Below are 56,131 nucleotides of genomic sequence, written 5' to 3'. Positions count from 1 at the left end.
TTAATTTTTTTATTTCCTTTTGTTGCAGATTTGCATATTTCACTCTTGTTAAAAAACTGACATTAAACCGTCATTAATTGACCCCCACTATGCCGCCCTTAAAGCAGTTAGCCTCAGGGTGAGAGAACAATGGTTTCAATGGTGCGGCGCGATGTATTGGGATGGATGACGCTGGGCGCCTGTGCCCCGTGGCTGGCCGGCTGCTCCAGCCGGGGGGCTGCGGCGGGGCCTGCGGACAGCCAGCCGGTCGACCTGTTGTATATCGCTGACACCCTCGATGCACGCCTGCCGGGTCGCCCGGTGGTACCTGCCACACGCCTGGGGCCGGCGACGCGCATCGGCCAGGCACCTTGGATTACCGGGGCCAATGCGCGTTTTCGCCAGGCCGATGGCAGCCAGTTGGATGGCCTGCTGGATGCCTCCTTAAGTGACGGTGTGCAAACCGGCGGCTACGCGGTACTCGGCGCGGTGTTGCAACGCCTGCGCGATGAAGCCGGGCCTGAGAATAGCCTGACCCTGGAAAACGGCCAGTGCTGGAACGGCAGCGGCCTGGCTTACCTGACCCGTGGCCTGTCCGGGGTCCAGGGCAGCCAGTTGCTCGGCAGCGAAGTGCGAGTCAGCAGCGACGAGCGCGTGCTATGGCCCGAACAATGCCAGGGCCTGTACCAGCAATTCGGCCACCCGGTGCTGGGCGCCGGGCTGGCCAGCGCCAGCGCGCAACGCCTGGCCACCCCAGGCATGCAGGTGTTCCGCCGGGGCGGCGTGCGCATCGCCGTGGTTGGCATTACCGACCCTTATGCGCGGGACCAGCAAGGGTCTTTGAAAGAGTGGTTGCACAGCCTGCAACCGGTGCTCACCCAGGCCCGTGAAGAAGCCGACCTGGTGGTGGCCCTGGCCGATGTCGGTACCGGCCCGGGCTTCTGGCTGGCCGAGCGCCTGAGTCAGGTGGACTTGATGTTGTGTGCCCGTGGCCAGGACCTGTGGCCGCAGCCGGTAGAAATCCTGCAAAGCTCCGGCAAGCGCGTCCCGGTGGTGCTGGGCGGGACCCGGGCCAGCGGCGCCTTCCGTATCCGCTGCCAGGCCCAGGCCGGGCAATGGCGCTTTGATGCGCGCTTTTTTGCGGCCCAGGCCAGCGCGTTGGACGCTCCCGCCCAGGCCCACGCCCAGCGCCTGCAACCACGCCTGCAACAACAGCGCGCAGCCCACGCGGCGTGGCTCGACCAACCCTTGGCCAAGGCCCCGGAAAACCTCTGGCGCCGCGATGTGCGCGCCGGCAGTTGGGATCGCCTGTTGCACCAGGCCCTGGCCCGCGAGCCCAAGAGTGCGGTACTGCTGCCGGGCCTGCGCTACGACAGCCCCTTGGCCCGTGGCCAGATGATTACCCGCGAACACTTGATCAGCCTGAGCGCCAGCTACCCGGCGCCGGTCGTGGATGTCCCGGCGCAGCAGGTGCGCCAGGTCCTGGAAAACGGCGCCGAACAGCTGTTTGGCGAACCACTGCTATTGGATAACAGCCAGGACTTGCCACGCTGGCTCGGCCAACCCTGGCAGGTCACCTATAGCCCGGGCGGCAAGCGGGTCAGTGAGTTTGCCGAGCCGGTCGGCACCTGCCGCACCTTTGGCCTGGGCTTTGCCGCCGATGCCGGGCAACCGCTGTGGCAGCACCTTGAAGGCTGGTTGCGCGAGCAGCCGGCGGATTGGCAACTGGCGCCGCTGCAATTGCCCGAAGTGCGCTATGTGCAGGGGCATCCGGGATGGCATCCACGGAGCCTGGTCAGTTGAACCGTGCGGGCAACCTGCTGCTGGCAACGCTCCTGGCCTGGCTGGCAGCGCAATGTGTGCTGCAACTGTGGCACGGCATCGCGCAACCGATCGCGCTAAACCCGCCAGCGGCGCCGGTCGCCGACCTGTTGAGCAACCACTGGACACCGCGTCAGGCTCCCAGCGACGACCTGCCGTTGACCACCCTCAAGGTCGATTACCTGGGCAGCCTCAAGGCCACGCCGTTGCGCGCCACGGTACTGGTCCTGCGCTATCAGCAACAAGAACGCACGCTGACCCTGGGTCAGCGCCTGGCCCCCGGCATCGTCCTGCAAGACATTGATGACCGTGGGCTGATTTTCGACAATCAAGGGCAGCGCGAGCGCTTGCCATGGCCGACTGAGCGACCGGTGATCGGCCTCAAGCGCAAGGAATGAACCGACGATGCACATGATCAATAAATGCCTGGGCCTGAGCGCATTGTGCCTGGCCTTGAGTGTGACTCCAGCCCACGCCGAAGACGCGCCGGCCTTGTATGAAGTGAACTTCATCGACACTGAACTCACGGACTTTATCGACAGCGTGTCGCGCATCACCAACACCACCTTCATCATCGACCCACGGGTCAAGGGCAAGGTCACGGTGCGCAGCCTCGATATGCTTGGTAGCGAGGCCATCTATGACATCTTCCTCGCCCAGTTGCGCGCCCAGGGTTTTGCTGCGGTCAACCTGCCCAATGGCAGCGTGAAAATCGTGCCGGACCAGGCCGCGCGCCTGGAGCCGGTGCCGGTGGAGTCTGCACGCCAGGCCGTGCAAGCCAACGATGGCATGGCCACCCGGGTATTCAGTGTGCGCAACGCCGCCAGTGAACAGATGCTCAATATCCTCAAGCCGCTGATTGACCCCCGGGTGGGAGTGATCAGCCCGTACCCGTCGGCCAACCTGCTGGTGATCACCGACTGGCGCAGCAACCTCGACCGTATCGACGCGCTGTTGCAGCAACTCGACCAGGTCAGTCAGGAGCCCCTGGAAGTGCTGCCCCTGGTCAATGCCAGCGCCAACGACACCGCACAATTGATGACCCGCCTGCTGGCCCGCGAGCAGGGCGCCGATGGCGCGCAGGTGGTTGCCGACCCGCGCAGCAACGCGTTGCTGGTACGCGGCAGTGCCGACAGCCGCCAGCGGGTGCGCGCGTTGCTCAAGCAATTGGACCAGCCACAGACTGCCTTGCGACCTTCGAACACGGTGGTGATGTACCTGCGCCATGCCAATGCGGCTGAGGTGGTCAAGGTGCTGCGCGGCTTGAGCCAGGACACCCCGGGCGCCGGTGGCGAAGGCGTGCCCACCGAAGGTGCGCCCAAGCAGATGGCGGTCAGCGCCTCAGGCATTCGCATGGAGTCGGAGGAGGGCACCAACGCCGTGGTGATGGTCGGCCCGGACAGCGAAATCGCCGCCTACCGCACCATCGTCGAACAACTGGATATCCGCCGCGCCCAGGTGGTGGTGGAAGCAATCATCGCCGAAGTCTCCGACACCCGCGCCCAGGAACTGGGGGTGCAATGGCTGTTTCTGGGCGACTCGTTTGGCGGCGGCGCGGTGAACTTTACCAATGGTGGGACGAGCATCGCCGGCCTGGCCGGGGCCGCTGGCAGCGGCGACACCGCAGGCCTGGGCAAGCTGTTGGCCAATGTGCCAGGGGCGACCGCCGGCTTCGGCAAGCTCAATGGCGGCGGGCTGAACTTCCTTGCGCTGCTCAATGCATTGAAAAGCGAAAGTGGCTTCAACCTGCTCTCGACCCCAACCCTGCTGACCCTGGACAACGCCGAAGCGTCGATCCTGGTGGGCCAGGAAGTACCGTTTGTGACGGGCTCGGTGACACAGAACAACACCAACCCCTACCAGACCATCGAGCGCAAGGAAGTGGGGATCAAGCTGCGGATCAAGCCGCAGATCAATATCGACAACACCGTGCGCCTGGACATCGTGCAAGAGGTCTCGTCGATTGCCGAGAGTACCGGCGCCAGCGATGTGATCACCAACAAGCGCGAGATCAAGACCAAGGTCATGGTCGAAGACAACGGCTTGGTGGTGCTGGGCGGGCTGATCGGCGACGAGGCCAAGAACAGTGACCAGCGTGTGCCGTGGCTCGGCGATATCCCAGGGATAGGGCGGCTGTTCCGCTCCAACGCCAGCCAGCGCACCAAGCAGAACCTGATGGTGTTTATCCGCCCGCGGATCATGCGCGACGGCGAAACCCTGGCTCAACTGAGCAGCGAGAAGTACCGCAACCTAAAGGTCAATTCGAACCTGGCATTGCCCGCGATCTCCGATAACAACGCCTTGCTGCGCCTGTTCCCGGCCAGCCGCGAACGTCTCGACGAGGGTGTGTGGTGAGTACGTTGTTGCCCTATAGACTGGCACGCCAGGCGGGCCTGGCGCGGGCGCCGGGCGCGCAAGGCTGGACCTTGTGTTTGCGCGAGGATGTCGACACCGACGCCTTGCAGGAAGTGCTGCGCGTGCATGGCCTGCCGACGCTGGTCGAGCACCTCGATCCGGCCCAATACGAACTGCGCCTGGGGGCCTTGTACCAGGCCGGCGAGTCGGCCACGGCAGCGTTGATCGAGGGCATCGGCGAGCAGGTCGATCTCGACAGCCTGATCAACGAGCTGCCACGGATCGAAGACCTGCTGGAGAGTGACAACGAAGCGCCGGTGATCCGCCTGATCAATGGCCTGTTCGCTGAAGGCCTGCGCTTGCGGGCCTCGGATATCCATATCGAGACCTTCGAACAGAGCCTGGTGGTGCGCTTGCGGGTGGACGGCCATCTGCGCGAGATCCTGCGCCCGCCACGGGCCTTGTCGGCCATGCTGGTGTCGCGGATCAAGGTCATGGCGCGCCTGGATATCGCCGAAAAACGCCAGCCCCAGGACGGGCGCATTACCTTGCGCTCCGGCGGGCGCGAGGTGGATATCCGGGTTTCGACCTTGCCCGGCATTCACGGCGAACGTGTGGTAATGCGTGTGCTGGACAAGCAGGCCAACCTGCTGGACCTGAACAACCTGGGCATGCCTGCAGAGGTCGAACAGGCTCTGCGCGCCTGCCTGTCGCGGCCCAACGGGATCTTGCTGAGCACCGGGCCCACCGGCTCGGGCAAGACCACCACGCTGTATGCCAGCCTGAATGCGCTGAACGATGGTTCGTGCAATATCCTCACCGTCGAAGACCCAGTGGAGTACGCGATTACCGGCATCGGCCAGACCGCGATCAACCCCCGCGCCGGCATGACCTTCGCCAGCGGCCTGCGGGCGATCCTGCGCCAGGACCCGGACGTGATCATGCTCGGCGAAATCCGCGACCAGGAGACCGCCCAGATCGCGGTGCAAGCTAGCCTTACCGGGCACCTGGTGCTGTCGACACTGCACACCAACAGCGCGGTGGGCGCGGTCACGCGGTTGCGGGACATGGGCATCGAACCGTTCCTAATCGCCTCCAGCCTCAAGGGCGTGATGGCCCAGCGTCTGGTGCGGCGTTTGTGCCATTGCGCAACGCCGGCACCGTTGCTGGCCGCCGAGCGCCAGTTGTGGCCGGAGCTGGCCCTGCTGGAACACAGCTTTCACCCCCAGGGCTGCGACGACTGCCAGGGCAGTGGTTACCACGGGCGGATCGGCCTCTATGAATTCATCACCCTGGATGCCGGCTTGATCAGCCTGTTGTACGACGGCGCCAGCGAAGCGGCCATGCACGAATACCTCGCCGACAAGCGCCAGAGCCTGACCGCCATGGCCACCGAATGCCTGCGCCGTGGCGAAACCAGCCTGGAGCAGGTTCTGCGTGCGGTGCGCGACTGATGCCGACCTATCGCTACCAGGCGCTGGACCTGCGCGGCAATCGCCGCAAAGCCAGCATCCAGGCGGAAAACGAGCGCCATGCCCGGCAACTGCTGCGTGAGCAGGGCCTGTTTGCCCGTGAGTTGCAGGTGCAGGGCGCAAGCCTGTCGAGCCCGCGCGGGCAACGGTTGAACCATGGGCAACTGTGCGAATTGACCCGCCAGTTGGCCACGCTGTTGAGCGCCGGCATCCCCTTGGTGGATGCCTTGGCCACCCTGGAACGCCAGTTGGCGGAGCCGGCGATTCGCAACCTGCTGGTGGCGGTGCGCGGTGCCCTGGGCGAAGGCTTGAGCCTGGCCCAGAGCCTGCGTCGCCAGGGTGGGCAGTTCAATACCCTGTATTGCGCACTGGTCGAGGCCGGCGAGCGCTCGGGCAAATTGGCGCCGGTGCTGGAGCGCCTGGCCGAGCACCTGGAGCAAGTGCAGAAACAACGGCACAAGGCGCGCACGGCGTTGATCTACCCGGCGGTGCTGATCCTGGTGTCGCTGGCGGTGGTGATTGGCCTGATGACCTTTGTGGTGCCCAAACTCACCGAGCAGTTCAGCCACACCGGGCAAAGCCTGCCGCTGATTACCCGGGTGCTGATCGGCGCCAGCGAGGGCCTGGTAATGCTCGGCCCGTGGTTGCTGGGGCTAGGCTTGTTGCTGGCGCTGGGCGCGCGGGTGTTGCTGCGCCAGGCGGTATGGCGCTTGCGCCGCGACAGTCTGGCCTTGCGCCTGCCGCGCATTGGCGTGCTGTTGTCGGTGCTGGAAAGCGCACGGGTCTCACGCAGCCTGGCGATTTTGCTCGGCAGTGGCGTGCCGTTGCTCGAATCCCTGGAGGTGGCCACCGCCACGGTTGGCAACCGGCAGATCCACCAGGCCCTGGAGGCGGTGCGTGAACAGGTCGAAGGTGGCGTGACCCTGTACCGCGCCCTGAGTGCCAGCGGGCACTTCCCGCCAATGCTGCTGAACATGGTCGCCAGCGGCGAGGCCAGCGGCACCTTGCCCGACATGCTGGAGCGCGTCGCCGACAACCAGGAGCGTGGGTTTGCGCGCCAGGTCGACCTGCTGCTGGCGTTATTCGAACCCCTGATGATTCTGCTGATGGGCGCGGTGGTGCTGTTCATCGTGCTGGCGGTGTTGCTGCCGATCATGCAGCTCAATCAGGGCCTGAGCCTTTGAACAGACAACCTGAAAACGGAGAACTTGAAATGCAAAAGCACGCCATGCCTGGCAATCGTGCGGTCAAGCGTCGCGAGCGCGGCTTTACCCTGATGGAAATCATGGTGGTGATTTTTATCATCGGCCTGTTGATCGCGGTGGTTGCGCCCAGCGTACTCGGCAGCCAGGACAAAGCCATGCGCCAGAAGGCCCTGGCCGACCTGGCGACCCTGGAGCAGGCGCTGGATATGTACCGCCTCGACAACCTGCGATTCCCCACCTCCGAGCAGGGTTTACAGGCCCTGGTCAGCAAGCCGAGCCTGGAACCCTTACCGCGCAGCTGGCGTGCCGACGGCTACATCCGCCGGTTGCCCGAGGACCCGTGGGGCAATGCCTATGGCTACCGCACCCCAGGGCAGCATGGCCGGGTGGACTTGTTTTCCCTGGGCGCCGACGGCCAGGAAGGCGGCGAAGGCACCGACGCCGATATCGGTAACTGGGACCTCTAGGCATGCAGCGCAGTCGCGGGTTTTCGCTCCTGGAAATGCTGGTGGTGTTGTTGATCGTCGGCTTGTTCAGTGCCTTGGGCGTGGCCTACCTGGACGCTGGCCAGGCGCCGATGCGCCAGGCCCTGGCCCAACTGGCCAGCGAGGCGCGCAGCCAGGCGGCCCAGGCGCGGCATGCCGGGCAGTTGCTGGGCTTGCGCTGGAATGGCCGCAGCCCGGAGTTCGTGCGCTGGCAGGTGGGGCGGGGTGCGCCTGGGTGGCAGGTCGCACCCTCGCGCGGTGCGCCCTGGCCGGCCGGCTTGCAACCTGACTGGCCGGTGAGCCGCGAGCCCCAGGTGATGTTCACCCCGTCGGGGCTGGCCCGCCCGGTGTCACTCACCTGGCGCTGGGCCGAGGGCCGCCAGCGTTGGCAATGGCAAGCGGACAACACCTTGCATATCGCGACCCTGCCATGAAGCGCCAGCGCGGTTTTACCTTGCTCGAAGTCATGGTCGCCCTGGGGATTGCCGCGTTGATGGCGGTGATGGTCAGCCAGTTGTTGCGCCAGCGCATCGCCACCCATCAAGCGGTCGCGCAACATCGCCTGGGCAGTTTGTGCGCGCGGGAGCTGGAGACGCGGTTTGGCGTGGAGCAGTACTGGCCGCAGATCAATGCGGTGAGCGGCGAGTTGCGTCAGGGGCCTGCCACCTGTTACTGGCAACTGACCCTGGGCAACACCGGGGTCAACCGCTTGCGCCGGGGTGAGTTGAGCTTATTTGCCGATCCCCAGCAGCGTCAGCCCCTGGGTCAGTTCAGCCTGTTCCTGGTGCGCCCATGAAGGCGGCGCAGCGTGGCCTGACCCTGATTGAGCTGTTGGTAGCCATGGCCCTTACGGCGGTGGTCGGGGTGTTGCTGGCGGCCTTGGTCAATGGCTGGGTCAAGGTGCGTGAGCGCCTGGACGAGCCCGGCAGCGAACCCCAGGTATTGGAGTTCTGCATGGCCCTGGAGCGCCGCTTCGATGGCCTGGTGTTGCGCCAGTTGTACGAGCAGCGCTTGCCCCTGGACCTGGCGTGGCTGGAGTGGCAGCCGAGCCTTGGGCAATTGCAGTGGGTGGCCCTGGGCGCCTGGCCGCCGGCAGAAGGCGCGTCGCGTGTGCAACGTCAGCGCCTGCTGTTCGATGCGCGCCAGCAGCGCTTGAACCTGCTGGTCTCGGCCGACCTGTACGCCGCCGACAAGCCGCGCTGGCAACTCAAGGAGTCACTGGCGCCGGTCGAGCGCGCCACGTTCAGTTTTTACCAAGGCACGCGCTGGCTGGCCTTTCCTTCTACTGTTGCCGCCCAGCCCAATCGCGGCGTGCGGATAGAGTTCGAGCACCATGGAGCCCCTTATGTCTGTACTTTCGCCTTGCCCGATACCCAGCCATGAGCCGGAGCGCAGGCATGTTTGAGCGTCTGCGGGGCAAACCGCGGGAATGGTTGCTGGTGCGCCCGCCGGCCACCGCCGAGGGCCGTTGGCAGTGGTTGCACTACAGCGCGCACCAGGCTTGCGCAAGCGGCGCCTGGCCGCCACCGTCGGCGCTGCTGCAACTGCCGGGCGCCTTGATTATTCCAGCGCTCGATTGCAGTCATTTCTGCCTGCCGGCGCCGCCGGGGCTCAAGCGCCACGAGTGGCCGCAGTTGTTTGAAGAGTATGCGCAGCAGCCTGGCGAAGCGTTGCTGGTCAGCTGCCTGTCCCGCGAGGCCGGGCAGCTTGAGTTGTTGGTGATGCAACGCGAGCAGGTCCAGCAATGGCTGGCCGAGTGCGCCGCGCTTGGGCTGCAGATTACCCATGGCTGGGCGGAGTTGCAGTTGTTGCCGCCAGCAGAGCCAGGGCAGGTGGTGGAGTGGCGGCGCGAATCGCTGCGTTGCCTCAAGGCGCATTCCCGGCAATGGTTGGTGTGGCCGCCGGTATTGGGTGAGCGCTTGCCCCAGGCTTGGCGCGACCTGCCTGGCGAGACGCTCGAGGGCGACTGGCCGTCGCGCCTGGCGCGCCTGGAGCAGTTGCCCAGTGTGCTGGAGGGTATGCGGCCGACGCGTACACGGGGGCCGCGAGCGCCACGGGTGAGCCGCGTACAACGACACTTGCTGCTGGGTTGCGTGGTGCTGGCGGCGTGTTGGAGTGCGGTGTATCTGGTGCAGAGTCTGCGCCAGGTTGATGTTTGGAAAGCCCAGGTCAGGGCGCTGGCCGGGCCGGCCAACAACCCGCAACAGGCGCGTACGGCCCTGGCGCGGGTGCAGGGCGAGGCGACCGAATGGCAGGTGCGTCAACAAAAAATCGTGGCCCTGGAGCAGGCGCTCTCGGGTTGGTTGCACCAGCAACCGGGCTGGTCGGTGTCGCGCATCGAGTTTGACGGCAGCCGTTGGCGCCTGGCCTTGCGCGGCAATGGCCCCCAGCCGCTGCCCGCCGAATGGCAGGCCATGGCCCAGGCTGCCGGCGCGCAATGGACTGACCAGGCGCAACATGTCGCCGGTCAACTGCACCTGAGTTTTGATCTGGGAGAACAACCATGAAAGCCCGGATGCTGGAGTACCTGGCCCACTTCAACCAACTGCCGCCCAAGCGCCGCTATGGCCTGTTGGCCGGCTGGTCAACCGTCGGGCTGTTGTTGCTGGTGCTGGTGACACGGCCGCTGCTGGCGGCCTGGCAGGATGCCCGCCAGTGGCAGGCGTTGGCGCAACAGGCCGGCGCGCTGGTGCCGCCAGCGGCGTTCTCCAACGAGCAGTGGCAGGCCCTGGCCGTGTCGCGCCAATGGGTACTGACCCGCGTTGAACAGCAGGGCGACCGCTGGCAATTGCAGGGCGAGCTGCCGGGACCTCAGGCCCTGCAGCTGCTGCTACGGACCGTGCAGGAGCAGGGTGGGCGACCCGTGCAGTGGAGCCTGGAGCAGGGCGGCGGCCAGGGTTATGCCTTCAGCCTGGAAGTGGCGGCGCGGCCATGAGTCGCGCGGTCATCCTCTGGGGTATTTGGGTGTTCAGCCTGACCGTGCTGCTGGAGCTGCCGGCCGCCTTCGTTGCCCGCCAGTTGCCATGGCCGACCGGCTGGCAGCCCGGCAGCGTTTCGGGCAGCCTGTGGACTGGCCGTGCGGCACGCGTCGGAGCCCTGGCGCCGGTGGACTGGAAGATCCGGCCGTGGGCGGCGCAAGTGAACCTGGGCTTTCAACAGCGCATCTGGGAGCTGTCGATCCATGGCTGGCCGTGGAACTGGCAGGCGCAGATGGCACCGCGTGCGGTCAGCGCCTTGCCCGCGCCGATGTTCGTGCTGGACGGACGTTGGGAAGGGCGATTGCAGGTCAATGGCGCGGGCATGAGTTGCCTTCGGGCCGAAGGTGAATTGCTGGGGCACGAGCTGGCGCTGTTGAACCCGTGGCTGGTCAAGCTGGGCAATACCCGGATCGAGTTGCAGTGCCGGGATGGGGTGCAGTTGCTAGCGGATCTGCAACTGGCTGGCGAGCATCATTTCAAGGTCGAAGCCAAGCCACAGCGGTTGCAAGTAGACGGGCAGGTGGAGCCGGGGGCTGCCGTGATTCCGCTATTGGTGCAGGCGCGATGGCTGCAGCCCGCTGCCCAGGCGTTCAGCAAGGTGCTGGGTAAACCCTGAGGGTTCGATGGATCACCAAAAACTGTCTATTGTCTATGGGCAGGTAGTCTCGCACTTGCGTGTGCGTGGTGTGATTTTCGGTGCGGGTTGTTAGGGCGCCCTGGCGCCCGGAGCGTTCATGGAAAAGCTCAACGTTGGCCCCAAGTCGTCGCTGCAAGGCAAGGTTTCCAATCTTTCTACTGCACGGGCTTATCTGCTCGCCTGTTCGCTGCTGCTACTGGCCATGTTTCTGTTGGTCGGGGTGTTGCTGGTGTCCATTGCCGAGCACTTGAATCACGATGCCGGCGAGCACAGCCGCATTGATATCGAAAACGCCCTGCTGTCGGTTGAGCGCGTCGCTGGTTCGACGGTCAAGGACTATGCGTTTTGGGGGGATGCCTACGAACACCTGCATCAAAAGGTGGATGTGGACTGGGCGTTTGGCCGGCAAAACATCGGCACGACGCTGTTTTCCGACTTCGGTTTCCAGGGGGTGTTTGTTGTCGATCCAGCCGGTCGCACGGTGTATTCGCTGATTGACGGCCAGTTGCAGAGCGTCGCCGTGCAGGACTGGTTGCACCTGCCGATCGAGCCCCTGCTGGCCCAGGCCCGGCAGGCCGCGACCAACAGCCAATCGGTGACCCGGCTGATACAGGCCGATGGCATGCCGGCGGTGTTGGCCGCCGCTGCGCTGACGCCTGGCACCGATCCGAACGTAGAGGCCGATAGCGGTCCCGCTTCGGTGTTGATCTTCATTGCCAAGCTGGCGCCGCAACGGCTGGCTGCACTGGGCGAGGATTTTGGTGTGCAAGGTCTGCGGGTCGCCCCGGCCGGCGGGGCGGCGGCGGGCGCACCGAGCCTGAGCCTCAGGGACAATGCAGGTGTTGTGCAATGGACCGCGGAGGATCCTGGGCGCCAGTTGCTGGGGCTGGTTGTGCCGCTGGTGACAGTTGCCGGCCTGATCTTTGCCTTGATGGCCTGGGTTATCCAGCGCCGCAGTACCGCTGCCGCGCGGCTCATGGACCTTAATTACGCCACCCTGCAAGCCAGTCGTGCGGCGCTGGCGGTCAGCGAGGAGCGCTTTCGTGATGTGGCCGAAGCGGCGTCCGACTGGATCTGGGAAGTCGATACCCAACTGCGGTTTACCTACCTGTCGGAGCGCTTTGATGTGATTACCGGCCTTGTCGGGGCCAACTGCCTGGGGCTGGCGGTGGATCAGCTGCTGACCTCTGATCAGGGCCTGTTGGCCATCTGGTTCAAGGACCACGCCCATCGCCCGAATGCCATCGTGCAGTGCAGCTATGTGTCTGGCGAGGGTCAGCGACGCATTTGCCGGCTGTCGGTGCGCGAGATACCTGGCCAGGGTTATCGAGGCACCGCCAGCGACATCACCGAAGAGGTCGAGGCCCGGCGGCGTATTGAATATCTGTCGCAACACGATGCCTTGACGGGGCTGGCCAACCGCACGCGCATGCAGGAATTCCTCGAGGGCAAGCTCAAGGCGGTGCCGACCCTGGCAAGGCCGTTGGTCATGCTCAGTATTGATCTTGACCGCTTCAAGCCGGTCAACGACCTGCTGGGGCACGCGGCTGGCGATGATGTACTCAACCAGGTGTCCCGGCGTTTACAGGGCTGCCTGCGTGGGGATGATCTGGTGGCGCGCATAGGTGGCGATGAGTTTATGTTGGTGGTGGCGGGCGTGAGCTCGCCGCTGGAGGTGGAAGGCCTGTGTCGGCGCCTGATCGACTGCATAGAACAACCGTTTTACATCACCGAACATGAAGTGTTTATCAGTGCCAGCATTGGCATTGCCATGGCGCCGGCGGACGCGACCCTGGCCGAAGAGTTGCTGCGCTATGCCGATATCGCCCTCTACGAAGCCAAGGAAGGCGGGCGTAACACCTGGCGCTTTTATGCGGGCGATATGAACGCACGCATCATTGAGCGGCGCCAACTGGAAGCCGATTTGCGCCAGGCGATCAAGCACGGCGAACTGCGCCTGGATTTCCAGCCGCGCTACCGCATTGAAGGCAAGCGCCTGGCCGGTGCCGAGGCCCTGGTGCGTTGGGAGCACCCAAGGCGCGGGCTGCTGGGTCCCGACGTATTCGTCCCCATCGCCGAGGAAACCGGGCTGATCCTGCCGTTGAGCAACTGGGTGCTGCACGAGGCCTGCCAGACGGCCGCGGGCTGGCCTGACGACGTGATGATTTCAGTCAACCTGTCCTCCACCGAGTTCCAGCGTGGGCACTTGGTGTCGCGGGTCAAAGCGGTGTTGCTGGAGACGGGCTTGAACCCGGCGCGGCTGGAGCTGGAGCTGACCGAAAGTGTGATGCTCAATGACGAGAAAGTCGCCTTGAGCATCATGCAAGGCCTCAAGGCCCTGGGCGTGCGCTTGCTGATGGATGACTTTGGCACCGGCTACTCGTCGCTGAGTTATCTGCGCTCATTCCCCTTCGACGGGCTGAAGATCGACCGCAGCTTTGTCGGCGGCCTGACCTCCGGTGGTGGCGATCAGTCGATCATCCAGGCGATTGTCGGCCTGGGCCGGGCGCTCTCGCTGACGGTGACCGCCGAAGGCGTAGAGACCCTCGACCAACTCACGGCGCTGAAGGACGTGCAGTGCGATGAAGCGCAGGGTTTCTACCTCAGCGTGCCGGTGGATGCCCAGGCCATCGGCGCGCTGATCACGGGCCGGACTGCTTAGCCGCTCCTGACCCTGCTTGCACTGACCGCATATAGATAATATGTTAACAATATAACTATAAATGGTCTGTGGGAGGGGGTATGCCTGCCTTGTTCAACCCTTGCGTTGAGTTCGCCAACTGGAATCGTGACTTGCGTGCAGTCTGCGGCAATTTCAGCACCGCGCAGTCAGATCGACACAGTCTGTTTATTGGCAGCGTCCACGGCCAGGACGTGTGTGGCCTGGAGTTGGCGCACATCCGCACCAATGCCGGGCTGATCAGCCGCCATCATACCCACGGCGATGGCGACGATGACCGCCACTGTTTTCTGATCCTGCAGGGCAGCGGCCATCAACGCATCCGCCAGCAGCACCGGGTGATTGACTTGGGGCCCGACGATATCGCCCTGGTGGACTCGGCCCAGGCCTTCGAGATTGAGCCCCAGGGGCTGGTGCAGAATATCTCGGTGCATCTGTCCCGCGCCGAGGTCGCCCGGCAATTCGGCCAGCAGCGCCTGTTTGGCAAGCTGGCGCGCAACAGCGTCGCCACCCATATGATTCGTGCATTGGTGCGCTCCCTGGAGGATGCGCAACTGAGTGAAGGCTATGGTGGCGAGAACGATGGCCCGGCCGTGGAGCAGGCCCTGATCGGCCTGGCGGTTGCCGGTCTGGACGAGCGCGCTGAGGGCCAGCCGGGCTTTGCCTGCGTGGGCCAGGACGACATTTATGGCCTGGCCACGCGCCTGGTGGAAGCCTCCCTGCAAGAGACCGAATTGAGCCCCGAATACCTGGCGCGGCACCTGAATGTCTCAGTGCGCCAACTCTACCGGCTGTTCGAGCAGCGGCATGAAAGCATCGCGCGCTACATCCAGCAGCGCCGCCTGGAGCGGGTGGCCCAGGACCTGCGTGCGCGGGATTTGCGGCATGAGTCAATCACCCAGATCGCCTTCAAGTGGGGGTTTGTCGATGCCGCGCATTTCAGTCGCGCCTTCAAGCGGCATTTCCAGCATGCGCCCCGGGACTTTCGCCAGCAGCCGCTATAGGCCGCGCTTTGGCAGGGAATGCCAAGGGCTTTGGCAGCCTCAGTCAAGTGGCCGCAGGTGGCAGACCCTCTAATAGCGTGGCCTGAGTCGATTAATGTTGGAGAACAATAACAATGAATACACGGAGCCTGCTGTTGGGCACGCCCCTGCTATTGAGCGCGTTCGCCACCCTGGCCTTGGCCGGGCCGGCCCAGGTCGATGGGCCGCGCATCATCGCCGCCGACCGTGAGCCCGGTAACTGGATGAGCCACGGTCGCACCTACGATGAACAACGCTACAGCCCGCTGGACAGGGTGAATGCCGGCAATGTCGGCCAACTGGGCATGGCCTGGACCACCAAGCTGGATATCGACAGTGGCACCGAGGCCACGCCGCTGGTGGTCGATGGGGTGATGTACACCACGGGTGCCTTCAGCATCGTCTATGCGATCAATGCGGCCACGGGTGAGTTGTTGTGGAAGTACGACCCCAAGGTCCCTGCCGAGAACCTTGGCCAGGGCTGCTGCGGTCCGGTCAACCGTGGCGTGGCGGTGTGGCAGGGCAAGGTCTATGTGGGCAGTTTCGATGGGCGCTTGATTGCGCTGGATGCCGGCACTGGCCAGCCGGTGTGGAGCGTCGACACCCTCATTGATCGCAGCAAAAGCTACTCGATTACTGGCGCGCCACGCATCGTCAAGGGCAAGGTATTGATCGGCAACGGGGGCGCCGAATTTGGCGTGCGCGGTTATGTCACCGCCTATGACGCCGACACGGGTAAGCAAATCTGGCGCTTCTACACCGTGCCGGGTGACCCCAAGCTGCCGCCGGAAAATGCGGCGATGGCCAAGGCCATGAAAACCTGGGACGGTGACGGCTGGGTCAAGTGGGGCGGAGGCGGCACGGTGTGGGACTCGATGGCCTACGACCCGCAACTGGACCTGCTTTACGTGGGCACCGGCAATGGCTCGCCGTGGAACTACCAGTTCCGCAGCAATGGCAAGGGCGACAACCTGTATGTGTCATCCATCCTGGCGCTGCGCCCGGACACCGGCGAGTACGTCTGGCACTACCAGATCACCCCGCAGGACCAGTGGGACTTCACCGCGACCCAGCACATGATCCTCGCCGATATCGAGATGAATGGCAGCGTACGCAAGGTGATCATGCAGGCGCCGAAAAACGGCTTTTTCTATGTGCTGGATCGCACCAACGGCAAACTGTTGTCGGCAAAGAATTTCGTGCCGGTGAACTGGGCCAGTGGCATCGACCTGCAGACTGGGCGGCCGATCCTTACCGGCGCGGCGGACTATTCCAAGGAACCCAAGGTGGTGCAGCCGAGTTTCCTTGGCGGGCATAACTGGCACCCCATGTCCTACAGCCCGAAAACCGGCTACGTGTACATTCCGGCGCAGTACACCCTGGCCGAGTTGAAAGCGGCCAAGGCCCCGCAGTTCCCGGCGAACAAGTCGGTGGTGAACTTCGGCCTGGATGTGCCGGACCTGCCGGAAGACCCGAAAGTCCTCAACCAGATCCGGGATGCTTGGAGCGGAGAGTTGATCGCCTGGGACCCGGTCAAGCAGAAGGCGGCCTGGAAACAACCCTATGTCAGCGCCGGCAACGGCGGCACCCTCGCCACGGCCGGCAACCTGGTGTTCCAGGGCACGGCCGATGGGCGGGTGGTGGCCTATCGCGCCGACACCGGTCAGCCGCTGTGGGAGCACCGGGCCAACTCCGGGGTGATGGCGGGGCCGGTTACTTATACGGTCAATGGCGAGCAGTACGTGGCGTTTTCCGTGGGGTGGGGCGGGATCCTGCCGCTGTTGACCGGCCCGCTGACCAACAAGGGCAAGGTGCGCGCTGAGTCGCGGGTGATTGCCTTCAAGCTCGGTGCCACCGGTGAGCTGCCACCCCCCAAGGCCGCGCCGGTACTGCCGACTACCCGCCAGGTACTCACGGCGACCCCCGAGCAACTGGTGCAGGCGCGTGGCATGTTCAATGGCCTGTGTGCCGGTTGCCATGGCCTGAACGCGATCAGCGGCGGGGTCGTGCCCGACCTGCGTTACCTGGATGACAACAAGCACGCGGCATTTCCGGCCTTTGTCAGTGGCGCGTTGATCAATAAGGGCATGCCGAACTTCTCCGACATTCTGCAGCGCGAAGACATGGAGTTGCTGCGCCAGTACCTGGTCAAGCGCACCCGGGATCTGCAGGCCGACCTCAACGCCATTCACTGATCTCCCCTTGTCTGAACTGTGCCGGGCGACGTCTTTTGACGTCGTCATGGCCGAGTGTTGCCTCCAATAACAATAACGGTACTTGCCATGAAAACACTTAGCATCCTGACCCTGCTCTTCAGCCTGGTTCCATTGGCTCACGCCGACGTCAAGCCGGACCCCGGCGACTATACCGCCTTGCCCCAGGGCACCGATGTGGTGGTGCTGTACCAGCAGAACCCACGGGGCGACAAGGTTTACTCGGGCGGCAAGAAAGTCGCCGACAACCTTGACCTGGACATGACCGTCGGGGTGTTGCGCCTGATCCACTTCACCGAGTTCTTCAACACCGGCCTGACCTGGGACCCGCAAATAGTCATTCCTTTCGGCTACCAGAAGACCGGCGCCAGCGACAGCAAGCACTCAGGGTTGGGCGACATTACGTTTGGCGGCACGCTGTGGACCCTCGCGGACCTGGCCAACAACCAGCACCTGGGCTGGTCGGCGTTTGTCACCGCGCCCACGGGCAGTGACAAGGACCAGGGTTTTGCCCTGAGCAACAACCGCTGGGCCCTGGATTTCCAGGTGGGCTATATCAAGGGGCTGACCGACAAAATCACTTGGGATGTGATTGCCGAGACGGAGTTCTACGGTGAACAGCGTGCCACCGATGCCAAGAAAGATCCGCTGCTGCAACTGCACAACCACCTGCGCTACAACTTCACTCCAGAGACTTACGCGGCCATCTCCTATCGGCACAATTGGGGCGCCCGCGAGACGCTGGACCATGAAACCCTGGCCACCAGCCGCAGCAATGGCACGCTGGGCTTCACCGTGGCCACGATGTTGGGCAAGCAGGTACAGGTACTGGGGCAATTGATGCATGACACGGCGGTGCGCGAAGGGGTGAAGATCGACAATTCGCTGCAGTTTCGCCTGGCGTATTTCTACTGACGCTGTCTGTAGGCGCTGTCTCGGGGGGCGAGACAGCGCGGTCTTATTGTTGGGCGAGGATGCTTTCGAGCAACCCGGGAAATCGTTCGGCCAACACATCGGCCCGCAACGAATTCATATGGGTCGTGCCCACGCTGCGCGTATGCACCAGCCCGGCATCACGTAAAACCCGGAAGTGGTGGGACATGCTGGACTTCGGCCGCCCGCCATCCAACTCGCCGCAACTGGCTTCTTCTACGCCGGCCAGGCAGCGCACGATGTCCAGGCGCACAGGGTCACTCAACGCATAGAGCAGGCGTTCGAGGGTCAAGTCTTCGGGGGAGGGGTGTTTAAAGGCTCGCATGAACCGAATGATAACAGGGCTGGCATTGTTTACCATAGTTCGATTAAGATCGAACTATCGAATCAAACGTCACCCTCGTTTCAGGAGCTTTTTCATGTCTGCATTGTTCGAACCCTTCAAGCTCAAAGACGTTACGTTGCGCAATCGCATCGCCATTCCACCGATGTGCCAGTACCTGGCCGATGACGGCATGGTCAATGACTGGCATCACGTCCACCTCGCCAGCCTGGCCCGTGGCGGCGCCGGCCTGGTGGTGGTCGAGGCCACCGCCGTGGCTCCCGAAGGTCGGATCACGCCGGGTTGCGCGGGTATCTGGAGCGATGCCCATGCCCAAGCCTTTGTGCCCATGGTGCAAGCGATCAAGGCGGCAGGCGCGGTGCCCGGCATCCAGATCGCCCACGCCGGGCGCAAGGCCAGTGCCAACCGCCCATGGGAAGGCGACGACCATATTGCCGCCGACGATGCCCGTGGCTGGCAAACCCTGGCACCCTCGGCGATCGCGTTTGGCGCGAACCTGCCGAAAGTCCCCCAGGCCATGACCCTGGAGGATATCGCCCGGGTGCAACAGGACTTCGTTCAAGCCGCACGCCGTGCCCGTGACGCCGGTTTTGAGTGGATCGAACTGCATTTCGCCCACGGTTACCTGGGCCAGAGCTTTTTCTCGGAGCACTCCAACCAGCGCACCGATGCCTACGGTGGCAGCTTCGACAACCGCAGCCGTTTCCTCCTGGAAACCCTGGCCGCCGTGCGTGAAGTCTGGCCGGAAAACCTGCCGCTGACCGCGCGTTTCGGGGTGCTCGAATATGACGGGCGTGACGAACAGACCCTGTGTGAGTCCATCGAACTGGCCCGTCGTTTCAAGGACGGCGGCCTGGACCTGTTGAGCGTCAGTGTCGGCTTCACCATCCCCGACACCAATATCCCTTGGGGGCCAGCGTTTATGGGGCCGATTGCCGAGCGCGTACGCCGCGAAGCCGGTCTGCCGGTCACGTCGGCCTGGGGTTTCGGTACACCGCAACTGGCCGAAGGGGCGTTGCAGGCCGGTCATCTCGACCTGGTTTCCGTGGGCCGTGCGCACCTGGCCGACCCACACTGGGCATACTTCGCCGCCAAGGAACTGGGGGTGGACAAGGCTTCCTGGACCCTGCCGGCGCCTTACGCGCATTGGCTTGAGCGCTATCGCTAAGGGGTGACCGTGTTGTGTGTGGGAGCTGTCGAGCTTTAGCGAGGCTGCGATGGCGTCCTGTCGGCGATCCATATATCGACTGATCCAGCGCTATCGCAGGTAAGCCAGCTCCCACATTGGAGAGTCTTTACTCAGCCGTCGCAGCCTCTGCGACGGCTTTTTTGTGGGCCATGAAAAGTACAATCTTCCATCCGGAACGTGCATGTTGCGCTGCGACCAAGCGCCACATACTGGGCGTGTCTTTACGAACGTTCCCGGTTGTTTCAAGCCTCCTGCCGAGTGAGCAGGGCGCAGGCAGGCCAGGAATGGGGATATCCAATAATAAAGAGAGCACCCATGAAAAAGCCAAACCCTCTGTTGGAAGACCTCAAGTCGGTCTTGCCCGCCATTGCTGCCAATGCCTTCGCCGCCGAGAAAGATCGCAGCGTACCTGCCGAGAACATCGCGTTGCTCAAGGGCATCGGCATGCACCGGGCATTTTTGCCGAAAAAGTACGGAGGCATGGAAATCTCCCTGCCGCAGTTTGCCCAGTGCATCGCTTTGCTGGCCGGCGCTTGCGCAAGCACCGCGTGGGCCATGAGCCTGCTATGTACCCATAGCCATCAGATGGCTATGTTCTCGGTCAAGTTGCAGGACGAGGTCTGGGGCATCGACCCCGACGCCACCGCCAGCAGCAGCATCGCGCCATTCGGGCGTACCGAAGAAGTGCCGGGTGGCGTGACCTTCAGCGGTGAGATGGGCTGGAGTTCGGGCTGTGACCACGCCGAATGGGCGATCATGGGCTTTCGCCGCAAAAACGCCGAAGGCACCCAGGATTACTGCTTCGCGGTACTGCCGCGCAGTGACTATCAGATTCGTGACGACTGGTATGCCGTGGGCATGCGTGGCAGCGGCAGCAAGACCCTGATCGTCGATCAGGCTTTCGTGCCCGAGCACCGTATCCAGAAGGCCAAGGACATGATGGAAGGCAAGTCGGCGGGCTTCGGCCTGTACCCCGACAGCAGGATTTTCTTCGCCCCGTACCGTCCGTATTTTGCCAGTGGTTTCTCCACCGTCGGCCTGGGAGTCGCCGAGCGCATGCTCGAGGTGTTCCGCGAAAAAACCAAAAACCGTGTGCGCGCCTACACCGGTGCGGCCGTCGGCGCCGCGACCCCTGCGTTGATGCGTCTGGCCGAGTCTACTCACCAGGTGGCCGCCGCACGCGCCTTGCTGGAAAAAAGCTGGGACGAGATCGCCGAGCACAGCGAGCGCCATGAATATCCAAGCCGCGGCACCCTGGCGTTCTGGCGGACCAACCAGGGCTACGCCACTAAAATGTGCATCCAGGCGGTGGATCGCCTGATGGAGGCGGCGGGCGGTGGCGCCTGGTTTGAAACCAACGAACTGCAGCGCCTGTTCCGCGACGTTCACCTCGCCGGCGCCCATGCCTACACCGACTATGACGTTTGCGCACAGATTCTCGGGCGCGAATTGATGGGCCTGGAGCCTGACCCGGCGATGGTCTGAGCACGCTACGCTTACCTATAAGAATAATCAGGGCAGGGCCTTCAGCCTGTCCGGGAGTCTTGCATGTCTATTGAAAACCAAGTCGATACCCGCGCCTTTCGCCGTGCCCTGGGCAATTTTGCCACCGGTGTCACCGTGGTCACCGCCGCCGACGCCAGCGGGCGCAAGGTCGGTGTCACCGCCAACAGTTTTAACTCGGTGTCTTTGGACCCGCCGCTGATTCTCTGGAGCATCGACAAACGCTCCACCAGCCACGCCGTGTTTGAAGCCGCCACGCACTTTGCGGTGAATGTACTGGCGGCCGATCAGATTGACCTGTCGAACAACTTTGCCCGGCCCCGGGAGGACCGTTTTGCCGAGATCGAATACCAGGCGGGTGCGGGCGGGGCGCCGGTGTTGGCCGACTGTTCGGCACGCTTTGAGTGTGAGAAGTACCAGCAGGTCGATGGGGGTGATCACTGGATCATGATTGGCAAAGTGGTGGCCTTCGACGACTGCGGCCGCTCACCGTTGCTCTATCACCAGGGCGCGTATTCCATGGTCCTGCCGCACACCCGCATGACCCGCCGTGAGGAGGGCCAGCCAGCGAGCAGCCATTTCCAGGGGCGCCTGAGCCATAACCTCTATTACCTGATGACCCAGGCGCTTCGGGCCTATCAGGCCAGCTACCAGCCCCGCCAACTGTCCACCGGCCTGCGCACCAGTGAAGCGCGGATGCTGATGGTGCTGGAGAACGATGCCGGCCTGAGCCTGGCCGAGTTGCAGCGCGAAGTGGCAATGCCGGTGCGCGAGATCGAAGAGGCGGTGAACAACCTCAAGCGCAAGGCGTTGGTACGCGATGATCAGGACCGGGTAAAGCTCACCACCAAGGGCATCGACGAAACCGAGTCGTTGTGGACCATCGCCCGAGAGCAGCAGGACACGGTCTTCAGCCAATTCAGCGAGGAGCAACTGGAGACCTTCAAGACGGTACTCAAAGCAGTGATCCGGCACTGAGCGCGACGGGTCAATCCAGGTGTTGGAATTCTTTGACGATAAAGTCGATAAACACCCGGGTCTTGGCCGGCAGGTGGCGTCGTGAGGGGTAGACGAGGTTGATTTCCAGGCGAGGCAGGCTCCAGTCGCTGAGGATCGGCACCAGGCGCCCGGCGACGATATCGTCGTGGATCACATAAGTGGGTTGCGCGAGGATGCCTTGGCCCTGCAGCGCGGCCGCGCGCAACAGATAGCCGTCGTTGGATTCCAGCGCCGGAGTGGCGGGCACCTTGATGGTCTGGTCTTCGCGCTGGAACGTCAGCTCATAGGGATCGGTGGCGTAGGTGTAGAGCAACAGTTGATGCTCGGCCAACGCCTGCGGATGTTGCGGGCGGCCGCAGCGCTCGAGGTAGTCCGGCGAGGCAGCCAGTATGCGTCGGGTATCGGTCAGGCGGCGGATCACCAGGCTGGAGTCCGGCTCACTGTCACGGGTGCGCAGGGCGACGTCGATGTTGTCGTCAATGATGTCGTGGTAGCGGTTCTCGGCCACGATATCCAGGCGTACATCCGGGTACTGCTCCTTGAACTGGGGCACCAGCGGCAGGATATGTTGCAGGCACAGGGATAAGGATGCAGTCACACGCAACACCCCATGGGGGTGGTTTTTACTCGCGCTGACGGCCTCGGTCGCGCCTTGCATCGCCGTGAGGGCTGCCTTGGCGTTGGTGTAGAACACCTTGCCGACCTCGGTGACGAACAAACGCCGGGTGCTGCGCTCGATCAGCCTCACGCCCAGGCGATTCTCCAGTGCCGCCAAGTGCCGGCTGGCCGCCGCACTGGACAGGTCCAGGGCGTCTGCGGCCTTGGTCACGCTGCCCAGCTCCGCGACCTTTACAAACAACTCATATTCGGTCCAGCGATCCATCAGCATTGCTCCACTGCGCGCAAGGGTGTTTTCCAGTTACAGCATTTTTCAGGTGTATGCCGACCGTTAAGCTTTTTTTGCCCCTGCCAGTCTAGCCGTTGAGTGCAGGGAAAAACTTGATTGGAGTCGAAATGAGCAAGCATCTGGATGTGGTGAAAAAGTACTTCAAGTATTGCGTCGACGGTAAGGATGTTGAGCGCGTAGCGGAATTTTTTGCCGACGATGTGGTGGTTCACCGCCCCGATTGTCCGGCGCCTATCGTCGGTGTCGAACCGTTCAAACAGGCCTTGCGCCTGAACGTGACCGAGCGCTACGAGTCGATCGCGACAACCTTCCAGAAAGAAGTGGTGGCCGGTGATGTGGTGGTGGTTGCGTTGATGCATCACGCCAAGGGTTCCAACACCTGGCATGGTTTTGATGTGAGCGGCAAAGACCTGACCTGGAGCGCGTTGACGTACTTCCGGTTCAATGCCGAAGGCAAAGTGGTCGAGGAAATCGTCGAGCGCAATGAGCTGTTCATGGCCAAGCAACTGGGGATTGTCGAGTACGACTGACCCGGGCGATTCCCCTGCAGGGACGCAGGCGCATAACGCACTTTCACTGTGCCAGTGAAACTCTTGACGCGTGCGGGCGGTTTTTCTCGGCGGGGCGAAGGGTAACGATGGACTCGCTGTTTTTGCCTATTTTGATTGGAGTCCTTTTATGGATCTGGTAAGCCTGTCCAAGCGTCGTTATACAACCAAACTCTTCGATTCATCGCGCAAGATTCCCGTGGCAACCATTGAATTGCTGCTGGAACAACTGCGCAACAGCCCGTCTTCCGTCAACTCGCAGCCCTGGCACTTTGTCATTGCCCACGAAGACGAGGGTAAAGCTCGGATTGCGGACAGTATGCAGGGTGGTTTTGAGTTCAATCGCGCGAAGACCCTCGATGCCTCCCATGTGATTGTGCTCTGCACGCGTACCCAGATGCCCGAGGAGTACCTGCAGGCGCTGCTGGAGCAAGAAGCCAGCGATGGGCGTTTTGTGGATGAGCAGGCCAAGGCCGGGCAGGACAAAGGCCGGCGGCGGTTTGTCGATCTGCATCGTTATGACTACAAAGACCTGCAACACTGGATGGAAAAGCAGACTTATCTGGCCCTGGGCACGCTGTTGCTCGGCGCTGCTGCCCTGGGCCTGGATGCCACGCCCATGGAAGGCTTTGACAGTAAGGCGCTGGATGCCGAACTGGGTTTGCGCGAGCGCGGCTTTACCAGCCTGGTGGTGGTGAGTGTGGGTTACCACAGCCATGAGGATTTTAATGCGGGCCTGCCCAAGTCCCGCTTGCCGGCGCCGGTGTTGTTCGAATTTATCTAAGGGGGGCAGTGGCGAGCGGGGCAAACCCGCTTGCCGTTCAGCTAAGAGAGGGTGCAGGCAATCGGTAACCTGTGGCGAGGGAGCTTGCTCCCGTTGGGGCGCGAAGCGGCCCTAAAATGCGACTGCTACGCACAATAAGCCATAGGCTCCAAGCTTGCTGTCAGCTCACCGGTGCCAGCCATCCGCGCAGCCTCTGCGGATGGCGCGCCAGCCACTCCCTGGCCGCCTCATCCGCCGAGCGTTCACCCCGATTGAATGCATCATCCAGCTCGGCAACGATCGGGTTCGACAGACGAATATTATCCAGCACCTGAATCTCTGCCCGGGTCAGCAACGCCAGGCGATCTTCCCGTGCCAGCAGCACTGCCCGATCCACATTACCGAGCAACCCCCTGGGGTCCTTCAGTTCGCGGATACGGTAGCGGTGGTGCAGGAACTGCGGATGCCACAAGGGCACGATGCCCCAGTGCCCTTGGCGATACAGGGCCTCAAAAGCGTCGATGCAATCGTCCTGAGTGCCGGTGCGGAATTGGTAGCCGGCGTCGCTCAAGCCGTACTCATCCATGATTTTCAGGGAAAACCGGGTAATTCCCGCACCCAACCCAATGCCCTGAATCAGCGGGTGCATGCGCGCGCGAACCTCGGGTTTGCGCAGGTCGTCGATGGAGGCCACGTCAGCCTCGCTTACATAGTCGGGCACGCCCCACATGGCATAGGGTTGGTAATGCAGGCCCAGCTCACGGGCGGGCACGGCCTGTCGGTACACGCCATGGCTGCATGGCAGCCAGGCCGAGGCCAACATGTCGATGGTGCCTTCGCGCAAGCGCTCGAAATTCACTTCGTGCAGGGCATATTGCCGTTCGACAGTCAGGCCCATGCGCTGTAGGACCAGCGCCACCACGGCGGCAGTGGCGCGATGGAAGGACAGATCGGTGACGCCCAGGCGCACCACACGCGAGCCGTTGGCGATATTGGCCAGGGAAAAGTCCTGGTGGGTCACGGTCGGCGTTTTTGCTGGGCGCCGGGGTGGGGTTCTGCGCATGTTGCTTCCTTCAAGAGCAGCGGCTGATCACGGAGCTAGAGGGTGGGGGCCGGCGCTGCATCAATCTTCACGCGCAGCAGGCTGTAGGGCTTCTGGCGCAAGTCGCGACCTGCGTGGAAGATGCCCTGGCGATGCAACTGGTTGGCCATGAAGTACAGGTAGCCGTCCGGCCCGATGGACAGGGTGTCGGGCCAGAGCACACGCGGGGCGTGGACGATGGTCTGCCACTGTCCATCCGCCAGGCGTTTGCGCACGCTGTTGTGTTCGTAGTCGCCGGCATACAGGGCGCCGGAGGCATCGGCTTCGAGGCCATCGGAAGCGCCTTTTTCCCCCAGGTCCTTGACCGCCATATCCAGCCGCGCTTCGCTGACCGAGGTGTCGCGCAGCAACGCGGTGGGTACCGAGTACAGATGGCGGCTGGACAGCGGGCAGAAGTACAGCGTCTGGCCGTCAGCGGACAGGGCGATGCCATCGGACGCTACCGCAAACGGACGGGTGCTGCCGTCGGTGTTGCGAACCTGCAAGACCTGGCCTTCAACCTTGGGCACGAAGTTCGGGTCTACCGAGGTCGAGGTGGCACCGCTGAGTCGGCGCAGGGCAGTGCCGCTGGCAATGTCCATGACGATGATCGCCCCGGGGCCGCTCAGGGAAGAGTCGGTGATGTAGATCACCCCTTCATCGCCCACCCGGAAGTCAAAACGCATATCGTTGACGTAGGTGCTGGGCAGCATCACGTTTTTCGGGAACACCAGGGTCTTGACCACTTTGTTGGTGGCCAGATCGACGGCTACCAGCTTGGCGCCGCCCGGCGTTGGCGAGGCGAAACCGGGGGCGGCAGTGTCCAGTATCCAGATCCGCCCGCGACCATCGGCCACCACACTTTGCACGCTGATAAAACCCTTGGCCGGGTCTTTCGGATCGGCTTGGTTCATAGCCAGGTCAGGGTAGGGCACGACCTGGCCATCGCGCAGTTCACCCACGGTGAACGGCACCGCGTCGCCCCAGCGTGGAAAATTGACAAAGATCCGCCCGTTTTCGGCAACGCTGACGCCGGTGGGCATGGCGTCGTGGAAGGCGAACACCTGCTCGAGGGTGCCAATGGTTTGCTCGCTGGGCATCGGTTGGGCCTGAGCCGCCTGGCTGCTGATGGCAATCGACAAGGCCAGGGCAGACCAGATAAAGGAGTGCTTGAAGTGCATGAAAAGCTCCGGGAATCCGCAGGAAGGGGCGCGTTGCAGCCCATGGTGTGCGTTCCCGGTCCATGGAAAAACCCACGAATGGCGCTAACAGTTTCATCGCAATCGAGAAAGTGCAGGGCGTTTGAGCCTTGATTTGCGGCGGTTCCAGGTAAATCTGCGGTTGCATGCGCCACTGTTCGCCCGCCAACAGTCAATCAACAATTTGCTGGTTAACCGTGTGTGGCATGGCTATGGAGCTGTCGCAAAGTGAGGAATCATGGAGTTCTCAATCTTGGCGTAACTCGTGCAACGGAGCGCACCTGGCTATATAACTAACGCATCCACGTCGCTCTGCACGCGGGTTTACACCGGCGCAGGCGATGGCATGAGCATTCTTCGGGCAACCAGTAAGGGCGTATTTGCATGAGTGAAACCGAACGCGGACAGGCGACAAAGGCCATCCGCAACGCCGATGTGCTGATCATCGGCGGGGGCCTGAGCGGCACGCTGCTGGCCGTGCAGCTGTTGCGTTTGCCCGGCACACGGAAGGTTCTGGTGATCGAGCCGCGCACGGAACTGGGGCGAGGCGAAGCCTATAGCGCGGTGGAGCTGGGACACACCCTCAATGGCAATGCGGCGCGCATGAGTGTGGACCCGGACAACGCCGATGACTTGACCCACTGGTTGAGCGAGTACATCGCCGCCGGCGGCTGGCCGGAATCGGACCAGCAGCACGTGCCGGTCAGCGAGCTGTTTCCACCCCGGGGGATCTTTGGCGTGTACGCGCAACAGCGGCTGGCGCAGGCTCGGGCGGGATCGGCGTCAACCGTGGAGCATATTCGCGCCGAGGTCATCGACGTGCAGGTAGAGCCGGGCGGCGTGCGCCTGACCCTGGATGATGGCCAGGCACTGCGCGGTGCCCGGGCCGTACTGGCCACCGGGATGTTTCCGGCGGCGCGCACGCCACAAACCCACTCCAGTGGTGTGAATGCGGCGGCGGTTGACCCGTGGGATGTGCGCGCCATGACGCAACTGGACCCACACGCCACGGTATTGATCATCGGCTCCGGCCTGACCATGGTCGACGCCGTGGTGTCACTGGAACAGGCTGGCCATCGCGGGCCGATCGAGATCTTTTCGCGCCATGGCCTGTTGCCCCATGTGCGCCGGCAACCCCCGACGTGGGCGGACTTTCTCGCCGATGATCATGGCCTGCGCAGCCCACTGCAATTACTGCGGGCAGTGCGCCGCGAATGCCAGAAAGCCCTGGCCCAGGGCATCGACTGGCAAGCACCGCTGGACACCGTACGCGCCCATATCGGTCGTTTGTGGAGCCAGGCCAGCGAGCGCGAGAAACGCCAGTTCGTGCGCCATGTGCGGCCCTGGTGGGAGAGCCATCATCATCGCTCGCCACCCCTGAGCGCCGAACTGCTGGCGCGCCTGCACGGGGAGGGGCGCCTGCGTATCCACGCGGCCTCGTTCCTGGGTCTGGAGCCCACGGTAAACGGCGAAGTGACCCTGCGCCTGCGCCGTCGTGGCGAACAGCACACCACCCACTTCAGTGGCGCGGCGTTAATCAACTCCAGCGGGATCGAATACGACTGGCGCCGCGTGGCCCGGCCGTTGCCCAGGCAATTACTGGCACGCGGCTTGATCAAACCCGGGCCCTTGGCATTGGGGATAGCGGCGGATGCCTCGGGTGCGGTACTGGATGAGCACGGCGTTGTGAGTGAGCGACTCTTCGCCATGGGCCCGCCGCTGCGCGGTATGTGGTGGGAGAGCACGGCGGTGACGGATGTGGCGCTTCAGGCCAAGGCACTGGCGCTAAAGCTGGCGCAACTCTAAAGGTGGGAGCTGTGGTGCATCCAAAATCGCCCGGCCGACAAGGCCCCCTGTGGGAGCGGGCTTGCTCGCGATAGCGGCATCTCAGTCACCGTTTCTAGCGACTGACCCACCGCCTTCGCAGGCAAGCCAGCTCCCACATTTGATTTGTGGTGGGGCCAAAATTATCTGCCTGAGTGAGATTCCCTGTGGGAGCGGGCTTGCTCGCGAAAGCGGCAGTCCAGTCACTGTTCCTGGCGGCTGACCCACCGCCATCGCAGGCAAGCCAGCTCCCACATTTGATTTGTGGTGGGGCCAAAATTATCTGCTCCAGTGAGATCCCCTGTGGGAGCGGGCTTGCTCGCGAAAGCGGCAGTCCAGTCACTGTTCCTGGCGGCTGACCCACCGCCATCGCAGGCAAGCCGGCTGCCACCTTTGATTTGTGGTGGGGCCAAAATTCTCTGCCCCGCGCAGATCCCCTGTGGGAGCGGGCTTGCTCGCGAAAGCGGCAGTCCAGTCACTGTTTTTGGCGGCTGACCCACCGCCATCGCAGGCAAGCCAGCTCCCACCTTTGATTTGTGGTGGGGCCAATATTCTCTGCCTCAGTGAGATCCCCTGTGGGAGCGGGCTTGCTCGCGAAAGCGGCAGTTCAGTCACTGTTTTTGGCGGCTGACCCACCGCCATCGCAGGCAAGCCAACTCCCACCTTTGATTTGTGGTGGGGCCAAAATTATCTGCTCCGCGCAGATCCCCTGTGGGAGCGGGCTTGCCCGCGATGGCGGCAGTTCAGTCACTGTTCCGGGCGGCTGACCCACCGCCATTGCAGGCAAGCCAACTCCCACATTTTGGATCTACGTTTATCTTGGGGCTGCATCCAGCCTGACAAACCCGGGCTTGAGCCCGAATACCTCTACGCCTTGGGCGGTAGACTGGCCCGTGGTGACTGTCATCCGTTCCACCGGCTGGTCCATTGCCGCGCGGTACTCCACGCTCATGGTCCCGGCATCATGGCTGATCGCCTGGGCAGGCACGATGATCGCCTGGTCATTGTTGTAGGTCACGACGGTCAGGCGCGCGCTCATGCCCAGGCGGACCCTTTGCAGTTGTTTCTCGGTCAGTTTGGGAATCGACAGGGTTACCGGAAATTGCGCGCTGCCCTGGCTGTCATTGGCGATCGCCAGGCCGCTGACCACGCTGACCGAGCCGCTCAGGTGCTCGCCATCGAAACCGTCGCCCATGACTTCCACCGGCTGGCCCTGATGCAGCTGGTTGATATCCAGCTCCGAGACTTTGGCGACGATCTTCAGGCGTTCGATATTGGCCAGCCCGAACAACACCTGGCCCTGGCTGACCTTGCTGCCCGCCTGTACCGGCGCGTTGCTGTTGCCGCTGCCTTGCGGGGTGGCGCTGCCCGGTGGCGGCACGACGATCCCGGAAAACGGCGCCTTGACCTCCTGACCTTCGAGCAGTTTGCGCAGGGCGTCGTACTTGACCGTGGCGTTGGTCAATTCCATGTCTGCAATCTGGCGGTATTCACCCTTGCCCTGATCAAGGGCCTGTTGCAGTTCACTGCGGGCGGCGGTCAGGTCCAACTGTTGCTGCTGGGCCTGTTGCTTGAGGTCGTCCAGTTCGTTGCGTGGGATGATGCCGCGCTTGAACAGGTTCTCGCTTTCAACCAGTTTGCGCTGGGTGTTGTCGGCGCTCATTTGCGAGGTGCGCAGGCTGCGTCGGGCGCGGCTGACGGTGGGGCCGCTGTCCCAGTCCTGCATTTCCTGCACGGTCCGCCGGGCCTTGAGCTGGGCGGAGAGCGCTTCACGCAGTTGCACTTCGAGGGTGGCGGGGTCCATGCGTAACAGAACCTGGCCGGCTTCGACCCGTTGCCCCTGTTCCACCAGGTTGGCCTGCACATTGCCGTCGAAGGGGGCTGTCAGGGTGACGGTGGTGTCCGGTTCGATCTTGCCCACCAGGCCGATCTGGTGCACCAGGGCTTCGCGCTTGACCTCCAGCCATTGCTCGGCCGTACCGGTCTGATCGGCGGCAGGCGTTGGGCGACTGAGCAGCGCGAATCCGCCAGCGCCCAGCAGTATCAGCAGTGCAACGCCCAGCAGGGCTTTTTTAGTAGTCATTGAGGGCGATTTCCCAACTTTCCAAGGTCATGCCCAGCGTCAGGTCGAGCTGGGTCTGGGCATTCAGGTAAGCAATCAGGGCATTGAGGCGGGCGTTTTCGGCGTTGCGCAAGTCCGCTTCGAAACTCAGGACCTGGAAGTTGGTGGAGCGCCCGGCGCCGAGCTTGTCCCGTTCGATCTCGATCTTGCGCCGGGACAGTTCCACCGCCCGCTGTGCAATTTCATACTGGCGCCAGCGGGTGCCAAGGTCGCGCACCACGTTATTGACGCTACGCTCCAGTTCCTGGCGCGCATCGGTGATCAGGATGGCCTGGTTCTCCACATTGACCCGTGCGCGCACTTCGGCCTGGCGGGTACTGATATCGCCGATGGGAATGCGCACCTGGACCCCGGCATAACTGTCCCAGCGCCGATTGCTGGTACTGCCCGCGTCGTTGTCGGTGTTGGCGCGGATCTGATTGGCGCCGCCCACCAGGTCGACCTGCCAGCGCCCGGAATCCTTGGCCAGCACCAGGTTGAGGTCGGCCTGTTGGCTGCCCAGCAGCGCCGAAAGGTATTCGGGCTGCTGGTTCTGCGCCAGGTTAAAGGCCTCACGCTTGTCGATGTCCATGCGCGTGGCCTCCAGGGCTTCGGTGGCACGGATCGGGGTCGCCAGGTCCAGGGCCAGCAGGCGCAGCAACGCCAGGCGGCTCATGTCCAGTTGGTTCTGGGCTTCCTCGACCCCCAGTTGCTGGGAGGCGATGTCGGCCTCGGTCTGCACGATTTCGAACTCGGCCATGCGCCCGGCATTGATCAAGGCCTTATTCACGTCCAGTAGGGTATTGGAGCGCTTGAGGGCTTCCTGGGCGATGCTCAGTTGCTCCTGGGCACGCAGCAAGTCGCGGTAGGTGGCGATGATCTGGCTGATGGTCTGCGCGACGTTGGCTTTGAGGTTCAGGCGGTTGGCTTGCTCGGACAGGCGTGACAGCCGTAGCGGGGCGGTGGTGGCATCCCAGCCGGCGCCACGCATCAGCGGCTGGATGATGGCCAGGTCCAGGCCGTCGCTGCGGTAGCGCCCGGCATGGTTGGCGTTGTTCAGTTGCTGGGTCCAGCCCATGCTCAGGCGGGTACCGTACTCGCCGAGCAAGCTGGTGGTGGGTGACAGGTTGGCATTGCGGGCGCGGTCGTCGCTGCCCTGGGTGGTGCGGTAGGCACTGTTGAGCACGAGCTTGGGGTTGAAGGCATCTTCGGCCACTCGCAAGTCGAACTTCTGCGCCACTCGTTGCAGGTAGGCGCTGCGAATCGCCGGGTTGTTGCGCAGGCCCAGGTACACCGCGTCGCCCAGGGTCAGGGTGGTGAGCTGGGCATTGAGCGAGACACTGTGCTCATAGCCGCTGCGGGTGGTGGTCGGCGCCGAAGGGCGGATCACGATATCGGCGGCCACGCAGGGCAGGCTCACCAGGGCAATCAGCCACAGCAGGGGTTTATTCATCGCGCAGGGCCTCCACCGGCTGCAAGCGTGACGCCGAGACTGCCGGGTAGATCCCGAAAAACAATCCCACCAGCAAGGTGCTGCCCACGCCCAGGGGCAGGGCCGACACCGCCAGGGAAAACTGCCAGCCCGACAGCCAGGCATAGAGATAGGCGGCCCCCATGCCCAGCACCGCGCCGCACAGGGCGCCGACGGCGGTGAGGGTCACGGCTTCGAGCAGGAACAGGTTGCGGATGTCGCGCTGACGAGCGCCGAGGGCCATGCGGATGCCGATTTCCCGGCGGCGCTCCGAAACGTTCATCAGCATCACATTCATCACCCCGACCCCACCGCCCACCAGGGAGATGGCGCCCAGGGCCAGCAACAGATAGGCGAAGGTGCGGCTTTGCCGGGTCATGCCGTCGATCATTTGCTGGGGGATCTGGATCTCGACGGTGTGCTCGGTAAGTTGCGCGCCCAAGGCCTTGGTGGTCTCGGCGGCGATGCGCTCCATGTCCTGGCCGGCTGCTGCGCGCAGGACCACGCTGCCAACCTGCGGCGAGGAATAGATACGGCGCATACCGGCTGCCGGGATGAACAGTGACTCGTTGGTTTGCACCGGAATCAGCATCGACCGCGGCTGGTTCTGCAGGATGCCGATGACCAGGTACAGGTAGTCGTTGACCCGCACCCGATCGCCCAGGCGCAGCGGGTCACCGGGCGTGCTTAACGCCTGGGCGATCTGGTCGCCGACCACCGCGTAGGTTTCGCCGCTGTCGAACTCGGACAGGAAGCGCCCTTCGCGCAGCGCCAGGCGCATCGCATCCTTGAGGCCAGGGGTGCTGCCAATCAAGCCGGCGTTGGTGGTGCGGCCATGAAAGACCACCGGCCCGCTGAATGAGGAAATCGCGCCGATGTGGGCGATGCCCGGCACGGCCTGGCGTACGGCTTGTAGATCGAGGTGGGTGGGCATGTGCGCATTGCTGTTGCCTTTGGGCGGGAACTGCGCCACCAGGGTGTCGGTGCCCATGTCCTTGAAAATCATCGCGGCATCTTCGGCGGCGTTATGTCCGATATTGATCAGTGCGACTACCGATGAACTGCCGATGACGATCCCCAGCAGGGCCAGGATCGAGCGCTTGCCCAGGGTGCGCAGGCTGACAAAGGCTTCATGCAACAACTGGCTCAGGCTCTGTTCGACCCGCAGGCTCATACGCACTCTGCCTCGTGGACCACGCCGTTGCGCACCAGGATCTGGCGATCCAGGCGTTCGGCGATATGCGGGTCGTGGGTGACGATGATCAGCGTGACGCCTTGATCGTGGTTCAGGGCCAGCAGCAGGTCCATGATGTCCTGGGCGGTGTGGCTGTCGAGGTTGCCGGTGGGTTCGTCGGCCAGAATCACTGCCGGCGCGCCCACCAGCGCGCGGGCAATCGCCACCCGCTGGCGCTGGCCACCGGACAGGTCGGCGGGGCGATGATGGGCCCGTTCGGCCAGCCCAACTTGCTCCAGCATATGCAGGGCCCGCGCCACCGACTCCTGGCGCGACACACCGCGATAGCCCAGGGGCAGGGCAACGTTGTCCAGGGCGCTGAGGCGCGGCAGCAGGTTGAAACTCTGGAACACAAAGCCGATCTGTTGGTTGCGGATCGCGGCCAGTTGATCCGGCGTGGCGTGGAAAATGTCATGGCCGGCAAAGTGATAGGCGCCGCAGTCGGGCAGGTCCAGCAGGCCGAGGATATTGAGCAGGGTACTTTTGCCGGAGCCCGAAGCCCCGAGAATGCCGCAGCTTTCTCCGCGGGTGATAGAGAGGCTGACGTCATTGAGAATGGCCAGGTGCTGTCCGGCCAATTGGTAGCTTTTGCCGATGCCTTGCAGAGAAATAAAGCCTGGGAGCGTTGGAGTATCTGTCATCATGACTACGCCTTGCGCTGCGGCTATCCGGCTTGCTCCTGAAAATCGTTGTAACATCTTCAGGGCCTGCGTCACGATTGCCAATAGCTGGTTTTTATTCTTTTTTTAAAAACATTGTTTGAATAGTAACTGTGATGCCACAGCTTCGCCAGCCACAGAAATAGAGCGGTTGTTCTGGTGGCAGAGCCTATACCGGTGGCTGGAAAACGCCTGGTCCTGCCCTGGGCAAGCCGTTTACAGGGCGAGCGGCAACGCGCTTGGATAGTATGGTGCAGTGTCACTACTTGCTTTCAAGCATCCGCCCCGGTATAAAAAATCAAATTTTTTTTTAAAACATATTTCCCCCGTGGAACTTATATGGTCGCGAAGAAACTCAGCGCTCCAAATGTAACCAAGACTCGACTGCTGGATGCGACAGAGGCTCTTTTCATCAAGTACGGCTACGACGCCGTGCTGTTGCGGCAAATCACCGAGAAGGCTCAGGTCAATCTCGCCGCAGTAAATTATCACTTCGGGGACAAGGACTCCCTGATGAAAACATTACTGATGCAACGCCTGGAGCCGCTCAACGAGCAGCGCCTGGAATTGCTCGCCCGGTGTGAGGCCGAGTCTGACGGCCCGCTCGACTGCGACACCTTGCTGGGTGTGCTGTTCGCCCCGGCCATGGGCCTGGAGCGCAGTGATCCGGCCAGCGGCGAGGGGCGGTCCTTTATTCGTTTCCTCGGGCGGGTCTACAGCGATACCTCACCGTTTATCCAGGAATACCTCAAGGTGCATTACCAGCCGGTGTTCCAGCGCTTCTTCGAAGCCTTCGCCCTGGCGTTGCCCGACCTGCCGCGCAATGAGCTGGGGGTGCGCCTACAATTTGCCCTCAAGGCGATTTCCGGGGTGATGGCCGGGACCGAACTGCGCCTGCTGATGAACTCCATGAGCCTCGGGCGTCCGGCCACCGACGCCGAAGTCATGGCCAAGCTGATCACCCTGGTCTCGGCGGCCATTCGTGTGCCGCAGCAAAGCCCGGAAGCTGAAACAGCGCTGGCGCGGGTACTCGATACCCAGCGTGCGATTCGCGGCCAGTCGGCGCTGCCGGCAACCGGTAAAGTTGCGCGCTGAGCAAATCACGCGCAAAAAAAAGCCCGCTGGGGCGGCGGGCTTGATGTACAACGTTTGTAACGGATGAGGCTTCACAGTACGTCTGCGGATGTGAATAAAACGTGAAAAAAATGTGGATCCAATATTAAGTTGCAGCGTTTTTCAGATTTTCCACGCCTTGGCACTTTTTGCCAATCGGGCGTGCATCGCGTCGACATTTGCCGCCAGTTGCGCGGTCAATAACCGATAGCCATCCAACGCACTGTGCACTGGCGCCTCCAGGGCAGCTTGGGGATCAGGCGCAGCAAGGCTGGTTCGTTCCAAGCGTTGCGTGGCGCCGGATTGCAGGGCCCGCGCCATCCCGATCAACTGCACACGAATCTGCCGATGCTCAGCCTTGAGCGCCAGTTGCAAGCGCGCCATGGCCTGCTCATCCCGTGGGTCAGGGCGGGTATTGCCGAGAATTTCCAGGGTGCTGATGCACATCCGTAGATGGCGCTGGATCCCATCCAGCTCGGTCATGGAAATCCGCACTTCCTTGGACACCGACGGCATCAACGAACGCAGTTGCAACATCGCCGCATTCAAGCGATTGAGCAGCTTGAGGTGCTCGTCATCGGTGACCGACTGGCCACTGATGATCCGGCTGTAGATGGCGGCGCAGTCGCGCAGCGCGCTGGCCAGGTTGTAGCGCCAGGAGTACACGGCATACAGCGGCAGGGCGAAGGAAAACGCCAGGGCCAGGGCGATGCCGATCAGGATATCGACGGTGCGCCACAGGCCATCGGACAGTGGGTTGTCCCCGTGGCCGGCGACGATGAACACGGTGATCCCCGACAGCAACGCGGTGTATCCACCCTTGCCGATGGCGTGATAGGAAAAAAAGCCACACACCACCGACATCAACAGGTAGGTCAACAAGGGTTGGCCCAGATAAGCCTGTTGCGCCACCAGCAGCAGGCCGACACTGGCCCCGATCAGCGTGCCATAGGCCCGCTCCACCGCTTTCTTGCCGATATTGCCGTGGTGCTGCAGGCCGCCAATCACCACCAGCATGGTCACCGAGGCCCATTCACCGTGGGGCAGGTTGATACCGGTGGTCAGCAGGATGGTCGCGAGCAGACCGATGGAAACCCGTACCGCGTGGATCAGTTTGGCATGACGATAACGGCGATAGGGGTCGAGCAGCGGTCGCAACAGGCGGCGGGCGAAGGGCGGCAGATTCATCGGGATTAAGAAGGCCTCATCGTTAGATGTTATGAGGTCCAATGTGGGAGCTGGCTTGCCTGCGATCGCATCACCTCGGAGTCACTGACACACCGAGGCACCTGCATCGCGGGCAAGCCCGCGCCTACATGGGAGCAGTTTAGAAAATATAGTCGGTGGTCAAAAAGCTCGACGCCCGGTCCCGAATGATATCGCTGATCAGTGCTTTGTTGCTGTCCTGGAACTTGGTTGCCACCAGGGTGCGGATCGAGAACACCCGCAGGGCGTCATGCACCGACAACGTGCCTTCGGCCGAGTTCTTGCGGCCATTGAACGGGAAGGTGTCCGGGCCGCGCTGGCACTGGGCGTTGATATTGATCCGGCCCACCTGGTTGGCGAAGGTGTCCACCAGGCGCCCGACTTGCGCCGGGTCGGTGCCGAAGATACTCAACTGTTGGCCGAAATCCGACTCCAGGACGTAGTCGATCACCGTGTCCAGGTCGCGGTAGGGCACGATCGGCACCACCGGGCCGAACTGCTCCTCGTGGTACACCCGCATCTGTGGGTTCACCGGGTACAGCACCGCCGGGTAGAAGAACGAGCCACGGCTGGCACCGCCATTGGCGTTCACTACCTTGGCCCCGTGTTGCGCCGCGTCGGCTACCAGACCGTTGAGGTAATCCACCTTGCCTGCTTCCGGCAGCGGCGTCAGCGACACACCTTCGTCCCAGGGCATTCCCGGTTTGAGGCTGGCGAGTTTGTGGTTGAACTTCTCGATAAAACGTTCGACCACGGCTTCATGCACAAACAGGATTTTCAACGCGGTACAGCGCTGGCCGTTGAACGACAGCGAGCCGGTGACCGCTTCGTTGACCGCGTTATCCAGGTCGACCTCAGGCAATACGATGCCGGGGTTCTTCGCATCCAGCCCCAGGGCTGCTCGCAAGCGATGTGGGCGCGGGTGCAGCTTCTTCAAGTCACTGGCTGCCTTGTTGGTGCCGATAAACGCAAAGATATCCACCTTGCCGCTGGCCATCAGCGCACTGACGGTCTCGCGGCCGCTGCCATAAATCACATTGATGACGCCGGCCGGGAAGCTGTCGCGGAAGGCCTCCAGCAATGGCCGGATCAACAGGACGCCGAGCTTGGCCGGCTTGAACACCACGGTGTTGCCCATGATCAGCGCCGGGATCAGTGTGGTGAAGGTTTCATTGAGCGGGTAGTTATAGGGGCCCATGCACAGGGCGACGCCCATGGGCACGCGGCGGATCTGCCCGAGGGTGTCCTGTTCCAGCTCGAAGCGGCTGGAGCGGCGGTCCAGCTCCTTGAGGGCATTGATGGTGTCGGTGATGTAGTCGCAGGTGCGGTCGAATTCCTTCTGGGAATCCTTGAGGTTCTTACCGATTTCCCACATCAGCAGTTTCACCACGGCATCGCGCTGTTCGCGCATGCGCCGCAAAAACGCCTCGACATGCTGGATACGCTCGACCACCCGCATCGTAGGCCATTGGCCCTGGCCACGGTTGTAGGCCCGAACTGCGGCGTTGAGGGCGAGCAGGGCGGTCTCGGCATCCAGCAGCGGCGTGCTGCCGATAATCACGGGGGTGTCGCCGTCGGCACCGGCCAACTGGACAGGGCTGCGCACCTGGGCCAACGGGCCGTTCCAGGTGCGTAACTGGCCGTCCACCAGATAGTCGCGTTGCTCGATGGGGGCGGCGAGGCGAAATTGTTCGGGAATGCCTTCGGCGGTCGGGAACAGATTGGCAAGCAGGTGAGTGGTGGTCATGTCGCTACCCCTGGAGTGGTTGCAAAGCTTGAGTCAGAGATTCCCCCATCGGAGGGCTCTGTTGCAAGGCTTACACGCATTTCCCTACGCACACTGGGGCGCGGCGGGTAAACTACGCGGCTTTCTTGAAGGAGTTCATATGAGTCAGTACCAGCCGGGCATTCTTGCCGCACCGGTGCCGTTGCAGGCACGCCATCTGTTTTTCGCCATCGAGTCCATCGACGCCGTGCCGGCAGCGCTCGACGCGCTGGTGCAGTTGGTCGACTCGGCAGTGGTGGTGGGTTTGGGTGAGCCGCTGGTCAAGGCACTGGGCGCGCACATCGAAGGGCTGCGCAGTTTTGCGCCCATCTCGGCGCCGGGTGCCCACAACCCATCCACCCAACAGGCGCTGTGGTGCTGGTTGCATGGCGAAGACCGTGGTGAGTTGCTGTTGCGCAGCCGGGCCTTTGAAAAAGCCCTGGCGCCGGGCTTTCGCCTGGTGCAGATGACTGAAGGTTTCCGCTACAAGACCGGCTTTGACCTGACCGGCTACGAAGACGGCACCGAAAACCCCCATGACGACGCCGCCGTCGAAGCCGCCGTTGCCGGCAGTGGCGCCAGCTTTGCCGCAATCCAGCAATGGCAACACGACCTGGACGGTTTCGCCGCCTTGCCGGCCCAGGAGCGCGACCACATCATCGGGCGTCGCCATGGCGATAACGAAGAGCTGGACGACGCCCCCGAGTCCGCCCACGTCAAGCGCACCGCCCAGGAGAGCTTCACCCCCGAAGCCTTTGTGGTGCGCCGTTCCATGCCCTGGGCCGAAAATGGCCAGGCCGGGTTGATGTTCCTCGCGTTCGGCCACTCCTTTGACGCCTTTGAAGCTCAGTTGCGCCGCATGAGCGGCCTGGAAGACGGGATTGTCGATGGCCTGTACCGCATCAGCACACCGTTGACCGGTGGCTACTACTGGTGCCCGCCGCTCAAGGATGGGCGTCTGGACCTGGGCGCGATCTTCGCGGCCTGAGCCAAACGCTTGTAGGAGCCCACAAACGGGCTCCTATGAGGTCAGGCGCCGCGCATGGCTTCCAGCCACGCTGGATCCAGGCGCGTTTGTTCAGCCTTGATTCCCAGCGCCTTCATCTGCGCCTTATGTTTCTCGATCTCCCCGACCAGTTGCGCCTGGGCGCTGGAATTGGCGTCCAGTTCATGCATCTGCGTCAGCCCCAGGTGATAGAACCGCAGCAGCTTCATCGCCGTCGGGTCGTTGGCCTGGACCCGCTCGGTCACCTTGTGCATCACATTGGTCACCCGCATCAGGCTGCGCTTGAGCTGCCAGCCATAGATCGCCGGCGCCAGCCAGGCCTGTGACCAGAGCGGACCGCGTACCAGGGCGATAGTCAGCACTACGCCGGCCGCCACTCCCCCGATATTGAAACGAAAGTTGTCGCCGCCGGGCTCGCCAAACAGCATCACGGCCAGGCTCGACAGCAGCATGGCCAGGGCGATGAAGATCACCGCGACAATCAGCGTGCTGCGGCGGGTCTGCTGGCGATAGGTTTGCGGATCGACAGGTTTGATCTCAAACATGCGGGATGCAGTCTCCATGAACTAAGTAGGGGTATTGCGCGGCGCGGCATCTTCTCATGGTTTGTGGGTGGGCGTGAGAAAGTTGAACGATGGCAGCCGGGGTTTTCTCTAACGCATGTATGCATCGTCAGCAAAGCGAAGGAGATGACTGTGACTGAGCAATCGAACAAGCCCGATGGCCCGCATTCGTCGGAACACGCCAGTGATCAGCACGATTTGGGGTTTGACCCAGACTCACCGGATGTGGCCGACCCGCAGGTCGACCCGGTCGGCCCGGCCATTGCGCCGTTGGACAAGAAGCACAAAGCCGGCAAGCAGCCGGCTTATGATCCCTTGGGCGATCTGAAACCATAACTTCACGCCCATCAGTGCAGGAGCTGGCAAACCAGCTCCTGCCGCAGCCCCTACAGGCGCTTGGGGGCGATCCAGGTGACGTCGGTGATACCGTATTTCTCCGCCCATGGCCGCGTGGTCTTCTTGGTGCGCTCGTGGCCAGGACGGCCAATGCGCCCGACGTGGGCCACCCCGGCGTCACAGCTGGCCCAATGCCATGCCTCGGCGTTATTCATCACCTCCGCACGCACTACAAAAGACTTGGGCTCGCCATGCAGCCTGTATTGGATGGTGTAGATCGTTGCCGTGCCCATATTGCCTCCCTGTTTTGATATGGAGTTGATGCAATTAGGTTCAGAAAGGTTCAGAAAGTTTGCGCCCCATTCCTACGATCTATTGCCACAGATCAGTATTGGCAGCGGCAACGGTTACGGGTATTAGTGAAACCTTCGCCCGCGCCCAAGGATCGCGCCATGTCCCAGGATTCACCGAACCTGACCCACAGCCGCCTGTACCTGCAACGCCTGGGGTATGACAGCCCGCCAGCACCCACATTGGAAACCCTGGCGCAGTTGCAATTGCGCCATGTCTGTACCTTCGCCTTCGAAAACCTCTCGGTGTTGGCGCAACTGCCAGTGCCCCTTGATCTGGCCAGCATCGAGCAAAAAGTCCTGTTCGACGGGCGGGGAGGTTATTGCTACGAACTGAACCAGATGTTCCTGGCCTTGTTGCAAGAGCTGGGCTTCGATGCTCGGGGCATCACCGGTCGAGTAGTCATAGGCGGGCCGCCTGATGCCCACACCCCGCGTACCCATCGCCTGAGCCTGGTGACCCTGGCGGGTGTGCGCTACATCAGCGATGTCGCGTTTGGTGGCATGGTGCCAAGCAGCCCGCTGCAGCTGGACAATCTGGCGCCACAGGCCACGGCCCATGAACCCTATCGCCTGACCTTGAAGGACGGCAGCTACACCCTGTGGGCCCAGGTTGGCGAGGAATGGCGAGGGCTGTACGTGTTCGACCTGCAGCCGCAGTCGCACTTCGACTATGAACTGGGCAACTGGTATGTCTCGACCCACCCCGATTCGCCGTTCATCAAACAGTTGAAAGTGGCGCTGATCGGGCCCGGCCTGCGGCGTACGTTAAACAACGGCAACTACGCCGTTCATCACGTGGGCGGTGACAGCGAAAAACGCTCGATCACCGACGTCGATCAATTGCTGGAACTGCTGCGTGAAGCGTTTGGTTTACGCGTGCCCAAGCACCCACAGCTACGCCCGCGACTGGCGCAACTATTGGCCGATAGCTGATAGGCCTACTCTGGAAGGCCTGATCCAGAGCCTTCGCTGAAGCGTTTTACCTCCAACTCCAAGGCAAATTAAATCGAACCTTTTGCAAAACAGGGGGTTCGAACCGTTTCTTGAATAATTTGCCCACCTAAAAAAGGAGATGTAAAACGATGTCCAAACTATTCGGAAAAATCCTCAAGAACTCCTCGGTCCTGGCCCTGGTTGCCGCACCGGCGATGGTATTCGCTGCGCCGTCCACCGATCCGATTTCCACCTTCGGTATCCTCGGCAGCTACAACGACTTCAAGCTTGAAGGCGGTAGCGAAAGCGACAAGGACCATATGCCGGAAGCCGGCCTGTTCTATAACTTTGGCAACAAGCTGACTGCCGAATCCGGCTTTATCTATCAGGCCGGCGTGGACGCCAAGTTTGGCAAGAAAAGCGACAACAAACTCAAGGAAGGCCAGGTCGACCTCGACCTGGGCTGGCGCGCCGCGCTGGATGCGCGCAACTTTGTCGATGTGCTGGTCGGCGGTGGCTACAGCTGGACCCGTTATGAGCCGGACTCTGGCGACTACGACATGAAACTCACCAACAAGTCGCCGTTTGCCAAGGCGGCGGTGGGTTACAACCATCAGTTCGACAGCATGACCATGCGCGTCGAAGTGGGCGCCCGCCATACCATTGACGGCCGCGCCAAGCTCAAGGTTGACGGCATTGGCAGCGACACCGTGGACCTCAAGGACCGCACTAATCCCTACGCCGAAGTCAGCTTGCTGATGAACCAGAACGGCGACCTGCCGGTGATGGCGGGCCTGTACTACACCCGTACCGAGTACAAGCTCGACGCGGACTCCGAAGTGGCCGATAACACCAAGCTCAAGCGCGATGAGTACGGCTTCAAGGTCGGTCTGGCTTTCTAAGCCGGCTATTGCGGGCGCCGGCGTTCTGTAATGGAGCGCCGGTCGCCCGACCCTGTCCGCCCAAGCCCCCCTTTGTGTCCCCCAATACCCTCAACGCCGCGCCGTCCCTGACTTAGTGTGAACCCAGCTGTTCATACTAAAAAAGAGAGGCTGGCTATGTGGTCTACGACCTCCCGCCGCATGGGTTTGCTGCTGGCCTTGCTTGGCCTGCTGGCCGCCTGTGACGACAAACCGCAACATCCCCCGCAGCTTGCCATGGCAAGCAACGCCATGCCTGCCGACACGGCGCTGGCCCAGCTCTACGACACCAGTTGCAAACTGTGTCACGCCAACCCTGCCTCCGGCGCGCCGTTGACCGGCGACAGCCAGGCCTGGAGCCCGCGTGTTGCCCTGGGCGCGGACACCCTGCTGGACCACACCCTCAACGGCTACAACGGCATGCCGCCGATGGGCCTGTGCATGCAGTGTTCCGAGGACCAGTTCCTGGGGCTGATCAGTTTTATGGCCGGTGTTCATATCCAATAACAACAATGGGGTAGGTAATGGTGCTTTCACGCAGGCAACTGTTGCAGCGCTCGGCGGTGGCCGGCGTATTTATGGCAATCAGCAGTAACCCGGCGCTGGCCCAATTGGCGCGCGCGCCGCGTTTGATCCCCTGGCGCAATTGGTCGGGCGCCCAAAGCTGCCTGCCCCTTGAGCGGCTGGCGCCCAAGGACCTGGGGGAGTTGGTGCAGATCATTCGCCAGGCGCCGGGCAAGATCCGCCCGGTGGGCTCGGGCCATTCATTCAGTGCCCTGGTACCGACAGATGGCACATTACTGTCGCTGAGTTTTTTCAATGGTTTGCTCGAGCACGATGCCAGCAGCCTGCAAGCCACCTTCGCCGCCGGCACGCCCATGTCACGCATGGGGCCGGCGCTCAAGGCTGTCGGCCAGGCCCTGCCGAACATGGCGGACATCGACTATCAGACCCTGGCCGGCGCCATTTCCACCTCGACCCATGGCACCGGGGTTGGGTTTACCTCGTACTCAGCCGGTGTCACCGGCCTGCAACTGGTGACGGCGGAGGGCGAGGTGCTGGACTGCGACGCCGGGCGTGAGCGCGAGTTGTTCAACGCCGCCCGGGTGTCGCTGGGCGCGCTCGGCGTGACCACCCGCGTGCGCATGCAAAACCGCACCCCTTACCGTCTGCGTGAGCGCCAATGGATAGCGCCGACCGAAGCGCTGTTGGAGGACGTGGCGAACAACACCCGCGAGAACCAGCACTGGGAGATGCTGGTGGTGACACATTCCGACTACGCGCTGTCCATCGCCCTCAACGAAACCACCGACGCGCCAACCCCGCCAATCGACCCGGCAGAGGCGGGCGGCAATGAGTTTGTGTCGATTATCGAGAACCTCGACAAATATGCCAGCGACTTCCCCGCAACCCGCCGCACGCTGCTGAACAGCCTGCGCTATTTCGCCAGTTTCCAGGACCGTGTGGCTGAATCGTTCGAGGTCTACGCCAACGTGCGCAATGTGCGGTTCAACGAGATGGAGTATTCGGTGCCCGCCGAGCACGGTCCGGCCTGCCTGCGGGAAATCCTCAAGCTGATCCGCGACAAAGACCTGCGCACCTGGTTTCCCATCGAGTACCGCTACGTCAAGGCTGACGATATTCCCTTGAGCATGTTTGAAGGCCGCGACAGCTGTTCGATCTCGGTGCACCAGCACTACACCATGGACCATCACAACTTTTTTGCCGCGATCGAGCCCATCTTCTGGAAATACGCCGGCCGGCCGCACTGGGGCAAATTGCACACCCTCAATGCCCGCGCCCTGCAGGCCCTGTATCCGCGTTGGAACGAGTTCGCGCGGGTGCGCCAGGCCCTGGACCCCGGCGGCAAATTCCTTAATGCACACCTGTCATCAATCCTGGGAGTAGCCTGATGAACCGCAGACATTTCATGGTCGGCACCCTCGGCGCCGGTGCGTTGCTGGTGGCGGGCGCGGCGCTGCTGCGTCCGGCTGACCGGGGCTCGCCCTACAGCGAATACTTTCGCCAGTTGAACCAGCAGCTCAAAGCCCATGGGCCGATGCGTCCGGTGCTGCTGATTGACCTGGATCGCCTGGATCACAATATCGACATCGTCATGCAGTCGGTGCAGCGCGGAGGTAAACACCTACGGCTGGTGGAAAAATCCCTGCCTGCGCCGGGCCTGTTGGCCTACATTGCCAAGCGCGCCGGCACTCAGCGCCTGATGTCGTTTCACCAACCCTTTCTCAACCATGACGCCCAGGTGTTTCCCGACGCCGATATCCTGCTGGGCAAGCCGTTGCCGGTGCGTTCTGCCGAGCTGTTCTATCAAGGCCATCAGGGGCCCTTCGACCCCGCCCGGCAATTGCAGTGGCTGCTGGATACGCCACAGCGCCTGCAACAATACCTGGCGCTGGCCCAGGGCCTGGGTACACGGCTGCGGATCAATATCGAACTGGATGTGGGCCTGCACCGCGGCGGTATCAGCGATAACACGGTGCTGGGGCAGATGCTGGGGTTGATCAGTGCACACCCCCGGCACCTGGAATTTGCCGGCTTCATGGGCTATGACCCGTTTGTCGGCATGGGCGTGCCGGGCATCCTTGGCTCGCCCCAGACGTTGTTCGACAAGGTCATGCAGCGCTACAACGGCTTTGTCGACTTCACCCGCCAGCAGTTTGCAGGGCTGTGGCATGCCGGCCTGACACTCAATACCGCTGGCAGCCCCAGCTATGGGATGCATGAGCAGGAGCAACTGAGCAGTGAAGTTTCCGTGGGCACCGCCATGCTCAAGCCAACGCACTATGATTTGCCATCCCTCAGCGAGCACGTCCCGGCGGCCTACATTGCCACGCCAGTGCTCAAAAGCACCGGCGCGGTCAACATCCCGGCGCTGGATGATAAATCCCGGTTGTTGTCCTGGTGGGATCGCAACCAGCGCGCGACGTTTTTTATCTATGGTGGCAACTGGATGGCCGAGTTCGAGTCGCCCTCGGGGCTGCAAAGTAATGGCTTGTATGGCCGCAGCTCCAATCAGGAGATGGTCAATGGCTCGCCGGGGGTTGGCTTGAACATCGACGATCAGGTGTTCATGCGCCCGACCCAGACTGAATCGGTGCTCTTGCAGTTTGGCGATCTGCTGGCGGTGCGCGGCGGTAAAATTGTCGACAGTTGGCCGGTTTACAGCGGTTGAAATGACGCACTCCTGCGCAGGAACTGGCCTGTGGCAAGGGGGGCTTGTTGTGGCAAGCCCCCTCGCTTCAGGCGGATCCTACAACGCAAACGGAATCGTCAGCTTGGCCCACAACATATCGCCTTCCGGCCGGTTCTCTACATCAAACTCCTTGGCCCAACGAATCTCCGCACTGGCGTACTTGAGAAAGGTGAAGTACACCGCCGGCCCCACCGCAAACACCTGGCCCCGCACCCCATCGTCGACATCTTCGCCGTAGATATTGGTGACAGTGCGCCCGTACTGCTTATCGTCAGTCGTCTGCTTGAGATAGTAGCCATTGATACCCAGGCTCAGGTTGTCGGTCACCTTGTAGCTGGCCGAGTAGTCGAAGTGGAAAATCTGCCCGGAACGGTAGTCCGTGGCGTGGTTTTCCTTGTTGAAACTGTAGGTGGTCTTGATCGACAGCTCAGTGCGCTCGTCAGGCAGCCATGTCACCGACACCAGGGGCTTGTAGGTGTAGAAGTTGTTGCTGGTATTGGCCAGGCGGGAAGCATCGTACTCACCGGTAGGCACGGTGATTTCCACGGCGGCACCCAGGGTCAGGTTTTTGCCCAGGTCCCACAGGATTATCGGCGCGATGGTGGTGTCACCCATGCTTTCGCGCTGGTCAGACATGCCGAACAGCGCCACTTGTTGCTTGAGGTAAGGCTGCGCGATGTAGCCGCCCAACCGCCCGCCAAACACCCGCAACGGGCTCAGGTAATCCAGGCGCGGGATGATCGCGTCCGAGCGGATCTTCACCTGCGGCACTTTGCCCCCCAGGGAACTGATGTCCAGTTTCGTCGCTTCATAGTGGTTGTAGTAAAGGTTGAAAGCGAACATGTGGTCCGGCAGGTGATCGACATCCAGGGGCAGGATGTAAAAGCCGTCGGTACCAGGGCCGATATTGTCTACGCCGCCCTCGGTGGCCAGGGTCGGCAGGCTGATGCTGATAAGCGCCAGGGCAAAGGGCAGGGGGGCAAGCGCACGGGTCGGATTCATGTCAGGGCTCATTATTATTGTTGGAAGGTCGGCCCTCACCGGGGCCTGGCCCATACAAATAAGCCCTTGGCGCCCTAGTGGGCAGGGTATTGGCGGCCACATAAGGGGGCTTTGCCGGACAGCGTTCATTCAGAGTGCGGCGAGCCTTGCAAGCACCTATGATTGTCAGGATGTTTCTAAAACAATAACCGGGCATACAGTCGGGAATCGCAGATCCATGCACAGCAAAACCGTTGATCCACATTACGAATTGGCCCTGGTCTCGCCCTTTCTCCTGCAAACCCTGGGGCAGGTTGTGGCGAAAAAGGGCGCCAATGCCGAGCATCTTTGCCGTGGCCTGGGGTTCACCCTGGCGGACCTGGACGACCCGGCGCTGCGCATTTCCTACCGCCAGGCCGTGGCGATGATCCAGCGGGCCCTCAAGGTCATGCCTGAGCAGGGTCTGGGCCTGTGTGTCGGCAATCAGAATGTGCTGGGCACCCTGGGTTTGCTGGGGCATGTCATTTCGTTGTGCAAGACCCTGCGCGATGCCTTTGCCGTGGGCGAACGGCACCAGCACACCTCCGGCGGCATCGCCACCTCGCGCACCCTTGAAGGCGCGCTGGAGGTCATGGTCGAGGTCGAATGCCTGCTGCCCTATGCCGACGTCCAGGTTTTTGCCGCCGAAGAGTTCTTTGCCAGCCTCATGGTCTACGGTCGGACCCTGGTGGGCAGCGAATTCAAGCCGTTGCGCATGGAGTTCATGCATGCGCCGCCGGTGTATGCCGCCGAGTACCAGCGCTTGTTCGGTGATGATGTGCGTTTTGGCTGCCTGCACAACCGCATGGTGCTTGAGGCCCGCTGGCTCGACGTGCAATTGCCCAATCACCATGCCCTGGCATTGCGCCAGGCCCTTGGCCTGCTGGAACTGGAAAGTGCCCAGCTGCACCGCAAAATGGACCTGATCCAGGCGGTGGAGCGCGCTATTTCCCGCGACTTGCAGGGCAGTCAATTGGAGAAGGTCGCCAGTGACCTGAACATGAGCGGGCGCACCCTGCGTCGGCGCCTGACCGACCACGGGCTGACGTTCGAAGCCTTGCTGGAACAGGTGCGTCGTGCCCGGACCATGGGTTTGCTGGGCAACCCCGGGCTGTCCATCGAGCGTATTACCCAAGAGGTCGGCTACAGTGACGTACGCAGCTTTCGCCGGGCGTTCAAGCGCTGGACGGGGCTCAGTCCCAGTGCGTTTCGCAGCGTGGGCTGAGGACCGGCGCGTGGCCGTGGATTTGCATTGAACCCTGTGGCGCGGGCAGTGCCACATGATGGCAACGCACACTTATCTGGAGGTTGGCATGCGCACCATTGATCTGGCGGGTACCCCGGTTCCGGTCATCGGCCAAGGCACTTGGCGTATGGGGGAAGATTCTGCACGGCGAACAGCGGAAGTCGCTGCCCTGCAATTGGGTATCGACGAGGGCATGACCCTGATCGACACCGCCGAGATGTACGGCGAAGGCGGTGCGGAAGAAGTGGTCGGGGAGGCGATCCAGGGGCGCCGGGACCAGGTGTTCCTGGTCAGCAAGGTCTACCCGCACAACGCCAGTAAAACCGGGGTCCCACGGGCCTGCGAAGCCAGCCTCAAGCGCCTGGGCACCGATCACATCGACTTGTATCTGCTGCACTGGCGCGGGCAATACCCTCTTGCAGAAACGGTTGACGCCTTTGAGCGGCTGCGTGATGCCGGCAAGATCGGGCGCTGGGGCGTGTCCAACTTCGACGTATCGGATCTTCAGGAGCTGGCATCACCCGCCTGCGCCACCAATCAGGTGCTCTACAACATCGAGCAGCGCGGCATTGAGTTCGATCTGCTGCCCTGGTGGCAACAACACAACCTGCCGTTGATGGCGTACTGCCCGATCGCCCAGGGAGGAGACCTGCTGAGCAGCCCCACCCTCAAGCAGATTGCCCGTCGACACGAGGCCACACCGGCTCAAGTGGCCCTGGCATGGGTACTGCGGCAGGACCGCGTTATCGCCATCCCCAAAGCCGTGAGCCCCGAACACGTGCGCCTCAACGCGGCGGCGGCCAGGCTGGTTCTTGACGAGCATGACCTGGATGCCATCGACCGGGTATTCGGCGCGCCAATCCGCAAGCATCCGTTGGCGATGGTGTGACACACCCGACTGCTACGGCATCGCAGCTTGCGACGCCGTTGCTGCCGGGTCGGGCTTCAGCCGGCCACCGGGCTGCGCCAGTCGTCAGAGCCTGAAGTGCCCGAAACCTCATGGGTCCAGACGATTTTGCGGTAGGTAAAGTGCACATCTTCCAGGTGGGTGAAATGCGCATTTCCCGGATCCTGGCAGTTGGGCATCCGTGACTGGATGTCGACGATGATCGCGTCCTCCAGCTCGATGGTGAAGTAGTGCTCCTGGGTACCGGCGGATGATGTGCGATACCACTCAAGGCGGCACTTGACCATTTCCCCGGACGTCAGCGCGCTGAACAGCAGCGGCGAAGATTTATCGAATACCTTGCTGATCATCAGCGGCTTATGGACACGCTGGCCGGTTGGCTGGCCCGATTGCGGATCGCGGGGAATGATGACCTGATGCTGGAATGCCTCGACCAGGATCTGATCCTCGTGGCCTTCCTGATAGATGTTGCCTACCGAATCCTGGGTGAACGTGCCTGCCGTGATCAAACCTTGCTTGGTGCCGGTGATCGAGAGGTATGCGGGTGTTGGCATGACGGGTTTCCTTGCCTGACAGATAAGTTTGCGCCGAGGGGCGCCGTTGCCGGATGGGCGCTGCTTACTAACAAGAAGTGTGCCGGATTTCAGTCGGCCTAATAAAATAAGGGCGCTTGTTCGTGGTGGAGACTTAATAGGCGCCGAGTTAGAAGGGCTTTAGTCTTTGAAGTTGAGTTTGTTTGCGCAGTAGTGCGCAGTTAATTGCCTGGTCAGCGTACGTCGCAGTGTTGATAGGTGGATATATAGTTTTAATGCAGCTTGCCTGGAAAGTGTGCGCAGCTTTTTGCGCAAGGGTGCTGGCAGGTATGTCGCCCAATAAAATGGGCTGTTTTATTGGGTGGGAAGAGGGTCGTTGAGCACGCTTAGTTACAAAATTGCGGGCTGCTTTGATTTTGTAGGAATCTCCTTAAGTGCGCCTGGCTGACTTGCCCAATAAAATACAGCTGGCTATGGTTCGTACTTGTCGCTACACGGAAACGAAATTCAGTAAGTGAGGTGTTGGCGTTTATATAGATGCTTGCCCTACTTTAATTGAGCATTGATCAGCACACTGCGGCCATCATGGTTTATTCAGACAAACTTTCTGCTTATTACTTGAAACTTGCCCGGTCGCCGATTTCGGTTGACTGTTTTGCAGGGGAGGATATGCGTTTTTCGGCGGGATACGAAGCGCTGGAAAGTGAGCTGGAAAAAGCCCGCTCGATCCATGGCAACAGCCAGCCGGACTGGCAGTCCGTAGTGGACCAAAGTGAAGCCTTGTTGCGTCACGAATCCAAGGATTTGCGGGTGGTTGCCTGGTTGACATGGGCTCTGTATCAACGCGAGTCCTTTTCCGGCCTGCTCGCGGGGCTCGGCCTGTTGCGCGACCTGTGTGAGCACCATTGGGCGACGGTTCACCCCCTCAAGCAGCGTACCCGCATTGCGGCCTTTGGCTGGTTGGTACAGCGCATTGAACCGGTGTTGGCGCAGAGTTTTTCGCTCAAGCACCAGCGTTCCCTGTTCCAGTGCCTGGCCGTGCAATTGTCCGACCTTGACCAGTTGTGGGTCAGGCACCTGGGGGACGATGCGCCGTTGCTACTGGCTGCGCGCAGGCAACTGGCGGACAAGCTGCAACAGGCCCGGGAGAACGATCCGCCGCCATCCGGGGTGAGCGGGGTGGTTGCCCAGGTCAAGCAGGTCGCGACCCAACTGCTGGCGCCTGAGCCGGTGGTGAACAACGAAAAAGACGTTCACAGGCTCCTGCGTACGCTGCAGGACGGCGCTCGACCGCTGTGTACCTGGTGGCTGCGCCAGAACGCCACTGACCTGCGGGCCTTGCGCCTGAACCGGACGCTGGGCTGGCTGGGTATCACTGGTCTTCCCGATAGCAACAGCGAACAGATAACGCCGTTGCGTGGGTTGCTGCCCGACAAACTCAAGCGCTACCAGGAGCGCTTTGCCCAAGGGCATTACGCCGACCTGTTGCTGGAGCTTGAGGCCAGCCTGGCGGGCGCGCCTTTCTGGTTTGACGGCGTGCGCATGCTCTGGGAGTGCCTCCAGGCGCTGCAGGCCGAACTGGCGATGGTCGAGACAGAGATTCAGTTCGCCCTGTTGCTGCAACGATTACCGGGGGTCGTTCAATTGCGCTTCCACGATGGAACACCCTTTGCCGACGCTACCACTCGCGGGTGGATCGACAGCCAGGTCAGTCACCACCTGCAGGCAAGGGTGCCGCCCAGGAATATTGCCAGAGTTGGTCCGGCGCCATGGGAGGAGGCCTTGCAGACGGTCGCTCCGTTGCTGCGCAAGGAGGGGCTGAAGGCCGCTGTCCAGGCCTACAAAAACGCCATGCAGGCTGCGCGAGGTGACCGTGCCCGGTTTTATTGGCGCCTGGGCCTGGCTCGGTTGTGTATCCAGGGTGCCAAGCATGAGTTGGCCAGGATCCAGCTTGAACAGCTTGAGCAGGAGTTGCAGCACGGCAGCCTGCATCGCTGGGAGCCGGACCTGACCCTGGAGGTGTTGCAACTGCTGTACGCCTGTTACGACGTATTGCCCCAGGGCCATGGTCTGCGCGAGCGCAAGGACGATGTCTATCGCAAGCTGTGTCAGGTCGATCTGGAAGCGGTACTCCAATAGGTTTTCCGTCATTACGCAAAGGAGAAACATCATGGCCAAAGAAGGTTCGGTCGCCCCCAAGGAACGCATCAACATCACGTTCAAACCGGCCATAGGCGGTGCCCAGGAAGAAGTTGAGCTACCCCTGAAGCTGCTGGTCCTGGGTGACTTCACCCAGCGCGAAGACACGCGCAAGGTCGAAGACCGCAAGCCCATCAGTATCGACAAAAACACGTTCGACGAGGTGCTGGCCAAGCAAGCCTTGAGTCTGCAGCTGGGTGTTCCCAATCGATTGCAGGAAACCGATGAAGCCGATGAGTTGCCCATCCAGGTCCGCATCAACGCCATGCGGGACTTCAACCCGGCCCAACTGGTCGAGCAGGTTCCGCAATTGAAAAAGCTGATGGAGTTACGTGAGGCACTGGTGGCGCTCAAAGGCCCCCTGGGCAATACACCGAGCTTTCGCAAGGCCATAGAAAGCGCCTTGGCCAATGACCAGGCCCGTGCACGGGTATTGGCCGAACTGGGGCTGAACAGCCCCAACCCATGACTTTCTCAGTAAAAGGACACTGACCTTATGACCACTAGCCCTAGCGCCCAGGCTACCCCCCTGGATAGCGCATACAGCATTCTCGACGACATCATCGCCCAGACCCGCCTGACGGCCGATGATGGAACCTACGACATCGCCAGGCGCGGTGTGGCGGCCTTTATCGAGGAATTGATCAAGCCACAAAACCGAGGCGAGCCGGTCAAGAAACAACTGGTGGACCGCATGATTGCCGAGATCGACGCCAAGCTCAGCCGGCAAATGGACGAAATCCTCCACCATCCCGACTTCCAGGCACTGGAAGCGGCCTGGCGGGGTTTGCAGCTGCTGGTGGATCGCACCGACTTCCGGGAAAACATCAAGATCGAGCTGCTTAACGTCTCGCGGCAGGACCTGCTGGACGATTTCGAGGACTCGCCGGAGGTTGTGCAGTCGGGCCTCTACAAACATACCTACAGCGCCGAATACGGTCAGTTTGGTGGTCAGCCTGTCGGCGCCATCATCGCCAACTATTTCCTGTCGCCCAGCGCGCCTGACGTCAAGCTGATGCAATACGTATCCAGCGTCGCCTGCATGGCTCATGCACCGTTCATTGCCGCCGCCGGGCCGGGTTTCTTCGGTCTGGAGAGCTTTACCGGCCTGCCGGACCTGAAGGATCTGAAAGACCACTTCGAAGGGCCACAGTTTGCCAAATGGCAGAGCTTCCGCCAGAGCGAGGATGCCCGTTACGTGGCCTTGACGGTGCCACGCTTTCTCCTGCGAACGCCCTACGACCCGGTGGACTGCCCGGTCAAGACCTTCGCCTATAACGAGCATGTGGTCAGCAGTCATGAGCATTATCTGTGGGGCAATACTGCCTACGCCTTTGCCACGCGCCTGACTGACAGCTTCGCCCGCTTCCGTTGGTGCCCCAACATCATTGGCCCGCAAAGCGGGGGCACGGTGGAAGATCTGCCGCTGCATCACTTCCAGAGCATGGGCGAAATCGAAACCAAGATCCCCACCGAGGTGCTGGTCTCCGACCGTCGTGAGTACGAGCTGGCGGAGGAGGGCTTCATTGCCCTGACGATGCGCAAGGGCAGCGACAACGCGGCGTTCTTTTCCGCAAGTTCCGTGCAGAAACCCAAGCGCTTCGGCATCAGCGCCGAGGGCAAGGCCGCCGAGTTGAACTACAGGCTGGGCACCCAACTGCCGTACATGATGATCGTCAACCGCCTGGCGCACTATTTGAAAGTGCTGCAGCGCGAGCAGTTGGGTTCATGGAAGGAGCGCACCGACCTGGAGTTGGAGCTCAACAAGTGGATCCGCCAGTACGTGGCCGACCAGGAGAACCCCAGCGCCGAGGTGCGGGGGCGACGTCCGCTGCGGGCGGCACGGGTCGTCGTCAGTGACGTCGATGGCGAGCCGGGCTGGTATCGCATCAACCTCAGCGTACGCCCGCATTTCAAATACATGGGGGCAGATTTCACCCTGTTCCTGGTTGGCAAGCTCGATAAAGAATGAGCCGGGGGCCTGAGATGAGTCACTACAGCGGCTTCCTTGAGCGCCTTGCAGGCACCACGCCTCAGTCGACGGGGCGCGCGCCACTCGCCTGTGTCGCCGCGTCGGTGGCCACCCACCTGGGCAACATGCTCAGCACCCGGGCGGGCAGTGTGCAGACGCTGCCCGACTATGGCCTGCCGGACCTCAATGACATGCGTCTGAGCCTGCACGAATCCCTCAGCCAGGCACGCTTTCTGATCGAGCGGTTTATCGCGGCCTACGAACCGCGCTTGAGCAACGTACGGGTCGTTGCGTTGCCACGGGATCGCGACCCGCTGGCCCTGGCCTTTGATATCCAGGGCGCGTTGACCATCGACGGCGTCGTGCAGAACGTGGTGTTTTGCGCAAGCCTGACGGGCAATGGACGTGTCGAGGTCGCCCCAGGTGTCCTTTAACCGCTATTACCAGAGCGAACTCAATGCCTTGCGGCAGTTGGGGCGACGCTTCTGCGAACGCAATCCGGCGCTTGCCCCGTTCCTCGGGGACAGTGGCCGGGATCCGGATGTCGAGCGGTTGCTTGAGGGCTTTGCGTTCCTGACGGGCCGCTTGCGACAGAAGCTCGACGACCAGTTGCCCGAGCTCAGCCATTCGCTGATGCACCTGTTGTGGCCCAACTACATGCGCCCGTTACCCGCGTTCAGCATGTTGCAGTTCGCACCGCTGCTGCGTGCCGGGCCGGCAGTCACGGTCGAGCGGGACACGCCGGTGGAAAGTGTGGCGATTGACGGTGAGCGTTGCCGTTTTCGCACCTGTTATGCAACGGATGTGCTGCCCCTGCAAATCAGCGCGCTGGAATACTCGGCCCAGGGCGAGGGTGCCTTGTTGAGCCTGCGCCTGGAGATGACCGCCGAAGGACATATGGGCGAACTGGTGCTTGAGCACCTGCGCTTGCATTTTGCCGGGGAACGCTACGTCAGCCAGATGCTGTACGTGAGTCTGCTGCGCCACCTGCACGGTATCGAACTGCTGCTACTCGATGGCCAGGGCGAACCGCTGCTGGCCCATGACGGGCAGGTGCGGTCACTGCAACTGCCGGCCTGCGGGGTTCAGCCAGCAGGTTTTTCAGAAGCAGAGGCATTGCTGCCTTATCCGCCGAATGCGTTCACTGGGTATCGGCATCTGCAGGAGTATTTTGCGTTTCCAGAGAAGTATCTGTTTGTCGACGTCGGTGGTCTGGATGTTCTGCAAACCTTGCCGGTTGACGTGCTCAAACAGGTGCGGGGCGTTGAGTTGCGCTTCAAGCTTGGCCAGCGCAATCCCGAGCAGGTGCAGCCCACACTGGACAACGTGAAGCTGTTTTGCACGCCGGTGGTCAACCTGTTCAAGCACGATGGAGTGCCGATCCGACTGGATGGCCGGCAGGACGAGTATCTGCTGCTGGGGGCTGACTATGCGCCAGGCCATTGCGCGGTGTTCTCCGTCGACCAGGTCACGGGATGGCGTCCGGGTGGCCTGGGCTACCAGACGTACGTGCCATTCGAGTCGTTCGAGCACGATGAGCAGACCGCGTGCTACAGCATCCGCCAGCGGCCCTCCGTGCAACACAGCGGACTGGATACCTACCTGAGCTTTGGCAGACGCCAGTCCGGTGATCAGGAAACCCTGTCTGTCGAGATGACCTGCACCAACCATGATTTGCCGCGCAAATTGCGTATCGGTGACATCAATCAAGCGTGCGAGCAAACACCCGAATTCCTGTCTTTCAGCAATATCACGGCAGCCACCCCTGGCATTGCGCCCCCGCTGGACAGCGACTTTCTCTGGAAGCTGATCAGCAACATGTCGCTCAACTACCTGTCCCTGAGCGATATCAATGCGCTGAAAGTGGTGCTCGAGACCTATGACCTGCCGCGCTACCACGATCGCCAGGCGGAAAAAGTCAGCATCCGCAGGCTGGGCGGGTTGCGCTCGATCAGCCAGCGGCCGATTGACAGATTACACGGCGGTTTGCCGATTCGAGGTGTGGCAATCGACCTGACCGTCGACCTCCAGCACTTCCTCGGAGAGGGCGACCTGTTTGTGTTTGCCTCGGTCCTCAACGAGTTTTTTGCCCTGTATGCGAGCCTCAACTCGTATCACGAACTGCGTGTTACCAGCACACAAGGAGAGGTGTACCTATGGCCATCCCGGATGGGCCTGCAGGCTCTGCTTTAACCGAACTGTCGCGGACCATTCGCGAGTACTCGCTGTTCCAGGCGATCTCGCAGGTGATCGAGCGTTTGCGTGACGCCCATCCGTCCCTGGGCGATGAGGCGCTGTATGAACGCCTGGAGTTCCAGGCCAACCCGGGGTTGGGGTTTCCCGGCAACGATATTGACCGGGTGACGTTCTTTGTCGAGGGCGGGCAACTGCGCGCACGTTTGCGCCTCAACGTATTGGGACTGGTGGGGGCGAATTCGCCACTGCCGGCGTTTTATGGTGAACACGCATTGACCGAACGGGCGGGCGGTAATCCTGTCGGCGACTTTCTCGACTTGTTTCACCACCGCCTGCATCGGTTGATGCTGCCTTTGTGGCGCAAGTACCGCTACCGGGCGTGCTTTCGGGCGGGAGCCAGCGACCCGTTTTCCGAGCAGATGTTCGCCCTGATAGGCCTGGGCGGCCGTGCCGTTCGGGGCGCGACGCAACTGGACTGGAAGCGCCTGCTGCCCTACCTGGGCTTGCTGGGTATGCGCGCCCATTCGGCGGCGCTTATCGAAACGGTGCTGCGTTACTACTTCAAGCACCCGCAGTTGCTGATCGAACAGTGCGTCAAGCGCAAGGTGGTGATTGCCCGCAGGCAACGCAACCAATTGGGTCAGGCCAGCAGCCTTCTGGGCCAGAACCTGGTCCTGGGGCGGCAGGTCGTCGACCGTGCCGGCAAGTTCAGGGTGCATATCCAGAACCTCGACTGGCAGCGGTTTCATGATTTTCTGCCCACCGGCGCAAGCCACTCTCCGCTTGGCGCGCTGGTGCGTTTCGCCGTGCGCGATCCGCTGGACTATGACCTGCGTCTGGTGCTGCGTACTGAGGAGGTACGGGCGCTGCATATAGGCCAGCGCAATGTGTGCCGGCTGGGATGGACCAGTTGGATGGGGCAGGCGCGCGCGGATGGCGTGCTCACCCTGGCCAATAAACTCGGTAGAAACGGATGACGATGATGAATGTGGATTTGCAACAACTGATTCGCGTGTTGACGACACACACTCGCCGAGACCTGGAGCGT

Annotated in this window: 53 protein-coding genes (1 of these 53 running past the window's edge); 39 read left to right on the top strand and 14 right to left on the bottom strand. The window is 62.2% G+C overall.

The features are described 5' to 3' along the window. The first annotated feature begins 129 nt into the window (after nt 1-129). From HBR94_RS03745 to HBR94_RS03670, 16 genes are all read left to right on the top strand, one after another. Nucleotides 130-1,782, top strand: coding sequence for a lipoprotein UxpA (locus tag HBR94_RS03745; RefSeq protein ID WP_115128388.1), 1,653 nt, complete (start codon nt 130-132; stop codon nt 1,780-1,782). Further along, nucleotides 1,755-2,198 (top strand): hypothetical protein, encoded by a 444-nt coding sequence (locus HBR94_RS03740; protein WP_057440946.1) that lies wholly within the window; start codon nt 1,755-1,757, stop codon nt 2,196-2,198. Before HBR94_RS03745 ends, HBR94_RS03740 begins: the two co-directional genes overlap by 28 nt. A 13-nt stretch (nt 2,199-2,211) precedes the next feature. Then, a complete protein-coding gene (gene gspD / locus HBR94_RS03735; protein ID WP_057440992.1) occupies nt 2,212-4,155 on the top strand; it encodes a type II secretion system secretin GspD in 1,944 nt (647 codons plus the stop codon). A 5-nt stretch (nt 4,156-4,160) separates the two neighbouring features. After that, nucleotides 4,161-5,609 carry an ATPase, T2SS/T4P/T4SS family gene (locus HBR94_RS03730; protein WP_081044222.1) on the top strand — a complete coding sequence of 483 codons (1,449 nt, stop codon included), beginning with the start codon at nt 4,161-4,163 and terminating at the stop codon, nt 5,607-5,609. After that, the gene (gene gspF / locus HBR94_RS03725) at nt 5,609-6,811 is read left to right on the top strand and encodes a type II secretion system inner membrane protein GspF (RefSeq protein WP_057440948.1); all 1,203 of its coding nucleotides are present in this window, start codon (nt 5,609-5,611) and stop codon (nt 6,809-6,811) included. The genes HBR94_RS03730 and gspF overlap by 1 nt, the downstream gene beginning before the upstream one ends. Before the next feature lie 29 nt (nt 6,812-6,840). After that, nucleotides 6,841-7,299: a type II secretion system major pseudopilin GspG gene (gene gspG, locus HBR94_RS03720; protein ID WP_269835616.1), complete on the top strand. Its 459-nt coding sequence runs from the start codon at nt 6,841-6,843 to the stop codon at nt 7,297-7,299. A 2-nt stretch (nt 7,300-7,301) separates the two neighbouring features. Continuing rightward, nucleotides 7,302-7,751 carry a type II secretion system minor pseudopilin GspH gene (gene gspH / locus HBR94_RS03715; protein WP_169989783.1) on the top strand — a complete coding sequence of 150 codons (450 nt, stop codon included), beginning with the start codon at nt 7,302-7,304 and terminating at the stop codon, nt 7,749-7,751. Beyond that, entirely contained in the window at nt 7,748-8,113 is a 366-nt protein-coding gene (locus HBR94_RS03710; RefSeq protein WP_057440952.1) for a type II secretion system protein, read from the top strand. The genes gspH and HBR94_RS03710 overlap by 4 nt, the downstream gene beginning before the upstream one ends. Then, a complete protein-coding gene (locus tag HBR94_RS03705) occupies nt 8,110-8,700 on the top strand; it encodes a prepilin-type N-terminal cleavage/methylation domain-containing protein (protein WP_057440954.1) in 591 nt (196 codons plus the stop codon). The genes HBR94_RS03710 and HBR94_RS03705 overlap by 4 nt, the downstream gene beginning before the upstream one ends. A 14-nt stretch (nt 8,701-8,714) precedes the next feature. Further along, on the top strand, nt 8,715-9,824 hold the full coding sequence (locus HBR94_RS03700) for a GspL/Epsl periplasmic domain-containing protein (RefSeq protein WP_170044175.1): 1,110 nt from the start codon (nt 8,715-8,717) through the stop codon (nt 9,822-9,824). Beyond that, nucleotides 9,821-10,252, top strand: a complete 432-nt coding sequence (gspM, locus tag HBR94_RS03695) for a type II secretion system protein GspM (protein ID WP_170044174.1) — start codon at nt 9,821-9,823, stop codon at nt 10,250-10,252. Before HBR94_RS03700 ends, gspM begins: the two co-directional genes overlap by 4 nt. Further along, a complete protein-coding gene (locus HBR94_RS03690; protein WP_170044173.1) occupies nt 10,249-10,911 on the top strand; it encodes a general secretion pathway protein GspN in 663 nt (220 codons plus the stop codon). Before gspM ends, HBR94_RS03690 begins: the two co-directional genes overlap by 4 nt. Before the next feature lie 118 nt (nt 10,912-11,029). Further along, nucleotides 11,030-13,594, top strand: coding sequence for an EAL domain-containing protein (locus tag HBR94_RS03685; RefSeq protein ID WP_170044172.1), 2,565 nt, complete (start codon nt 11,030-11,032; stop codon nt 13,592-13,594). Nucleotides 13,595-13,674: 80 nt separating this feature from the next. Continuing rightward, nucleotides 13,675-14,616: a transcriptional regulator FeaR gene (gene feaR, locus HBR94_RS03680; RefSeq protein WP_057440965.1), complete on the top strand. Its 942-nt coding sequence runs from the start codon at nt 13,675-13,677 to the stop codon at nt 14,614-14,616. 113 nt (nt 14,617-14,729) lie between these two features. Beyond that, nucleotides 14,730-16,829: a PQQ-dependent dehydrogenase, methanol/ethanol family gene (locus HBR94_RS03675; protein ID WP_170044171.1), complete on the top strand. Its 2,100-nt coding sequence runs from the start codon at nt 14,730-14,732 to the stop codon at nt 16,827-16,829. Between the two features lie 87 nt (nt 16,830-16,916). Continuing rightward, entirely contained in the window at nt 16,917-17,762 is an 846-nt protein-coding gene (locus HBR94_RS03670; RefSeq protein WP_170044170.1) for a transporter, read from the top strand. Between the two features lie 43 nt (nt 17,763-17,805). Here the strand turns inward: HBR94_RS03670 and HBR94_RS03665 are convergent, their stop codons facing one another. Then, entirely contained in the window at nt 17,806-18,141 is a 336-nt protein-coding gene (locus HBR94_RS03665; protein ID WP_057440971.1) for a helix-turn-helix domain-containing protein, read from the bottom strand. A gap of 58 nt (nt 18,142-18,199) precedes the next feature. Between HBR94_RS03665 and HBR94_RS03660 the strand changes: the two genes are divergently transcribed. From HBR94_RS03660 to HBR94_RS03650, 3 genes are all read left to right on the top strand, one after another. After that, entirely contained in the window at nt 18,200-19,291 is a 1,092-nt protein-coding gene (locus tag HBR94_RS03660) for an NADH:flavin oxidoreductase/NADH oxidase (protein ID WP_057440973.1), read from the top strand. Nucleotides 19,292-19,627: 336 nt separating this feature from the next. After that, entirely contained in the window at nt 19,628-20,797 is a 1,170-nt protein-coding gene (locus HBR94_RS03655; protein ID WP_170044169.1) for a p-hydroxyphenylacetate 3-hydroxylase oxygenase component, read from the top strand. A 63-nt stretch (nt 20,798-20,860) separates the two neighbouring features. Further along, complete coding sequence (locus HBR94_RS03650) at nt 20,861-21,793, top strand: p-hydroxyphenylacetate 3-hydroxylase reductase component (protein ID WP_115128375.1); 933 nt, start codon at nt 20,861-20,863, stop codon at nt 21,791-21,793. A 10-nt stretch (nt 21,794-21,803) separates the two neighbouring features. On the opposite strand, the gene HBR94_RS03645 is transcribed toward HBR94_RS03650, so the two are convergent. Further along, nucleotides 21,804-22,697 (bottom strand): LysR family transcriptional regulator, encoded by an 894-nt coding sequence (locus tag HBR94_RS03645; protein WP_170044168.1) that lies wholly within the window; start codon nt 22,695-22,697, stop codon nt 21,804-21,806. 131 nt (nt 22,698-22,828) lie between these two features. Between HBR94_RS03645 and HBR94_RS03640 the strand changes: the two genes are divergently transcribed. After that, nucleotides 22,829-23,251, top strand: coding sequence for an ester cyclase (locus HBR94_RS03640; protein WP_057959316.1), 423 nt, complete (start codon nt 22,829-22,831; stop codon nt 23,249-23,251). 148 nt (nt 23,252-23,399) lie between these two features. After that, a complete protein-coding gene (locus HBR94_RS03635) occupies nt 23,400-24,053 on the top strand; it encodes an oxygen-insensitive NAD(P)H-dependent nitroreductase NfsB (protein ID WP_057440983.1) in 654 nt (217 codons plus the stop codon). 160 nt (nt 24,054-24,213) lie between these two features. On the opposite strand, the gene HBR94_RS03630 is transcribed toward HBR94_RS03635, so the two are convergent. Continuing rightward, nucleotides 24,214-25,095 carry a glycine betaine ABC transporter substrate-binding protein gene (locus HBR94_RS03630; RefSeq protein WP_170044167.1) on the bottom strand — a complete coding sequence of 294 codons (882 nt, stop codon included), beginning with the start codon at nt 25,093-25,095 and terminating at the stop codon, nt 24,214-24,216. A gap of 35 nt (nt 25,096-25,130) precedes the next feature. Then, on the bottom strand, nt 25,131-26,213 hold the full coding sequence (locus HBR94_RS03625; protein ID WP_262383358.1) for a major royal jelly family protein: 1,083 nt from the start codon (nt 26,211-26,213) through the stop codon (nt 25,131-25,133). A gap of 483 nt (nt 26,214-26,696) precedes the next feature. On the opposite strand from HBR94_RS03625, the gene HBR94_RS03620 reads away from it, so the two are divergent. Beyond that, nucleotides 26,697-28,118 carry an FAD/NAD(P)-binding protein gene (locus HBR94_RS03620; protein WP_170044165.1) on the top strand — a complete coding sequence of 474 codons (1,422 nt, stop codon included), beginning with the start codon at nt 26,697-26,699 and terminating at the stop codon, nt 28,116-28,118. A gap of 832 nt (nt 28,119-28,950) precedes the next feature. Here HBR94_RS03620 and HBR94_RS03615 read toward each other — a convergent pair. Genes HBR94_RS03615 through HBR94_RS03600 form a run of 4 tightly spaced genes read right to left on the bottom strand, consistent with a single transcriptional unit; the run spans nt 28,951 to nt 33,586 of the window. Next, a complete protein-coding gene (locus tag HBR94_RS03615; RefSeq protein ID WP_057959327.1) occupies nt 28,951-30,219 on the bottom strand; it encodes an HlyD family efflux transporter periplasmic adaptor subunit in 1,269 nt (422 codons plus the stop codon). Continuing rightward, the gene (locus HBR94_RS03610) at nt 30,209-31,690 is read right to left on the bottom strand and encodes a TolC family protein (RefSeq protein ID WP_057959328.1); all 1,482 of its coding nucleotides are present in this window, start codon (nt 31,688-31,690) and stop codon (nt 30,209-30,211) included. The genes HBR94_RS03615 and HBR94_RS03610 overlap by 11 nt, the downstream gene beginning before the upstream one ends. After that, the gene (locus HBR94_RS03605) at nt 31,683-32,882 is read right to left on the bottom strand and encodes an ABC transporter permease (RefSeq protein ID WP_170044164.1); all 1,200 of its coding nucleotides are present in this window, start codon (nt 32,880-32,882) and stop codon (nt 31,683-31,685) included. Before HBR94_RS03605 ends, HBR94_RS03610 begins: the two co-directional genes overlap by 8 nt. After that, complete coding sequence (locus tag HBR94_RS03600) at nt 32,879-33,586, bottom strand: ABC transporter ATP-binding protein (RefSeq protein WP_115128368.1); 708 nt, start codon at nt 33,584-33,586, stop codon at nt 32,879-32,881. Before HBR94_RS03600 ends, HBR94_RS03605 begins: the two co-directional genes overlap by 4 nt. Nucleotides 33,587-33,940: 354 nt before the next feature. Between HBR94_RS03600 and HBR94_RS03595 the strand changes: the two genes are divergently transcribed. Continuing rightward, complete coding sequence (locus HBR94_RS03595) at nt 33,941-34,696, top strand: TetR/AcrR family transcriptional regulator (protein WP_057445041.1); 756 nt, start codon at nt 33,941-33,943, stop codon at nt 34,694-34,696. Between the two features lie 141 nt (nt 34,697-34,837). On the opposite strand, the gene HBR94_RS03590 is transcribed toward HBR94_RS03595, so the two are convergent. After that, complete coding sequence (locus HBR94_RS03590; protein WP_057436936.1) at nt 34,838-35,902, bottom strand: FUSC family protein; 1,065 nt, start codon at nt 35,900-35,902, stop codon at nt 34,838-34,840. 139 nt (nt 35,903-36,041) lie between these two features. Further along, on the bottom strand, nt 36,042-37,667 hold the full coding sequence (locus tag HBR94_RS03585; protein WP_170044163.1) for an NADP-dependent glyceraldehyde-3-phosphate dehydrogenase: 1,626 nt from the start codon (nt 37,665-37,667) through the stop codon (nt 36,042-36,044). Between the two features lie 139 nt (nt 37,668-37,806). Between HBR94_RS03585 and HBR94_RS03580 the strand changes: the two genes are divergently transcribed. Further along, nucleotides 37,807-38,673 carry a Dyp-type peroxidase gene (locus tag HBR94_RS03580; RefSeq protein WP_170044162.1) on the top strand — a complete coding sequence of 289 codons (867 nt, stop codon included), beginning with the start codon at nt 37,807-37,809 and terminating at the stop codon, nt 38,671-38,673. Nucleotides 38,674-38,714: 41 nt separating this feature from the next. Here HBR94_RS03580 and HBR94_RS03575 read toward each other — a convergent pair whose 3' ends face one another. Next, nucleotides 38,715-39,236: a DUF3087 domain-containing protein gene (locus tag HBR94_RS03575; protein ID WP_057959334.1), complete on the bottom strand. Its 522-nt coding sequence runs from the start codon at nt 39,234-39,236 to the stop codon at nt 38,715-38,717. A 150-nt stretch (nt 39,237-39,386) separates the two neighbouring features. Here HBR94_RS03575 and HBR94_RS03570 point away from each other — a divergent pair, with 150 nt between their 5' ends. Then, complete coding sequence (locus tag HBR94_RS03570; RefSeq protein WP_232544792.1) at nt 39,387-39,590, top strand: DUF6021 family protein; 204 nt, start codon at nt 39,387-39,389, stop codon at nt 39,588-39,590. 50 nt (nt 39,591-39,640) lie between these two features. Here HBR94_RS03570 and HBR94_RS03565 read toward each other — a convergent pair whose 3' ends face one another. Next, on the bottom strand, nt 39,641-39,883 hold the full coding sequence (locus tag HBR94_RS03565) for a DUF6555 family protein (protein ID WP_057436926.1): 243 nt from the start codon (nt 39,881-39,883) through the stop codon (nt 39,641-39,643). Nucleotides 39,884-40,042: 159 nt separating this feature from the next. On the opposite strand from HBR94_RS03565, the gene HBR94_RS03560 reads away from it, so the two are divergent. The 5 genes from HBR94_RS03560 (at nt 40,043) to HBR94_RS03540 (ending at nt 44,989) form a co-directional block, all read left to right on the top strand. Next, nucleotides 40,043-40,876: an arylamine N-acetyltransferase gene (locus HBR94_RS03560; protein WP_120733308.1), complete on the top strand. Its 834-nt coding sequence runs from the start codon at nt 40,043-40,045 to the stop codon at nt 40,874-40,876. Nucleotides 40,877-41,025: 149 nt separating this feature from the next. Beyond that, on the top strand, nt 41,026-41,778 hold the full coding sequence (locus tag HBR94_RS03555) for an outer membrane beta-barrel protein (RefSeq protein ID WP_170044161.1): 753 nt from the start codon (nt 41,026-41,028) through the stop codon (nt 41,776-41,778). A 156-nt stretch (nt 41,779-41,934) separates the two neighbouring features. Continuing rightward, nucleotides 41,935-42,303: a c-type cytochrome gene (locus HBR94_RS03550; protein ID WP_170044160.1), complete on the top strand. Its 369-nt coding sequence runs from the start codon at nt 41,935-41,937 to the stop codon at nt 42,301-42,303. A 17-nt stretch (nt 42,304-42,320) separates the two neighbouring features. Next, complete coding sequence (locus tag HBR94_RS03545) at nt 42,321-43,709, top strand: D-arabinono-1,4-lactone oxidase (RefSeq protein ID WP_170044159.1); 1,389 nt, start codon at nt 42,321-42,323, stop codon at nt 43,707-43,709. A 68-nt stretch (nt 43,710-43,777) separates the two neighbouring features. Then, nucleotides 43,778-44,989 carry a DSD1 family PLP-dependent enzyme gene (locus HBR94_RS03540; RefSeq protein ID WP_170044296.1) on the top strand — a complete coding sequence of 404 codons (1,212 nt, stop codon included), beginning with the start codon at nt 43,778-43,780 and terminating at the stop codon, nt 44,987-44,989. Nucleotides 44,990-45,067: 78 nt separating this feature from the next. On the opposite strand, the gene HBR94_RS03535 is transcribed toward HBR94_RS03540, so the two are convergent. Continuing rightward, on the bottom strand, nt 45,068-46,012 hold the full coding sequence (locus HBR94_RS03535) for a transporter (protein ID WP_115128363.1): 945 nt from the start codon (nt 46,010-46,012) through the stop codon (nt 45,068-45,070). A 217-nt stretch (nt 46,013-46,229) separates the two neighbouring features. Between HBR94_RS03535 and HBR94_RS03530 the strand changes: the two genes are divergently transcribed. Then, nucleotides 46,230-47,255 (top strand): AraC family transcriptional regulator, encoded by a 1,026-nt coding sequence (locus tag HBR94_RS03530; protein ID WP_057436906.1) that lies wholly within the window; start codon nt 46,230-46,232, stop codon nt 47,253-47,255. A gap of 88 nt (nt 47,256-47,343) precedes the next feature. After that, nucleotides 47,344-48,165, top strand: a complete 822-nt coding sequence (locus HBR94_RS03525) for an aldo/keto reductase (protein WP_057436903.1) — start codon at nt 47,344-47,346, stop codon at nt 48,163-48,165. A gap of 56 nt (nt 48,166-48,221) precedes the next feature. Here HBR94_RS03525 and HBR94_RS03520 read toward each other — a convergent pair whose 3' ends face one another. Next, nucleotides 48,222-48,737, bottom strand: coding sequence for an Hcp family type VI secretion system effector (locus HBR94_RS03520; protein WP_029291189.1), 516 nt, complete (start codon nt 48,735-48,737; stop codon nt 48,222-48,224). A 564-nt stretch (nt 48,738-49,301) separates the two neighbouring features. On the opposite strand from HBR94_RS03520, the gene tssA reads away from it, so the two are divergent. The 7 genes in view from tssA to tssH are tightly spaced (at most 31 nt apart) and all read left to right on the top strand, a layout consistent with a single transcriptional unit that may run on beyond the window. Further along, on the top strand, nt 49,302-50,855 hold the full coding sequence (gene tssA, locus HBR94_RS03515) for a type VI secretion system protein TssA (RefSeq protein WP_170044158.1): 1,554 nt from the start codon (nt 49,302-49,304) through the stop codon (nt 50,853-50,855). A gap of 31 nt (nt 50,856-50,886) precedes the next feature. Continuing rightward, on the top strand, nt 50,887-51,384 hold the full coding sequence (gene tssB, locus HBR94_RS03510; RefSeq protein ID WP_170044157.1) for a type VI secretion system contractile sheath small subunit: 498 nt from the start codon (nt 50,887-50,889) through the stop codon (nt 51,382-51,384). Nucleotides 51,385-51,411: 27 nt separating this feature from the next. Further along, a complete protein-coding gene (gene tssC / locus HBR94_RS03505) occupies nt 51,412-52,887 on the top strand; it encodes a type VI secretion system contractile sheath large subunit (RefSeq protein WP_057959344.1) in 1,476 nt (491 codons plus the stop codon). Between the two features lie 14 nt (nt 52,888-52,901). Continuing rightward, nucleotides 52,902-53,321, top strand: a complete 420-nt coding sequence (gene tssE, locus HBR94_RS03500) for a type VI secretion system baseplate subunit TssE (RefSeq protein ID WP_170044156.1) — start codon at nt 52,902-52,904, stop codon at nt 53,319-53,321. Then, nucleotides 53,311-55,080, top strand: coding sequence for a type VI secretion system baseplate subunit TssF (gene tssF, locus HBR94_RS03495; protein WP_170044155.1), 1,770 nt, complete (start codon nt 53,311-53,313; stop codon nt 55,078-55,080). The genes tssE and tssF overlap by 11 nt, the downstream gene beginning before the upstream one ends. Next, entirely contained in the window at nt 55,044-56,060 is a 1,017-nt protein-coding gene (gene tssG, locus HBR94_RS03490) for a type VI secretion system baseplate subunit TssG (RefSeq protein WP_169989803.1), read from the top strand. Before tssF ends, tssG begins: the two co-directional genes overlap by 37 nt. 2 nt (nt 56,061-56,062) lie before the next feature. Continuing rightward, on the top strand, nt 56,063-56,131 hold the beginning of the coding sequence (gene tssH, locus HBR94_RS03485; RefSeq protein WP_170044295.1) for a type VI secretion system ATPase TssH. The gene runs 2,505 nt beyond the window's last position; the window shows 69 of its 2,574 coding nt (coding positions 1-69); it begins with the start codon at nt 56,063-56,065; its stop codon lies off the right edge, out of view.

This window comes from Pseudomonas sp. WS 5412 (genome assembly GCF_012985615.1).
In the GTDB taxonomy this organism is placed as follows: domain Bacteria; phylum Pseudomonadota; class Gammaproteobacteria; order Pseudomonadales; family Pseudomonadaceae; genus Aquipseudomonas; species Aquipseudomonas shahriarae.
Note: the sequence above shows the minus strand (reverse complement) of the source record. Positions and strands in the feature narration are given on the sequence as shown.

Coding starts and splice junctions, on each gene's coding strand:
- HBR94_RS03745 (WP_115128388.1), top strand. CDS start 130: ATGGTTTCAATGGTGCGGCGCGATGTATTGGGATGGATGACGCTGGGC.
- HBR94_RS03740 (WP_057440946.1), top strand. CDS start 1,755: ATGGCATCCACGGAGCCTGGTCAGTTGAACCGTGCGGGCAACCTGCTG.
- gspD (WP_057440992.1), top strand. CDS start 2,212: ATGATCAATAAATGCCTGGGCCTGAGCGCATTGTGCCTGGCCTTGAGT.
- gspF (WP_057440948.1), top strand. CDS start 5,609: ATGCCGACCTATCGCTACCAGGCGCTGGACCTGCGCGGCAATCGCCGC.
- gspG (WP_269835616.1), top strand. CDS start 6,841: ATGCAAAAGCACGCCATGCCTGGCAATCGTGCGGTCAAGCGTCGCGAG.
- gspH (WP_169989783.1), top strand. CDS start 7,302: ATGCAGCGCAGTCGCGGGTTTTCGCTCCTGGAAATGCTGGTGGTGTTG.
- HBR94_RS03710 (WP_057440952.1), top strand. CDS start 7,748: ATGAAGCGCCAGCGCGGTTTTACCTTGCTCGAAGTCATGGTCGCCCTG.
- HBR94_RS03705 (WP_057440954.1), top strand. CDS start 8,110: ATGAAGGCGGCGCAGCGTGGCCTGACCCTGATTGAGCTGTTGGTAGCC.
- HBR94_RS03700 (WP_170044175.1), top strand. CDS start 8,715: ATGTTTGAGCGTCTGCGGGGCAAACCGCGGGAATGGTTGCTGGTGCGC.
- gspM (WP_170044174.1), top strand. CDS start 9,821: ATGAAAGCCCGGATGCTGGAGTACCTGGCCCACTTCAACCAACTGCCG.
- HBR94_RS03690 (WP_170044173.1), top strand. CDS start 10,249: ATGAGTCGCGCGGTCATCCTCTGGGGTATTTGGGTGTTCAGCCTGACC.
- HBR94_RS03685 (WP_170044172.1), top strand. CDS start 11,030: ATGGAAAAGCTCAACGTTGGCCCCAAGTCGTCGCTGCAAGGCAAGGTT.
- feaR (WP_057440965.1), top strand. CDS start 13,675: ATGCCTGCCTTGTTCAACCCTTGCGTTGAGTTCGCCAACTGGAATCGT.
- HBR94_RS03675 (WP_170044171.1), top strand. CDS start 14,730: ATGAATACACGGAGCCTGCTGTTGGGCACGCCCCTGCTATTGAGCGCG.
- HBR94_RS03670 (WP_170044170.1), top strand. CDS start 16,917: ATGAAAACACTTAGCATCCTGACCCTGCTCTTCAGCCTGGTTCCATTG.
- HBR94_RS03665 (WP_057440971.1), bottom strand. CDS start 18,141: ATGGTAAACAATGCCAGCCCTGTTATCATTCGGTTCATGCGAGCCTTT.
- HBR94_RS03660 (WP_057440973.1), top strand. CDS start 18,200: ATGTCTGCATTGTTCGAACCCTTCAAGCTCAAAGACGTTACGTTGCGC.
- HBR94_RS03655 (WP_170044169.1), top strand. CDS start 19,628: ATGAAAAAGCCAAACCCTCTGTTGGAAGACCTCAAGTCGGTCTTGCCC.
- HBR94_RS03650 (WP_115128375.1), top strand. CDS start 20,861: ATGTCTATTGAAAACCAAGTCGATACCCGCGCCTTTCGCCGTGCCCTG.
- HBR94_RS03645 (WP_170044168.1), bottom strand. CDS start 22,697: ATGGATCGCTGGACCGAATATGAGTTGTTTGTAAAGGTCGCGGAGCTG.
- HBR94_RS03640 (WP_057959316.1), top strand. CDS start 22,829: ATGAGCAAGCATCTGGATGTGGTGAAAAAGTACTTCAAGTATTGCGTC.
- HBR94_RS03635 (WP_057440983.1), top strand. CDS start 23,400: ATGGATCTGGTAAGCCTGTCCAAGCGTCGTTATACAACCAAACTCTTC.
- HBR94_RS03630 (WP_170044167.1), bottom strand. CDS start 25,095: ATGCGCAGAACCCCACCCCGGCGCCCAGCAAAAACGCCGACCGTGACC.
- HBR94_RS03625 (WP_262383358.1), bottom strand. CDS start 26,213: ATGCCCAGCGAGCAAACCATTGGCACCCTCGAGCAGGTGTTCGCCTTC.
- HBR94_RS03620 (WP_170044165.1), top strand. CDS start 26,697: ATGAGTGAAACCGAACGCGGACAGGCGACAAAGGCCATCCGCAACGCC.
- HBR94_RS03615 (WP_057959327.1), bottom strand. CDS start 30,219: ATGACTACTAAAAAAGCCCTGCTGGGCGTTGCACTGCTGATACTGCTG.
- HBR94_RS03610 (WP_057959328.1), bottom strand. CDS start 31,690: ATGAATAAACCCCTGCTGTGGCTGATTGCCCTGGTGAGCCTGCCCTGC.
- HBR94_RS03605 (WP_170044164.1), bottom strand. CDS start 32,882: ATGAGCCTGCGGGTCGAACAGAGCCTGAGCCAGTTGTTGCATGAAGCC.
- HBR94_RS03600 (WP_115128368.1), bottom strand. CDS start 33,586: ATGATGACAGATACTCCAACGCTCCCAGGCTTTATTTCTCTGCAAGGC.
- HBR94_RS03595 (WP_057445041.1), top strand. CDS start 33,941: ATGGTCGCGAAGAAACTCAGCGCTCCAAATGTAACCAAGACTCGACTG.
- HBR94_RS03590 (WP_057436936.1), bottom strand. CDS start 35,902: ATGAATCTGCCGCCCTTCGCCCGCCGCCTGTTGCGACCGCTGCTCGAC.
- HBR94_RS03585 (WP_170044163.1), bottom strand. CDS start 37,667: ATGACCACCACTCACCTGCTTGCCAATCTGTTCCCGACCGCCGAAGGC.
- HBR94_RS03580 (WP_170044162.1), top strand. CDS start 37,807: ATGAGTCAGTACCAGCCGGGCATTCTTGCCGCACCGGTGCCGTTGCAG.
- HBR94_RS03575 (WP_057959334.1), bottom strand. CDS start 39,236: ATGTTTGAGATCAAACCTGTCGATCCGCAAACCTATCGCCAGCAGACC.
- HBR94_RS03565 (WP_057436926.1), bottom strand. CDS start 39,883: ATGGGCACGGCAACGATCTACACCATCCAATACAGGCTGCATGGCGAG.
- HBR94_RS03560 (WP_120733308.1), top strand. CDS start 40,043: ATGTCCCAGGATTCACCGAACCTGACCCACAGCCGCCTGTACCTGCAA.
- HBR94_RS03555 (WP_170044161.1), top strand. CDS start 41,026: ATGTCCAAACTATTCGGAAAAATCCTCAAGAACTCCTCGGTCCTGGCC.
- HBR94_RS03550 (WP_170044160.1), top strand. CDS start 41,935: ATGTGGTCTACGACCTCCCGCCGCATGGGTTTGCTGCTGGCCTTGCTT.
- HBR94_RS03545 (WP_170044159.1), top strand. CDS start 42,321: ATGGTGCTTTCACGCAGGCAACTGTTGCAGCGCTCGGCGGTGGCCGGC.
- HBR94_RS03535 (WP_115128363.1), bottom strand. CDS start 46,012: ATGAATCCGACCCGTGCGCTTGCCCCCCTGCCCTTTGCCCTGGCGCTT.
- HBR94_RS03530 (WP_057436906.1), top strand. CDS start 46,230: ATGCACAGCAAAACCGTTGATCCACATTACGAATTGGCCCTGGTCTCG.
- HBR94_RS03525 (WP_057436903.1), top strand. CDS start 47,344: ATGCGCACCATTGATCTGGCGGGTACCCCGGTTCCGGTCATCGGCCAA.
- HBR94_RS03520 (WP_029291189.1), bottom strand. CDS start 48,737: ATGCCAACACCCGCATACCTCTCGATCACCGGCACCAAGCAAGGTTTG.
- tssA (WP_170044158.1), top strand. CDS start 49,302: ATGGTTTATTCAGACAAACTTTCTGCTTATTACTTGAAACTTGCCCGG.
- tssB (WP_170044157.1), top strand. CDS start 50,887: ATGGCCAAAGAAGGTTCGGTCGCCCCCAAGGAACGCATCAACATCACG.
- tssC (WP_057959344.1), top strand. CDS start 51,412: ATGACCACTAGCCCTAGCGCCCAGGCTACCCCCCTGGATAGCGCATAC.
- tssE (WP_170044156.1), top strand. CDS start 52,902: ATGAGTCACTACAGCGGCTTCCTTGAGCGCCTTGCAGGCACCACGCCT.
- tssG (WP_169989803.1), top strand. CDS start 55,044: ATGGCCATCCCGGATGGGCCTGCAGGCTCTGCTTTAACCGAACTGTCG.